The sequence below is a fragment of the Streptococcus mitis genome (assembly GCF_001579045.1).
GTDB classification, from domain to species: Bacteria; Bacillota; Bacilli; order Lactobacillales; family Streptococcaceae; genus Streptococcus; species Streptococcus mitis_D.
This window is the reverse complement of record NZ_KQ970262.1, coordinates 370323-427060: the sequence shown is the minus strand read 5'-3', so window position 1 is coordinate 427060 and position 56738 is coordinate 370323. Positions and strand designations below refer to the sequence as shown.

Genomic DNA, 56738 nt, shown 5'->3' with positions numbered 1-56738 from the left:
ATTTACTCTTGAGATTTTATCTGAAATTATTAATGGTAATATACATTATGGTAGTCTTTTGCGTAGTGTAGAAGGTATTAATCCTAGAATATTAGCTCAACGGTTACATGATTTCGAGCAAGAAGGTATTTTATCAAGAAAAGTTTTACCGACATCGCCTCCACAGGTTGAATATAAAATGACAAAAAAAGGTATTGCTCTAAGAAGTATCGTTGAAGAAATGAAAAAATGGGAGCAAACTTATAGAAATTAGATTGAATTTACATAATTTATTATTAATATTTTTCTATAAAATAGAAAATGTAATTCTGAAAGATTTGGTAATCTTGTTAATCAAAGCAACGTAAAAACCTAGTTCAAATGTGTGACTAGGGTTTTTTGGCTCTATAATTTTTGTCGTGGGTAAGACCATAGGTAAAAACAGGCAAAATAAAAAATCATCTAAATAGTGGTGTGAACTTTTCGGTACATTCTAGCTCATTTTTTTGATTTTTTGGGGTGAAATTCACACCATTCAACTGAAATTTATTCAAATTAGATGAAATTCTGTTTTCTGAAAAAGTTGGAAAACATTGATTTTAAGCATTTACTGAAGGTTATTCAAATCATAGTTTTTCCAACCAGATCTTAAGAAAGCTCGTAAAGCATCACAATTAGCAAACGTTAATTCGAAAGAATTACTATATTTTAAAAGAGCACATTTTCAAAGGATTTTTTCTTTTGGCTTCAATTCCTAATTAATCAATGAACTTAATACTAGGTCTCGAAAAGAATTATGCTTCCTCTTTCTGTCTGAGTTCAAAGAGGTCTTCTACTTTTAGATTAAAAACTTGAGCAATTTTAAGAGCCATTTCCAGCGAAGGATTGTAACGATTATTTTCCAAGTGCAGAATTGTCTCGCGTCGCATGCCGATGCGGTCGGCTAACTCCTGCTGGGTCATGCCTGTGGACTCACGAACAGATTTGAGATTAGTAATAATCTTGCTTTCTTTGGCCATGCTTATCCTCTCCGTTCCAAGATAAGATAGACAACCGCAAAGATGAAAATCAAGGCAGCTATGCTAATAAATATCTGACCCATGTAAAGAGTGAGAGACCCCATATACCCAATGATAACTGCTAGGATCATCAGTGCGCCTAGTATAAAAACAAACATCAAGCTAGCTGCCTTGGCTAAATTAGCATAAAAGCGTTCGTCCGGAGTTTCCTTGACATTTTTCAAACAGAAAAAACCAAATACAATCACTTCAATAACGAGGCCAATTCCCAAAATCCATTCTTTAATACCAGAACTTACGCTTGGGGTCGCAACCCAAATCCCTACTGTATAAAAAATGCTTGCTGCAAAAAAAAGTATCGTGTAAAGCTTAGTAGACAAGTCAAAAATAGTCTTTCCCTTACTTTTCTGACTCTTATGAGGCCATGGTTTCATATGTAGCCAGCCCCAAATAGCTAGAATTTGACCTGACACTGAAATACCAGTAATAACTAACTTGGGTCCCCAACTAAGATTAGAACCAAATAAAACAATAAAATCAATAAAGAGAGCTACGGCAATCATTGCAATGAGGCCACGCATTTTTTGACTTTTTTTCATGATAGACTCCTTTTTTATGTTATAAATATATAACACTTAAATTTTATGTTATAAATATATCACATTTAAATTTAGAAAGCAAGAATTTATGTGTCAATGTGGAAATTATTTGAAAAAATTTTTTAATAAAAGCTCTTGATAGTCAAACAACTAAAGAATTCTTTGAAGCAATGCATCGGATTTGGTTTGGATAGCTTCGTTAACAATATTTGATGATAAAGAATTTTTGAAAAATCTGGATATTGTATGAATCTCTACTTTTTTTCTTAGACTGTATAAAGTCTGTCAGAATAAGCGTTATAGGTGTAGAAGTTAATTTTTACAGAACTAAATTATTTCCTTATTTAGAATCTATTACTTCATATTTTATAAATAATTAGTAGATATCGTTCTTAAAATCCTTGATATTTCGCTTGGGAACGGGTTTGGGATGTAGAAGTCAAGCATCCAAATCTCGTTCAGGAGAGATGAAGGGTTTGACTTGATGGTCTTTATAAAATTTTTCTAATACTCTTCGAAAATCTCTTCAAACTACGTCAGCTTTGCCTTGCCGTAGATATATGTAACTGACTTCGTCAGTCTTATCTACAACCTCAAAGCAGTGCTTTGAGCAACCTGCGGCTAGCTTCCTAGTTTGCTCTTTGATTTTCGAAGAGTATAAAATAGTATTCACGGATAGCTTCTTTCAAACATATATTTCCTACTTCTAACAAATTTCTAAATGGTTTAAGAATTTTATAGTCTGTCAAGTTTTTTTCTTGACACCTGTCAGAAATCTGTTATAATAGAACATGTGCTAAATAGCTCAGCTATTTCACCGAAATAAAAAATAAGAAAAGAGACTTTAAAAATGGCAGTTAAAATCCGTTTGACTCGTATGGGTTCTAAGAAAAAACCTTTCTACCGTATCAACGTAGCAGATTCACGTTCACCACGTGACGGACGTTTCATCGAAACAGTTGGAACTTACAACCCACTTGTTGCAGAAAACCAAGTAACTTTGAAAGAAGACCGCGTTCTTGCATGGTTGGCTGATGGAGCTCAACCTTCAGATACAGTACGTAACATCCTTTCAAAAGAAGGCGTATTGAAAAAATTCCACGATTCTAAATTCTCAAAATAAGTTTAAAGTAGGTTGACAGATGGATACGATTGAAAATCTCATTATTGCGATTGTGAAACCCTTGATTTCACAACCAGATGCCTTAACTATCAAGATTGAAGATACACCAGAATTTTTGGAATATCATTTGGATCTTGATCAAAGCGATGTGGGTCGTGTAATCGGTCGTAAGGGTCGCACTATTTCTGCGATAAGAACGATTGTCTACTCTGTCCCAACTGAAGACAAAAAAGTAAGAATCGTTATTGACGAAAAATAAGAAGGGCGGGACGGATGTCTCGCTTTTTTTGCAAGGAGAAAGAATGAGAGATTTAACAGTTAGACAACTAGAGGGATATTTACTTGACCATTACCGACAATCTAGAACAGAAGAAGGTCTTTTTATTAAGCTAGTAGAAGAAGTCGGAGAAGTAGCTGAGGTTTTGAATGGGCGCTCTGGTCGAAAAGAGGGCGTTCAGGATTCGAACGAGGAACTAGCAAAAGAACTGGCTGATGTCATTCACTACACCGTCGCAATTGCAGCCATCAACGAGATAGATCTAACCAAGACTATCTTTGAAAAAGACAAAAAGGCGGCTATCAAATATCAGCATGAACGAGATTTGGAAGGCTTTTTAAAGGGGGACAAGAGTTGATGTCCTCTTCCTCCAACTTGTGAAAATCCTTGGAACGTGTTAAAATAAAGGATAAGGATTTTTAATAATTCATTATATAGAACGATTGGATTTCTTTATGAAGAGGTTTGAAGTATCTACAGAAATTGGTAGTCTCTCTGTTACTTATCAAAAGCAAAAGAAAATGCTAGTTTGTTTAAGTGGCGCAGGTTTGCTACCAAGTTATGAAAATTTTTCACTTATACTTGAAAAACTTCCTCCCACAATTGGTTATTTGACAATTGATTTTCCGAATACAGGTAGGAGTCCGATTCATGACCAAGCTGGAAAAAATCTAGATAATCTTGTAGATGCGGTTTATGAAGTACTTGAAGAATTAGGGATTTCTGAATATATACTTTGTGTACATAGTTTGAGTGGAATTTTAGCTTGTAAATTGCTCAAGAAACCAATTAAGTGTCAGGCTTTAGTAGCAATGGAACCGACAACTAAAAAAGTCATGTTTGCTGATTTTTCAGAAAATCCTTATCCAGAAATGGAAGAGCAGATGAGGCTGATTGACGAGTATGGTCCTGAACTTTATTTTAAGAACTTAACTCAAGCAACATTTAGCCCTGAAACTAATAAAAAAATCTGGGAAATAATGCAAGAAAAAGGTTCAGAGTTGGAAAATCAAGATACAGGATTTCAGATATCTGGAGAGATTACTGAGGAAGATTTTGAGAATGTATTTATAGAATCTTATATCCCTGTATTTATTTTTTGTCAGCCTTATAGAGAAAAAGAGTACAGAGAATCAGAATATTGGACTTCCAATACTAAACTCATTTTAGGAGGGAATCACCATTATTTACAATGGTCAGAATCAGAAAAAATTGTGACTATTATTCGAGAATTGTCCGAATAAGATGGAAAGAAATAGAGTATAGGAGACAAGATGAACTACTTTAATGTTGGGAAAATCGTCAATACGCAAGGGTTGCAGGGTGAGATGCGAGTCTTGTCTGTGACGGATTTTGCAGAAGAACGGTTTAAAAAAGGGGCTGAGCTAGCCTTGTTTGATGAAAAAGATCAGTTTGTCCAAACAGTGACCATCGCTAGCCACCGTAAACAGAAGAACTTTGACATTATTAAATTCAAAGATATGTATCATATCAATGCTATCGAAAAGTACAAGGGATACAGTCTCAAGGTTGCTGAGGAAGATTTGAATGACCTAGACGATGGTGAATTTTATTATCACGAGATTATCGGTTTGGAAGTCTATGAGGGTGATAACTTGATTGGAACCATCAAGGAAATCTTGCAACCAGGTGCTAACGATGTCTGGGTTGTCAAGCGAAAAGGTAAACGTGACTTGCTCTTACCTTATATCCCACCAGTAGTTCTAAATGTTGATATTCCAAATAACCGCGTCGATGTGGAAATCTTAGAAGGGTTAGACGATGAAGATTGATATTTTAACCCTCTTTCCAGAGATGTTTTCTCCACTGGAGCACTCAATCGTTGGAAAGGCACGTGAAAAAGGGCTCTTGGATATCCAGTATCATAATTTTCGAGAAAATGCTGAAAAGGCCCGTCATGTAGATGATGAGCCCTACGGAGGCGGTCAGGGGATGTTGCTCCGAGCCCAACCCATTTTCGATGCCTTCGATGCTATTGAAAAGAAAAATCCGCGCGTCATTCTCCTCGATCCTGCTGGGAAACAGTTCGATCAAGCTTACGCTGAGGATTTGGCTCAAGAGGAAGAGCTAATCTTTATCTGTGGGCACTATGAGGGCTATGACGAGCGCATTAAGACCTTGGTGACAGATGAGATTTCTCTGGGCGACTATGTCTTGACTGGTGGTGAATTGGCAGCCATGACAATGATCGATGCTACGGTACGCCTGATTCCAGAAGTGATTGGCAAGGAGTCTAGTCACCAAGATGATAGTTTTTCTTCTGGGCTTCTCGAGTATCCTCAGTACACACGTCCCTATGATTATCGAGGCATGGTTGTACCAGATGTTCTGATGAGTGGGCACCATGAAAAGATTCGTCAGTGGCGCCTGTATGAGAGTTTAAAGAAAACCTATAAACGCAGACCGGATTTGCTTGAACATTATCAACTGACAGCAGAAGAAGAAAAAATGCTGGCAGAAATCAAAGAAAACAAAGAATAAAGGAGAAACCTATGCAAGTAATCAAACGTGATGGTGAAATTGCTGAATTTAATCCAGATAAGATTTACCAAGCTATCTTAAAAGCAGCTCAGACTGTCTATGTATTGACAGATGATTTGCGTCAAAACCTTGCACAAGTCACTAAGAAAGTGGTTTTGGATTTGGAAGAAGCCAAGGTGGAACGTGCTACCATCAGCATGATTCAGTCTTTGGTTGAACATCGTTTACTGGGAGCAGGTTACATTACCATCGCAGAACACTACATTTCCTATCGTCTACAACGTGACTTGGAAAGAAGTGGTTATGGAGATCATATCGCGGTTCATTTACATTTTGAACAAGTTCGCTAAGAAAAAAGAGTGGGATGAAGCAACTACATCTCACTCTTTCTTAAATCTATTTTTTTGGGCTGTCTGGACAGTTGAAGGGACATATCGCAGACGTTGAATATCGCTTATGCGGATAATACGACTTACATTTTTGGCAAAATTTTTCACGATAATTTGCTGGCGTTGCTGATCGTATTTGATGATGTCACCTGTAAAGCTTGTCTCAGACAAGATAAGGTGAACAGCAGTTTGTTTCTGGATAGCCTCTTCAATAGTAGCTGTAAGGGAGTTGCTTTCAGTCTGGTCAGGTTGGTCATGTCCATTTAAAAAGTCATGTATTTTATCTAGAACTTGCTGGAATTTATATCTCATAGTGGCCTCCCTTCTTTTATACCATATTATATAAAATTTTCCTAAAATCTACAAGATTTTACGAATAAACTAATGAAAGCTAAAAAAGGAGAAGAAAATGGCAGAATTTACATTTGAAATCGAAGAGCACTTGTTGACTCTTTCTGAAAACGAAAAAGGTTGGACCAAGGAAATCAACCGTGTGAGCTTTAATGGTGCTCCTGCAAAGTTTGATATTCGTGCTTGGAGCCCAGATCATACTAAAATGGGCAAAGGGATTACTCTTTCCAATGAAGAATTTCAAACAATGGTGGATGCCTTTAAAGGAAACTAATACTCTTCGAAAATCTCTTCAAACCGCGTCAGCGTTGCCTTGCCGTATGTATGGTTACTGACTTCGTCAGTTCTATCCACAACCTCAAAACAGTGTTTTGAGCAACCTGCGGATAGTTTCCTAGTTTGCTCTTTGATTTTCATTGAGTATAAGTTTTCAAAATGAAAGAAAAGGATACTAAGTCATGTCAACTCGATATCCTTTTTAGTTAGCAAAGTAAGCCTGATTTTTAAGGCGTTGAAGTAGTGGACGGCTAATAAAACTAATAGCCAGAAGTTTACCAAGGTCTGGAATGATAAAGGGAATGACTCCAACAACAAGAGCTTTTTCAAATGCCATTCCAGCTAGGAAATGCAAGCTGAGAATCCCGCCGACAAAGACAAGGGCATCACCCAAGAGGTTTGCAAGAAAAATCTTGACAATACCACTCTCGCTGTTAGTTAGGGAAGAAGTAAGTCCAGAGTATACAAGATAAAACCAAAGATAACCTGCAGTAGGACCAACCAAAGCCTGCAATCCAGCTCCACCTCCTGCAAAAACAGGAAGACCGATGGCGCCTAGAAGAAGATAGAGTCCAACAGAAAGTACAGCCTCTCTTGGTCTAAAGACAGTAGCAATCAAGCCGATTGCAAAGTTCTGCAGAGTGAAGGGAACAGGTCCAATTGGAAGACTGATTTGTGCCAAAACAGCAATGAGAGCAGCCCCAATAGCAGGGATAGCATAAACGTGAGCTTTTTTCAAAATAGTTAACCTCTTTTCTAATATATAGTAACTATTATACTCATAGAGGAATCATTGTCAACCAATTTTTAAAAACAAGGTAACAAAAACTGTAACGGCCGATTTTGCTTACTGGTTAAGGTGGGTAATTGTTTTGTTGATTCGTAAAACATCAAAAAAGAAGCAGACACATTTGTATCAGCTTCTTTTATTTCGATTAACGCATGGTTACAAATTCTTCAGATGCAGTTGGGTGAATCGCAACAGTTGTGTCAAAGTCAGCCTTGGTTGCTCCCATTTTGATAGCAACGGCAAATCCCTGAATCATTTCATCAACGCCGTAGCCAATTCCATGAAGTCCGACAACTTTTTCTTCTGAACCAGCTGTTATCAATTTGAAACGGGATTCTTGTCTATTACTAGTAACGGCAGAGTACATAGATGCAAAGCTTGATTTGTAAACCTTGATTTGGTCTTGACCATATTCTTTGATAGCTTGCTCTTCTGTCAATCCAACCGTTCCGATAGCAGGGTGTGAAAAGACAACGGTTGGAATAGTTGAGTAATCCATTTTAGCAGTTGTTTTGCCGTTAAAGAGACGTTCAGATAGGGTACGCCCAGCCTTGATAGCAACTGGAGTCAGTTCTTTTTCACCTGTTACATCACCTAGAGCGTAGATTCCTTCAACAACAGTATTTTGGTATTCATCAACTTGGATAAAGCCACGTTCGTTCAGAGTTACTCCAGCTTTTTCAAGTTGCAATCCCTTAACGTTTGGACGGCGGCCCGTAGCCCAGATAACTTGGCTAGCTGTGTGACTAGTACCATCTTCGAAATGAATGGTAATGCCTTCAGCAGTTTTTTCTAACTTGACAGGGACTTTGTGAGTATGAAGTGGCAAGTTTGTTCTTTCCATTTCCTTGACCAAACCTTCAACGATGTAAGAATCAAAACCACGTAAAGGGCGATCACGGCGAACAAAGAGGTTTGTCTTGACACCAAAAGTGTGGAGCACGCCAGCCAATTCAACGGCGATATAACCAGCGCCTAGAATGGCAACTGACTCTGGAAGTTCTTCCCAGGCAAATACATCATCAGAAGAGCCACCTAGCTCAGCACCAGGAATATTTGGAATACTTGGATGGGCACCTGAAGCAATCACGATATGTTTAGCACGAATCAGTTCACCATTTACGCTGACAGTATGAGAATCTACAAATTCAGCATGACCTTCAATCAGGTCTACGCCGTTACGTTTAAAACTGCCATCATAAGAAGAACGAGCACGATCAATGTAAGCTTCACGATTGCGACGTAGGGTTGCAAAGTCAAAGTTAAGATCAGTAGTCTTAAAGCCGTAGTCTTCTCCAAATTGATGGAAAGTTTCAGCAATTTGTGCCCCGTACCACATGATTTTTTTAGGAACACAACCGACGTTGACACAGGTTCCACCTAGTTTCTTTTCCTCAATAACGGCTGCTTTGGCTCCATGTTCACCGGCACGGTTCATGGTGGCAATTCCTCCACTACCTCCACCGATAGCAATGATATCGTATTCTCTCATTGAAAACTCCTTTGTACTCTTTTAAATAGTAGAGTGTCATTTTTTGATAGTCATATTCTATCTTTTTTTTGATGTGATTGCAAAAATCTGCTACGTCCAAAAAAATTTAAAGAAAAGGCTTGCAAAAAAGAAAAATAAAGTGTATTATATAACTAGTACAATGATTGCAAAATAAATTCCGAACAATAATTTAGTCCTGAAATGTCATTATTTCGTTCTGAAATGTTATTGTTTTAAATTGATAATTTTTGTATAATATTGTTAAGAACTTTAAATCAAAAAGGAGTTTCATTATGAAAAAAAATGGTAAAGCTAAAAAGTGGCAATTGTATGCAGCAATTGGTGCTGCAAGTGTAGTTGTATTGGGTGCTGGGGGCATTTTGCTCTTTAGACAACCTTCTCAGACTGCTGTAAAAGATGAGGCTACTCATCTTGTTGTTGCCAAGGAAGGAAGCGTGGCATCCTCTGTTTTATTGTCAGGGACAGTAACAGCAAAAAATGAACAATATGTTTATTTTGATGCTAGTAAGGGTGATTTAGATGAAATCCTTGTTTCTGTGGGTGATAAAGTCAGTGAAGGACAGGCTTTAGTCAAGTACAGTAGTTCAGAAGCACAGGCAGCCTATGATTCAGCGAGTCGGGCAGTAGCTAAGGCAGATCGTCATATCAATGAACTCAATCAAGCGCGAAATGAAGCCGCTTCAGCTCCCCAGTTACCAGTACCAGCAGGAGGCGAAGGTGTAGTAGCCCAAACTTCAGCTCCAGTCTCAGGAAATGCGGTGTCATCTATTGATGCACAACTAGGTGATGCTCGTGATGCCCGTGCAGATGCAGAAGCGCAATTAAGCAAGGCTCAAAGTCAGTTGGATGCCATGACGGTTCTCAGCACTCTAGAAGGAACTGTGGTTGAAGTCAACCACAATGTTTCTAAATCTCCAACTGGAGCTAGCCAAGTGGTCGTTCATGTCGTAAGTAATGAAAACTTGCAAGTTAAGGGGGAACTATCTGAATATAACCTTGCCAACTTATCTGTCGGACAAGAAGTAACCTTTACTTCTAAAGTTTACCAAGATAAGAGCTGGACAGGTAAGATTAGCTATATCTCTGACTATCCTAAAAACAATGGTGAAGCAGCAAGTGCAGCTACTGCCGCAGCAGGTGGTAATTCTGGTTCTAAATATCCATATACCATCGATGTTACAAGTGAAATCGGTGATTTGAAACAAGGATTCTCAGTAAGTGTTGAGGTTAAGAATAAGAGTAAAGCCATTTTGGTTCCTCTAACAAGTGTTGTGACTGAAAATGATAAGAACTATGTCTGGGTGCTTGACGAGCAGAAAAAGGCCAAGAAAGTGGAAGTTGGTTTGGGCAATGCTGATGCAGACAACCAAGAAATCACTTCAGGTCTGACAAATGGAGTCAAGGTCATCAGTAACCCAACGTCTTCTCTAGAGGAAGGAAAAGAGGTGAAGGCTGATGAAGCAACTAATTAGTCTAAAAAATATCTGCAGAAGCTACCGTAATGGTGACCAAGAACTGCAGGTTCTCAAAAATATCAACCTAGAAGTGAATGAGGGTGAATTTGTTGCTATCATGGGACCATCTGGTTCTGGTAAGTCTACTCTCATGAATACGATTGGCATGTTGGATACACCAAGTAGTGGAGAGTATTATCTTGAAGGTCAAGAAGTGGCTGGATTGGGTGAAAAACAACTAGCTAAGGTTCGCAACAAACAAATCGGATTTGTCTTTCAGCAGTTCTTTCTTCTATCTAAACTCAATGCTCTGCAAAATGTAGAATTGCCCTTGATTTACGCAGGAGTTTCGGCTTCAAAACGGCGCAAGTTAGCTGAGGAATATCTAGATAAGGTTGAATTGACTGAGCGTAGTCACCATTTACCTTCAGAATTATCTGGTGGTCAAAAGCAACGTGTGGCTATTGCGCGTGCCTTGGTAAACAATCCTTCTATTATTCTAGCAGACGAACCGACAGGAGCCTTGGATACTAAAACAGGTAATCAAATCATGCAACTATTGGTTGACTTGAACAAAGAAGGAAAAACCATTATCATGGTAACGCATGAGCCTGAGATCGCTGCTTATGCCAAACGCCAGATTGTTATTCGAGATGGGGTCATTTCATCTGATAGTGCTCAGTTAGAAAAGGAGGAAAACTAAGATGCAGAATCTGAAATTTGCCTTTTCATCTATTATGGCTCACAAGATGCGTTCTTTGCTTACCATGATTGGGATTATTATCGGTGTTTCATCGGTTGTTGTGATTATGGCTCTGGGTGATTCTATGTCTCGACAGCTCAATAAAAATATGACCAGATCTCAAAAAAATATCAGTGTCTTTTTCTCTTCTAAAAAAAGTAAAGATGGATCTTTTACTCAGAAACAATCAGCTTTTACGGTTTCTGGAAAAGAAGAGGAAGTTCATGTTGAACCACCAAAACCGCAAGAATCTTGGGTCAAGGAGGCAGCCAAACTGAAGGGAGTGGATAATTACTATGTAACCAACTCAACGAACGCCATCTTGACTTATAAAGATAAAAAGGTTGAAAATGCCAATTTGACAGGTGGTAACAGAACTTATATGGAGGCTGTTAACAATGAAATTCTTGCAGGTCGTAGTCTGAGAGAACAAGATTTCAAAGAATTTGCAAGTGTCATTTTGCTTGATGAAGAATTATCCATTAGTCTATTTGGATCTCCTCAAGAGGCTATTAACAAGGTTGTGGAAGTCAATGGTTTTAGTTATCGAGTCATTGGTGTTTATACTAGCCCAGAATCTAAAAATTCAAAAATGTATGGTCTTGGTGGCTTGCCTATTACCACAAATATCTCCCTTGCTGCGAATTTTAATGTAGATGAAATTGCTAGTATTGTCTTTCGAGTGAATGACACAAGCTTAACTCAAACTTTGGGTCCAGAATTAGCACGAAAAATGACAGAGCTTGCTGGCTTGCAACAGGGAGAATATCAAGTAGCAGATGAGTCAGCTGTATTTGCAGAAGTTCAACAATCGTTTAGTTTTATGACGACGGTTATTAGCGCCATTGCAGGAATTTCTCTCTTTGTTGGAGGAACTGGTGTTATGAACATTATGCTAGTTTCGGTGACAGAGCGTACCCGTGAGATTGGTCTTCGTAAGGCTTTGGGTGCGACACGTGCTAATATTTTAATCCAGTTTTTGATTGAATCCATGATTTTGACCTTGTTAGGTGGCTTGATTGGCTTGACAATTGCAAGTGGTTTAACTGCCTTAGCAGGTTTGTTACTGCAAGGTTTGATTGCAGGTATAGAAGTAGGAGTGTCAATCCCGGTTGCCCTATTTAGTCTTGCAGTTTCGGCTAGCGTGGGTATAGTTTTTGGGGTCTTGCCAGCCAACAAGGCCTCGAAGCTTGATCCAATTGAAGCTCTTCGTTATGAATAAGATCAACAAGATGGACACTCGTCTATCTTGTTTTTGTATAGATTTCCCTATCGAAAATCCTTAAAAATGTGATATAATGAAGTGTTAGAAAAACAGGTTTCATTTGCCTGGAAAGGAAAAATTATGTCTGAAAAGAATTTTTATATTACAACGCCGATTTACTATCCATCTGGGAAACTTCACATCGGTTCTGCCTACACAACCATCGCCTGTGATGTCCTAGCACGTTACAAACGTCTGATGGGCTACGATGTCTTTTATCTGACAGGTCTTGATGAGCATGGTCAGAAAATCCAGCAGAAAGCTGAAGAAGCTGGCATCACACCTCAAGCCTATGTTGACGGGATGGCAGTTGGAGTCAAAGAACTCTGGAAATTACTAGATATCTCATACGATAAATTCATCCGTACAACGGATGATTACCATGAAAAAGTAGTGGCTCAAGTATTTGAGCGCTTGCTGGTTCAAGATGATATCTATTTGGGTGAATACTCTGGCTGGTACTCAGTATCAGATGAAGAATTCTTTACAGAAAGCCAGCTTGCAGAAGTTTTCCGTGACGAAGCTGGAAACGTGACTGGCGGTATTGCTCCATCAGGTCACGAGGTTGAATGGGTATCTGAAGAATCATATTTCCTTCGCCTCAGCAAATACCAAGATCGTTTGGTCGAATTTTTCAAGTCCCATCCTGAATTTATCACTCCAGATGGTCGTCTGAATGAAATGCTTCGCAACTTCATCGAGCCAGGTTTGGAAGATTTGGCAGTTTCTCGTACAACCTTTACATGGGGAGTACCAGTCCCATCAAATCCAAAACACGTTGTCTATGTTTGGTTTGATGCTCTGCTCAACTATGTGACAGCTCTTGGCTACGATCAAGACGAACACGCTAACTTTGACAAGTTCTGGAACGGAACAGTCTTCCACATGGTTGGAAAAGACATCCTTCGTTTTCACTCAATCTACTGGCCAATTCTTCTTATGATGTTGGATATCAAATTGCCAGAACGTTTGATTGGTCATGGTTGGTTTGTCATGAAAGACGGAAAGATGTCTAAATCTAAAGGGAATGTTGTCTATCCTGAAATGTTGATAGAGCGTTTTGGACTAGATCCACTTCGTTACTACCTCATGCGTAGCCTTCCAGTTGGTTCAGACGGAACCTTTACTCCGGAAGACTATGTCGGCCGTATCAATTATGAATTGGCTAATGACCTTGGAAACCTCCTCAACCGTACTGTTTCTATGATTAACAAGTACTTTGATGGACAAATTCCAGTCTATGTAGAGGGCGTGACAGAGTTTGATCATGCTCTTGCTGAGGTTGCAGAACAATCAATCGCAGACTACCATACACACATGGAAGCAGTTGACTACCCACGTGCTCTTGAAGCAGTCTGGACTCTGATCTCTCGTACCAATAAATACATCGATGAGACCGCACCATGGGTCTTGGCCAAGGATGAAGCTCTTCGTGACCAATTGGCAAGTGTCATGAGTCACTTGGCAGCCAGTCTTCGTGTCGTCGCTCACTTGATTGAGCCGTTTATGATGGAAACTAGTCGTGCAGTCTTGAATCAACTTGGCTTGGAAGAAGTAGCGAGCCTTGAAAACTTGAGCTTGGCTGATTTCCCTGCAGGTGTAACGGTAGTTGCCAAAGGAACTCCGATCTTCCCACGTTTGGATATGGAAGAAGAAATCGCCTATATCAAGGAACAAATGGAAGGCAACAAGCCAGCTGTCGAAAAAGAATGGAATCCAGACGAAGTCGAACTCAAACTAAACAAGGAAGAAATCAAGTTTGAGGACTTTGACAAGGTTGAAATCCGTGTCGCAGAAGTCAAAGAAGTGTCTAAAGTAGAAGGTTCTGATAAGTTGCTTCAATTCCGCCTAGATGCAGGTGATGGTGAAGATCGTCAAATCCTTTCAGGAATTGCAAAATACTATCCAAATGAACAAGAATTGGTTGGCAAGAAAGTTCAAATCGTTGCTAACCTCAAACCTCGTAAAATGATGAAGAAATATGTCAGCCAAGGTATGATCCTATCAGCTGAACATGATGGACAATTAACCCTTCTCACAGTTGATCCAGCTGTACCGAATGGAAGTGTGATTGGCTAAAAGTAGACAGGACTAGTTCATGCTAGTTCTGTTTTTTATTTAACTATTATGCTTTACAAACTAGTGTAAAAGTGGTATATTATAGATGAAGCTACTAGTAGGTATTGCAAAATAGATAGAAGGGAGAAGTGATGAAAGAAACTCAACTATTAAAAGGTGTTCTTGAAGGTTGTGTCTTGGATATGATTGGTCAAAAAGAGCGGTATGGTTATGAGTTGGTTCAAACTTTGCGAGATGCTGGATTTGACACTATCGTTCCAGGAACTATTTATCCTTTATTGCAAAAGTTAGAAAAAAATCAATGGATAAGAGGCGACATGCGCCCGTCGCCAGATGGTCCAGATCGGAAGTATTTTTCATTAACGAAAGAAGGAGAAGAGCGTGTCTCAGTCTTTTGGCAACAATGGGATGATTTGAGTCAAAAAGTAGAAGGAATTAAGAATGGGGGTTAAACCATGAAAAAAATGAAGTATTATGAAGAAATAAGCGCTTTGTTACATGAATTCTCTGAGGAGAATCGGCAATATTTTGAGGAGCTGTGGGATAGTTTTAATCTTGCTGGATTTCTCTATGATGAGGACTATCTCAGAGAGCAGATTTATTTGATGATGTTAGATTTCTCAGAAGCAGAACGAGATGGCATGAGTGCAGAGGATTATTTAGGTAAGAATCCTAAAAAAATAATGAAAGAGATTCTCAAGGAAGCACCACGCAGTCCTATCAAGGAGTCCCTTTTGACGCCAATTCTTGTCCTAGCGGTATTACGTTATTATCAACTACTAAGTGATTTTTCTAAAGGTCCTCTCTTAACAGTCAATTTGCTCACATTTTTAGGGCAACTTCTTCTTTTTCTGATTGGATTTGGACTTGTGGCCACAATCTTACGTTGGGGGCTAGTCCAAGATTCTCCTAAGATGAAAATTGGCACTTATATTGTCGTTGGAAGTCTTGTTCTGCTAGTCGTTCTAGGATATGTAGGAATGGGAAGTTTCATACAAGAAGGAGATTTTTATCTTCCTGCTCCCTGGGATAGTTTATCTATCTTTACACTTTCTCTAGTCATCAGTATTTGGAATTGGAAAGAAGAGTTTTTTCGTCCCTTTAACAGTATGATTGTTGCCCATCTTATTGTAGGTTCTCTGCTCCGTTACTATGAGTGGATGGGAATTTCAAATGTTTTTCTTACAAAGATTATTCCTTTAGCTGTTCTTTTTATTGGTATCTTTCTCTTTTTCCGTGGGTTTAAAAAGATAACATGGAGTGAAATATAGTCAAAAAGCCGTTGAAAAGCGGTTTTTTGTTATAATGAAGGGAAGAATGTTAGAAATTAAAGGAGAAAAATTTGATGAGATATATAACTTTTGGTCAAGATGACAAAGAATTATCAGAAATTGTTCTCGGAATGATGAGAATAGAAGATAAGTCTGTAAAAGAAGTTGAAGAGCTTGTAGAAACAGCACTGTCTGTTGGAATCAATGCCTTTGACTTGGCAGATATATACGGTCGTGGTCGTTGTGAAGAACTGTTAGGCCTTGTCCTAAAAAATCGTCCAGATTTAAGAGAAGAAATGTGGATTCAGTCAAAATGTGGCATTCGCATTGAAGAATTTACCTATTTTGATTTTTCTAAGGACTATATTATAAAATCAGTTGACGGAATTTTGCAAAGATTGAAGATTGATCATCTAGATAGTTTGCTTCTTCATCGACCAGATGCTTTGATGGAATCTGATCAAGTAGCAGAAGCCTTTGATCTCCTTTATAAACAAGGTAAGGTTCGAGATTTTGGAGTTTCTAATCAAAATCCTATGATGATGGAGTTGCTTAAAAAAGATGTCAAGCAGCCGTTAGCTGTTAATCAGCTACAATTGAGTGCGGCTTTTACTCCAGGATTCGAATCAGGTTTTCATGTTAATATGGAAGATAGTCAAGCAGCTATGCGAGATGGCAGCATTTTTGAATATTGCAAATTACACGATGTGGTCATTCAAGCATGGTCTGTCTTACAATTCGGGTATTTTAAAGGGAATTTTGTTGGAAATGAGAAATTTCAAGCTTTAAATCAAGTACTTGATCGTTTAGCTATTAAATATGGAGTAACTCCTTCAACTATTGCCATTTCTTGGATATTACGTTATCCAGCAAAAATGCAGGCAGTCGTAGGTACAACAAATCCTAAGCACTTGAGAGAAGTTAGCCAAGCGGCAAACTTTAGCTTAACAAGAGAAGAATGGTATGAAATTTATCTTGCTGCAGGGAATAATTTGCCGTAAGTAGAAGCAGATGTAAATAAATCACAGTCAAAAAGCCGTTGCAAAGCGGTTTTAACAATAATGATATATGATACGATTGATTGTTTTGATATATTATAGTAAAATGGAATAAAAATGCTAAAGGATGTTAAATATGAAGAAGTTGGTTTATGCGAGTCTAGCCTTTTTATCAGTCTTTACTTTGGTGGCTTGTTCTGATCATAAGAAAGAGACAAAAGTTTCAGAAGCAAAAGTGGAACAAAACCAAGCCAAGTTTGATGAAAAGTTGTTCAAAGAAGCAGGTCTATTGCCTTTTAAAAGTGAAAAACAGCTTGAACTTGGCGAACTAGATTCTAAAAATCGCGCGACGGGTGCTCATATTCAGCTAAAAGATAGCGATGAGCCAACTGAGAAAAGAGATTCAAAATTGACCTATGATCCAGTAGGGTGGCACAACTATAAATTCTTTTACGGAGATGGCCGGGAAGAAGCTTGGTTGATGAGTAGAGGTCATTTGATTGGCTACCAATTTAGTGGTTTGAATGATGAAAAGAGAAATTTAGTTCCTATGACTAACTGGCTTAATGCTGGAAACTATTCTGGAACTGACGAATATAACCAGAGTAGTATGCTATACTATGAAAATCGATTGGATTCATGGCTTGCTAATCATCCTAACTACTATCTTGATTACAAGGTGACGCCAATTTATCAAAATGATGAGCTTATTCCTAGACAAATAGGGTTGCAATATGTAGGGATTGATGAAAATGGTAAGCTCTTAGAAATTAAGTTGGGTAGCAGTAAGGAAAAGGTGGATAAGTATTTTGTGACGCATGTCGTTTTAGATAATGTTTCGGCTAATGCAGAAATTAACTATTTGGATGGTACTGCTAAAAACCTAGTTGAAGACGCAAAGGTAAAAGAAGAAAAAGCCAAGAAGGAAGCTGAGGAAAAGGCTAATAAAGAGGCGGAGGAAAAAGAAGAAGCCGAGAAGAAGGCGAAAGAAGAGGAAGAAAAGGCTCGTCAAGCAGAACAAGAAAAGGAAGAGAGTCAGGAATCAAATACGCAATCAGCAAATTCAGGTGGTTATTTCAAAGATTCCAGAGGAAGATGGCATAAACCAAATGGCAAGTATGCCTCTAAGAAAGAAATTAAAGCAGCTGGATTGCAGTGGTAGGAAAAATTTAGTAGATATACAGTCAAAAAAAACTGTTGCAAGGCGGTTTTTTTTGTTGCGTGTTTTGGGGTAATATAGTAGAATTATGGAGATATTAAATATTTTTTGGAGATTAATATGAAGAAAAAAATAATTATATTGTCAATGTGTCTGATATTAGGAATTTCTGGTCTTGGATACTATTTCTTATCTTATGTCCCCTACAGATCTGCTGTAACTAAGTTTGAAGATATAGTCAAAAATTTACAAGAAAAAAATAAAGAGGTTGAAAACCAAATAGCTGAGACTGAGAAAGTAATTGATAGTGGCGAAGAGCCATTGGATTCAAAAAAATTAGAAGAATTAAAAAAAGCAATTGAAGATAGTCAGAATTCGCTTCGAAAAGTACCAGAAATGGAGAAATCAACTGCTAAGATTGAGGAGCAAATAGAAGAATTAAGCAAGCCAGTGGACTATAGTGAAACAATAAAGAATTTATCTGACAAACAGACTCTTTATCAAAATAGTATTCTTCAGCTAAAACAAATTACAAATCCATCTAATACTTTTGTTGAAGAAAGACTCAAAGAAATTTCTTCAATTACAGGAGTACAGTCTGTTACTGAAAATAACGATCCAAATAATAAATTGAATAAACAAGGTGGGTATACAGCGTCTGTATATTTTGTTGACAATCAAGTTACACATTCAGTAGAAGGATCTGATATTGTTCAGAAAGGAAATGATGCTGGTGGAAATGTAGAGGTGTATAAGACAAAAGAAGAAGCTGAAAAACGCAACACCTATATTAGCGCATTTGATGGTACTGCTTTAAATCCTGGATCACACTATGTTTATGGAACAGTTTTAATTCGTACTTCACATTATCTAACAGGAACACAGCAGAAAGATTTAACTGAAGAAATTTATAATAAACTGATTGAACTTAAATAATTTAAAAATTGGATAGCTATTAGTTTATTTAACTAACATACAGTCAAAAAGCCGTTGCAAAGCGGTTTTTTGTTATAATGAAGGGGAGAATTATTGATATTAAAGGAGAAAAACATGACATTTGAAGAAATTCTGCCTGGATTAAAGGCTAAGAAAAAATATGTACGAACTGGTTGGGGAGGTGCTGAAAACTATGTTCAACTTTTTGACACTATCGAGCAAAATGGGGTTGCACTTGAAGTGACGCCCTACTTCCTAATCAACGTTTCTGGCGAAGGAGAAGGTTTTTCCATGTGGAGTCCGACACCTTGTGATGTTTTGGCGACGGATTGGGTAGAAGTGCATGACTAGACGCGTATTGATTACGGGAGTAAGTTCAGGGATTGGTCTGGCTCAGGCTCGACTTTTTTTAGAGAAGGACTATCAAGTTTATGGAGTTGACCAAGGTGAAAATCCACTCTTAGAGGGTGATTTTCACTTTTTACAGAGAGATTTAACCTTGGACTTGGAGCCTATTTTTGACTGGTGTCCTCAGGTTGATGTTTTGTGCAATACTGCTGGAGTTTTGGATGATTATAAACCGCTTTTGGAACAATCAGCCCAGGAAATTCAAGAGATTTTTGAAATCAACTACGTGACTCCTGTTGAGTTGACTCGCTATTATTTGACACAAATGCTGGAAAATAAAAAGGGAATCATCATCAATATGTGCTCTATTGCTTCTAGCCTAGCAGGTGGCGGTGGACACGCCTATACTTCTTCGAAGCACGCCTTGGCTGGATTTACCAAGCAGTTGGCTCTAGACTATGCTGGAGCTGGGATTCAGATCTTTGGTATCGCTCCAGGGGCAGTCAAGACAGCTATGACCGCTGCAGATTTTGAGCCAGGTGGATTGGCTGACTGGGTTGCTAGTGAAACACCAATCAAGCGCTGGATTGAACCAGAGGAAGTGGCAGAAGTCAGTCTCTTTTTGGCCAGTGGAAAGGCATCTGCCATGCAGGGTCAAATTCTGACAATAGATGGCGGATGGTCTTTGAAATAGGAGGATCTGATGGAAATCAAAAGACATTTTGGAGTCTACGCTGTTTGCTTTGAAAATGAGAAGTTACTCTGCATTGAAAAAACGAGAGGCCCTTATCAACATCGGTATGACCTACCTGGAGGCAGTCAGCAACTTGGTGAAGGACTGACGGAAACGCTGACTAGAGAAGTTATGGAAGAGACGGGATTTACTGTTAGAAGCTACTCTAATCCTCGAATCTACGATGTTTTCGTCAGGGAAGAGTTAAAAAATTTTATGGTTCACCATATCATGGCCTTGTATGATGTTGAAATGAATGAGAGTGCACCTCAAGTTACGATTTCGGAAGCTGTGTCTGATGGTGCGAATGATTCACTTGGATATATTTGGATGGATATTCAAGAGATAACAGAAGAAAATGCATCGCCATTAGTCTTGAAGGTTAAGTCTGAATTATTAGGATTTCCAGAATTGGACAAGACTTTGTATATGAATTGGAAGGTGAATGGACATGAAAAACCAACTAGCCCTTAGCGGCGAGAAAATCACTGAAAAAGTTTATCCTCAGTTATTGCACCACGTCGGTATGATTCGTGGGGAATACTTACTGAGAGAGCTCAATCAAAACATCCTATTAGCAGGTTGTCAGCAATTTGTAAAAGATTATCTAGATACCATTTGCTCCTTGTATTCAGATGAAGAAGTTTGGTATCGTTTTTCAGAATTAACGAATACAGAAGCTAATTGTCTAAAGGGGACTAAAGAGTATTTTGATGAAAATCATCCCTTATTTGGATATAGAGGAACTAGGCGTTTGCTGGCGTGTCCGGATGAATTTCAGGCTGAAGCACATGTCGTTACAGAAGTTTATCAAAACAATCCCAATCTATCTGTTATCTTTCCTTTTGTCAATGATGCTGAACAGTTAAAGCAAGCTATTACAGTATTGCGTCAGCAGGGTTTTACTGGGAAAGTTGGCACGATGATTGAATTACCGTCAGCGTATTTTGACTTGGATAGGATACTGGAAGCGGGCATTTCAAAGATTGTAGTTGGAATGAATGATTTGACTTCTTTTGTTTTTGCGACTGTGAGAAACAGTCAATGGCATGATATGGAAAGTCCAATAATGTTAGATATGCTAAGAGATATGCATAATAAAGCAAGGATGAAAAAGATTGACTTTGTTGTAGCAGGCTATCTGAATACTTCTTTCATACAAAAAATGAATCAGATGGATATCGAATGCATTCTCCATTATAGCTCTATTCCGGATATTTTTGATTTAGAGATTGACCATCCAGACCACCTCAAACGTGTAAAAGAAGAAAGTAAAAAATTACAAAGGAGATACCTATGACACCGCAAGAAATGTGGAATGCATACAAGAAAATTAACCCCTCTATCGGAGATGAAATCGATGCTTGGGCTTTTGGAGTGGAAGCCGATATCTTAGCAGATTTGGTTTTAAAAGGAGAAAAGACAGCAACCGCCTCGGCCTACGACCTCTACGCACTAGAAGACGAGTCTCTTCCGCAAGAAGGCACCTTTGATGTTATTTTAGATAGTCAAAATCAGGCTGTCTGCATTGTTGAAATTACAAAGGTTTCTGTTGAACCCTTCAATCAAGTGTCAGCTGACCATGCCTTCAAAGAAGGGGAAGGTGACAAATCCCTAGCCTATTGGCGCCAGGTTCATGAGGATTGTTTCGCCGAGTGGTTGAGAGAAGCAGGACTGACTTTTATACCTGACAGCAAGGTTGTTTTAGAAGAATTTCGCAAGGTCTACCCTCTGTAGACAGATAGAAGGAAGAAAGTTTTGGAAATTACCGTCCAATCCTTTTTTCTTAAGCAAAACATGATATAATAAGTTTGTTTGAAGAAGAGCTCTAGCTCTTAAACTTAGATAGGAGAAAATTATGCAAGCAGTTGAACATTTTATTAAGCAATTTGTTCCTGAACATTATGATTTATTTTTAGACTTGAGTCGTGAGACCAAGACGTTTTCTGGGAAGGTGACCATCACTGGTCAAGCACAGAGTGACCGCATTTCCCTTCACCAAAAAGACTTGGAAATCGTTTCTGTAGAAGTTGCAGGGGAAGCTCGCCCATTCACAGTTGATCATGACAATGAAGCCCTTCATATCGAATTGGCTGGGGCTGGTCAAGTTGAAGTGATTATCGCTTTCTCAGGAAAAATTACAGACAACATGACAGGGATTTACCCATCTTACTACACAGTTGATGGAGTCAAGAAGGAAGTCTTGTCTACTCAATTTGAGAGCCATTTTGCGCGCGAAGCCTTCCCATGTGTGGATGAGCCAGAAGCCAAAGCAACTTTTGACCTCTCTCTACGTTTTGACCAAGCAGAAGGTGAATTGGCCTTGTCTAATATGCCAGAAATCGATGTTGAAAAACGTAAGGAAACAGGTATCTGGAAGTTTGAGACAACACCTCGCATGTCTTCTTACTTGTTGGCCTTTGTTGCGGGTGATTTGCAAGGTGTGACGGCTAAGACTAAAAACGGTACTCTCGTAGGTGTTTATTCAACCAAAGCTCATCCACTATCAAACCTTGATTTCTCACTGGATATCGCTGTTCGCTCTATCGAGTTTTACGAAGATTACTATGGAGTTAAGTACCCAATCCCTCAATCTCTCCACATAGCCCTCCCTGACTTCTCAGCTGGAGCTATGGAAAACTGGGGTCTTGTGACCTACCGTGAAGTTTGCTTAATTGTAGATGAAAACTCTACATTTGCCAGTCGTCAACAAGTTGCCCTAGTTGTGGCACATGAGTTGGCTCACCAATGGTTTGGTAACCTCGTAACTATGAAATGGTGGGATGACCTTTGGCTCAATGAAAGTTTTGCCAACATGATGGAATACGTCTGTGTGGATGCTATTGAACCAAGCTGGAATATCTTTGAAGATTTCCAAACAGGTGGAGTACCTCTTGCTCTTGAACGTGACGCTACTGATGGCGTTCAGTCTGTCCACGTCGAAGTTAAACATCCAGATGAAATCAATACGTTATTTGATGGCGCTATCGTCTATGCCAAAGGAAGTCGCCTCATGCACATGCTTCGTCGTTGGCTAGGGGATGCTGATTTTGCTAAAGGTTTGCACGCTTACTTTGAAAAACACCAATACAGCAACACCATTGGTAGTGACCTTTGGGATGCCCTTGGTCAAGCGTCAGGACGTGATGTCGCAGCCTTCATGGATTCTTGGTTGGAACAACCTGGTTATCCAGTTCTCACTGTTAAAGTTGAAAATGATGTCTTGAAGATTTCACAAAAACAATTCTTTATCGGTGAGCACGAAGACAAGAACCGTCTCTGGGTTGTGCCACTCAATAGCAACTGGAAAGGCTTGCCTGATACACTTGAAACTGAAAGTATCGAAATCCCTGGCTACGCAGCTCTTCTTGCAGAAAACAAAACAGCACTTCGCCTTAACACAGAAAATACAGCCCACTACATTACCGACTATCAAGGAGACTTGTTGGCTGCAGTTCTTGCTGAGCTAGAGACACTTGATAACACAAGCAAACTGCAAATCGTCCAAGAACGTCGCTTGCTTGCTGAATCAGGGCACATTTCTTATGCAGACTTGCTCCCAGTTCTTGATAGACTTGCTAAGGAAGAATCTTATCTTGTCGTTTCAGCTGTTTCTGAAGTAATTTTTGCCCTCGATCGCTTTATCGATGAAGGAACAGAAGCTGAGACAGCCTTCAAAGTATTGGTCGCTAAATTGGCTCGTCATAACTATGACCGTCTTGGTTTTGAAGCTAAAGACGGAGAATCAGATGAGGATGAACTGGTTCGTCAGCTGGCTGTTTCTATGATGATTCGCTCAAATGATGCAGAAGCTAGTCAAGTCGCTAGCCAAATTTTCGCAACACACAAGGAGAATCTTGCAGGACTCCCAGCAGCTATTCGTTCACAAGTTCTGATCAATGAAATGAAACATCATGAGACCAAAGACTTGTTAGCACTTTATCTTGATTCTTATACTCACGCAACAGATGCTGTCTTTAAACGTCAGTTGGCCGCGGCTCTTGCCTACAGTATAGATGCGGACAATATCCAAACCTTGATTGCTTCTTGGAAGGACAAATTTGTGGTCAAACCACAGGACTTGTCTGCTTGGTATTACCAATTCCTAGCTCACCAAGTAACTCAGGAAACAGCTTGGTCTTGGGCGCGTGAAAACTGGGCTTGGATTAAGGCAGCTCTTGGAGGAGATATGAGCTTTGATAGCTTTGTTATCCTTCCTGCCCATGTATTTAAAACTCAGCAACGCTTGGCGGAATACAAGGAATTCTTTGAGCCACAACTTTCTGACCTAGCTCTTAGCCGTAACATCGGTATGGGAATCAAGGAAATTGCAGCGCGTGTTGACTTGATTAACCGTGAAAAAGCTGCAGTCGAAGCAGTCGTTCTTCAATATGGGAAAGCTTAAACATTCGTAAAATAATAAAAACTCAACTTTCTCTCTTAAAGTAAGAGGGAGTTGAGTTTTTTTTAAGGCAAATTTGGTATAATGGTTTTAATAAGGAGGAGTTTCTCATGATAAAAATCTTATTAGTTGAGGATGACCTAGGCCTGTCAAATTCAGTATTTGACTTTTTAGACGATTTTGCGGATGTCATGCAGGTATTTGATGGTGAAGAAGGACTCTACGAAGCTGAGAGTGGCGTCTATGACTTAATTTTGCTCGATTTGATGTTGCCTGAAAAAAATGGCTTCCAAGTATTGAAAGAATTGCGTGAAAAGGGAATTACGACTCCAGTTCTGATCATGACTGCCAAGGAAAGTTTGGATGACAAGGGACATGGATTTGAACTGGGAGCAGATGATTATCTGACCAAACCTTTCTACCTAGAAGAACTCAAAATGCGGATTCAGGCCCTTCTCAAACGTTCAGGCAAGTTTAATGAAAATACCTTGACTTATGGAAATATTGTGGTTAATTTGTCAACCAATACCGTTAAAGTCGAAGATACTCCTGTCGAATTGCTGGGGAAAGAGTTCGATTTATTAGTTTATTTCCTTCAAAATCAAAATGTTATTTTGCCCAAGACTCAGATTTTTGATCGTCTATGGGGATTTGATAGTGACACAACGATTTCAGTTGTAGAAGTTTATGTTTCAAAAGTCCGTAAGAAATTAAAAGGAACCACTTTTGCAGAGAATTTGCAAACCTTGCGCAGTGTTGGGTATATTTTAAAAGATGTTCAGTAAACTAAAAAAAACATGGTATGCGGATGACTTTAGTTATTTTATCCGCAACTTTGGTGTCTTCACTCTGATTTTCTCTACAATGACTCTGATTATTTTGCAGGTCATGCATTCGAGTCTTTATACTTCGGTGGATGATAAGCTTCATGGACTGAGTGAAAATCCTCAGGCAGTTATCCAGCTGGCAGTAAATAGGGCAACAGAAGAGATTAAAGATTTAGAGAATGCCGCTACAGATTCTAGTAAGACTGAGGTGAAGCCCAATGTCAGCTCCAATACGGAGGTCATTCTCTTTGATAAGAATTTTACCCAGCTCCTTTCTGGAAACCGATTTTTGGGATTGGATAAGATTAAGTTAGAGAAAAAAGAACTAGGACATATCTACCAGATTCAGGTTTTTAATAGCTATGGGCAGGAAGAAATCTATCGTATGATTTTGATGGAGACTAATATTGACTCTGTGTCAACCAACGTAAAATATGCTGCTGTCTTGATTAATACCAGTCAGTTGGAGCAGGCCAGTCAAAAGCATGAGAAATTGATTGTGGTCGTGATGGCTAGTTTCTGGATTCTGTCTTTAGTTGCCAGTCTCTATCTAGCTAGGGTCAGTGTTAGACCCCTGCTTGAGAGCATGCAGAAGCAACAGTCCTTTGTGGAAAATGCTAGTCATGAGTTACGAACTCCACTTGCAGTTTTGCAAAATCGCTTAGAGACCCTTTTCCGTAAGCCAGAAGCTACCATTATGGATGTGAGCGAAAGCATTGCATCGAGTTTGGAAGAAGTCAGAAATATGCGCTTTTTGACGACAAATCTTCTTAACTTAGCTCGGAGAGATGATGGGATCAAGCCAGAACTTGCAGAAGTTCCAACCAGTTTTTTCAATACGACGTTTACAAACTATGAGATGATTGCTTCTGAAAATGACCGTGTCTTCCGTTTTGAAAATCGCATCCATCGAACGATTGTCACAGATCAGCTTTTACTAAAACAACTGATGACCATCCTATTTGATAATGCTGTCAAGTATACTGAAGAGGATGGTGAAATTGATTTTCTTATCTCGGCGACTGATCGCAATCTGTATTTACTGGTTTCTGATAATGGAGTCGGTATTTCGACAGAAGATAAGAAGAAAATTTTTGATCGTTTTTATCGAGTGGACAAGGCTAGAACTCGGCAAAAAGGTGGTTTTGGTTTAGGGTTATCCCTAGCTAAGCAAATTGTAGATGCGCTTAAAGGAACCATTACTGTTAAAGATAATAAACCGAAAGGAACAGTCTTTGAAGTGAAGATTGCCATCCACACACCATCTAAAAAGAAAAAATAAACATATCGCTCCAGATGGGGCGATATGTTTATTTTTTAAGTTTTCGTTTGATAATAGACCGTTGAATTTTTAAAACAAGTAAGCTGGATCCGATTGCTGCAGCAAAGGCAAGAGCAGTTGAGAATTTTAATGCTAAAAAGATAAAACTAAAGATAGCAATACAGATACAAAAAACAGCGATATTAACAAAAAATAGGATTTCCTTGAGATTGGCATCAGATTGCGCTTCAGGTGTATAATCTTGATAGCGAGGAATCTGACGGCTTAATTCTTCTTGATAGTCTACCTCATAGGATTGTAATTTTCTTACGGGCATTATTCTCTCCTTAACAGTACATACCTATTTTATCATTTTTTCAGCAGAGAATTATTACAGAAAGATTACAAAAAGAATAAAGTCCCTTTTCATTTTCAAAGAATGGCTGATTTTGGAGAAATGTGGTATAATTTTTCTTATGGAAAAGATTATCATTACAGCAACTGCTGAAAGTATTGAACAAGTTGAACAACTACTCGAAGCTGGCGTAGACCGTATCTATGTCGGTGAGAAAGATTTTGGCCTTCGTCTGCCAACAACCTTTAGTCATGACCAATTGCGTGAAATCGCTAAGCTGGTTCATGATACTGGTAAAGAATTGATCGTTGCGGTCAATGCCCTCATGCACCAAGATATGATGGACCGTATCAAGCCTTTCCTGGACTTCTTGGAAGAAATTAAGACAGATTACATTACAATTGGGGATGCAGGTGTCTTTTACGTAGTCAACCGCGATGGTTATTCCTTTAAGACCATCTATGATGCTTCAACTATGGTGACAAGTAGTCGTCAGATTAACTTCTGGGGACAGAAGGCTGGCGCATCTGAGGCTGTTTTGGCGCGTGAAATTCCATCAGCTGAACTTTTCAAAATGCCAGAGATTTTGGAAATTCCTGCTGAAGTTTTGGTTTACGGAGCTAGCGTTATCCATCATTCTAAACGTCCGCTCTTGCAAAACTACTATAACTTTACGCATATCGATGATGAAAAGACGCGTAAACGTGACCTTTTCTTGGCTGAGCCAAGTGATCCTGAGAGCCATTACTCTATCTTTGAAGACAATCATGGGACCCACATCTTTGCTAACAATGACCTTGATTTGATGACAAAATTGACAGAATTGGTAGAGCATGGTTTCACTCACTGGAAACTAGAAGGACTCTACACTCCAGGTCAGAACTTTGTTGAGATTGCAAAACTCTTTATCCAAGCGCGTAGCTTGATCCAAGAGGGCAACTTTAGCCATGACCAAGCTTTCTTGCTGGATGAGGAAGTACGTAAGTTACACCCTAAAAACCGTTTCCTTGATACAGGATTTTATGACTACGATCCTGACATGGTTAAATAAAGTAAATGATTCGTTGAGAGAGGGAAGATGCAAACATTTCTTCTCTCAATTTTTCTTATTCTCCAATATTTTCAAAAAATAAGTAGGCTAGGATGCTCTGTTTGTTGGGATTTTTAAGAAAAGTAACCTTCTTGAGTTTGAAAATTATCCCATGTTTGCAGGTGCCAAATGGCTCTTTTTTTGGTATAATTTTTTATAATGAAAACGATTGGTAATCGCTATGTTGTGGTGGATTTAGAGGCAACTAGCACAGGTAGTAAGGCTAAAATTATTCAAGTGGGAATTGTTGTGATTGAGGATGGAAAAATCGTCGATCACTATACGACGGATGTCAATCCACATGAACCCTTAGATGCTCATATCAAAGAACTGACAGGATTGACAGACCAACGTCTGGCGCAAGCACCTGATTTTTCGCAAGTTGCTAAAAAAATCTTTGACTTGGTGAAGGATGGGATTTTTGTAGCCCACAATGTTCAGTTTGATGCCAATCTTTTGGCGGAAAATTTATTTTTTGAAGGCTATGAACTAAAAAATCCTCGTGTAGATACGGTCGAATTGGCCCAGGTCTTTTTCCCTGAACTGGAAAAATATAGCTTGCCGATATTGTGTCGAGAATTAGGAATTCCTCTAAAACATGCTCATACAGCCCTTTCAGATGCCCAAGCTACTGCGGAATTACTCTTATTTCTACGGGAAAAGATGGCCCAACTTCCTAAAGGTCTCTTGGAACGCTTGCTGGAAATGGCTGACGCTCTCTTATATGAGTCCTACTTGGTTATTGAGGAAATTTATCGCAACCAATCTATCCTGACTTCTTCAGATTTGGTCCAAGTTCAAGGACTGTATTTCAAGAAAACTGCAGCTCCTCTGGAGCCACGAAAACTATCTCAAGATTTTTCTAAAAATATTTCTCTGTTGAATCTTGAAGTGAGGGAGAAGCAAGAAAATTTTGCTAAAGAGGTTGGCTTGCTATTGAAAGATGAGTCTGTCTCTCTGATTCAAGCACCGACAGGGATTGGGAAAACCTATGGTTATCTCTTACCCGCTTTATCTCAAGCCAAAGAGCGTCAAATTGTCCTTAGTGTTCCGACAAAGATTCTTCAAAATCAGATCATGGAAGAAGAAGGTAAACGTCTCAAGGAAGTGTTCCATATAGATATTCATAGTTTAAAGGGACCTCAAAATTATTTGAAGTTGGATGCCTTTTGTCGTTCCTTGCAGGAAAATGATGAAAATCGCTTATTTAGACGCTTTAAAATGCAACTCTTGGTCTGGCTAACAGAGACAGAAACGGGGGATTTGGATGAGATTGGCCAACTCTACCGTTACCAACATTTTCTGACTGATCTTCGTCATGACGGGAATTTATCATCTCAGAGCTTATTTGTGACGGAAGATTTTTGGAAATGTAGTCAAGAAAAGGCACAAACCTGCAAGCTTTTAGTGACCAATCATGCCTATCTTGTAACCAGACTGGAAGATAATCCTGAATTTGTCAGCGACCGTTTATTGATTATTGATGAAGTTCAAAAGATCTTGTTGGCTCTAGAAAATCTGCTTCAAGAGACCCATGATATCCAGTCTATTATCGATTTGCTTGATAAGGCTTTACTGGAGGAGCAAAATAAGGTTCAGCAACGAATACTAGAAAGTATTCGCTTTGAGTGCTTCTACTTGATAGAACAATTTCAGTCTGGCAAATCTAGGAAAAATATCTTAGATTCTCTTGCCAATCTCCACCAGTATTTTTCAGAATTAGAAGTAGAAGATTTTGAGGAACTGGTTCGCTATTTTACAGCTGACCGAGATTACTGGCTTGAAGCAACTGAGACGGGTCAGAAGAAAATTCAGATTTCCTCTACAAAATCAAGACGTATTCTCCTATCTTCCTTAGTGCCTGATTCATGTCAAGTCTTGGGAGTGTCGGCTACTCTTGAGATTAGTCAGAGAGTTTCTTTGGCAGACCTGTTAGGCTATCCCGAAGCTAAATTTGTTAAGATTGAAGCTGGCAAAAAACAGGATCAAGAAGTAGTCATGGTCAAGGATTTTCCCTTGGTAACAGAAACCTCCTTAGAAGTTTATGCCAGAGAGGTAGCTGATTTACTAGTGGAAATTCAAGCTTTCCAGCAACCGATTTTAGTTCTCTTTACTGCTAAAGACATGCTTCTAGCAGTATCAGATATACTCCCTGTGAGCCATTTGGCCCAGTATAAAAATGGGGATGTTCATCAACTGAAGAAACGCTTTGAAAAAGGTGAACAACAAATCTTGCTTGGTGCAGCAAGTTTCTGGGAGGGAGTTGACTTTTCAAGTCATCCTTTTGTGATTCAAGTTGTACCAAGACTTCCTTTCCAAAATCCCCAAGAACCCTTGACGAAAAAGATCAATCAGGAACTGAATCAAGAAGGGAAAAATGCCTTTTATGATTATCAATTGCCAATGGCTATTATTCGTTTAAAACAGGCTTTGGGAAGAAGTGTGAGACGCGAATACCAACGTTCCTTAACCCTCATTCTGGATAGGAGAATCGTCGGAAAACGATACGGCAAGCAAATAGTGACTTCTCTAGCAAAAGAAGCGACTGTTAAAACCATCTCTCAATCCGAAGTTGATGAGGCTGTTGATAAATTTTTAAATGAACTTTGATAAATAGTATTGTATGAAAGTATAAGGTTAGTGTATATGAAACGTTCTCTCGACTCTAGAGTCGATTATAGTTTGCTATTGCCAGTATTTTTTCTACTGGTTATTGGCGTGGTGGCTATCTATATAGCTGTTAGTCATGATTATCCAAACAATATTCTGCCCATTTTAGGGCAGCAGGTTGCTTGGATCGCCTTGGGGCTTGTGATTGGTTTTGTGGTCATGCTCTTTAATACAGAATTTCTTTGGAAAGTGACCCCTTTTCTATATATGTTAGGTTTGGGACTCATGGTCTTGCCGATCGTCTTTTATAATCCAAGCCTAGTTGCATCAACGGGTGCCAAAAACTGGGTATCAATAAATGGAATTACTCTCTTCCAACCGTCAGAATTTATGAAGATATCCTATATCCTCATGTTGGCTCGTGTGATTGTCCAATTTACAAAGAAACATAAGGAGTGGAGACGCACAGTTCCGCTGGACTTTTTATTAATTTTTTGGATGATTGTCTTTACCATTCCAGTCCTAGTTCTTTTGGCACTTCAAAGTGACTTAGGGACGGCTTTGGTTTTTGTAGCCATTTTCTCAGGAATCGTTTTATTATCGGGGGTTTCTTGGAAAATTATTATCCCAGTATTTGTGACTGCTGTATCAGGAATTGCTGGTTTCTTAGCTATTTTTATCAGCAAGGACGGAAGGGCTTTTCTTCATCAATTAGGAATGCCGACCTACCAAATCAATCGTATCTTGGCTTGGCTCAATCCATTCGACTTTGCCCAAACAACCACTTACCAACAGGCTCAAGGGCAGATTGCCATTGGGAGCGGTGGCTTATTTGGTCAAGGTTTTAATGCTTCGAATCTGCTTATTCCAGTTCGTGAGTCGGATATGATTTTCACGGTTATCGCAGAAGATTTTGGCTTTATTGGCTCTGTCCTTGTTATTGCTCTTTACCTCATGCTGATTTACCGTATGTTGAAGATTACTCTTAAATCAAATAACCAGTTCTACACTTATATTTGCACTGGTTTGATTATGATGTTACTCTTCCACATCTTTGAGAATATCGGCGCTGTGACGGGCTTGCTTCCTTTGACGGGGATTCCCTTACCTTTCATTTCTCAAGGTGGATCGGCTATTATCAGTAATCTGATTGGTGTGGGCTTACTTTTATCGATGAGTTACCAGACTAATCTAGCTGAAGAAAAGAGCGGAAAAGTTCCATTCAAACGGAAAAAGGTTGTATTAAAACAAATAAAATAAGGAGAAAATCATGGTAAAAGTAGCAGTTATGTTAGCTCAGGGCTTTGAAGAAATTGAAGCTTTGACAGTTGTAGATGTCTTGCGTCGTGCCAATATCACATGTGATATGGTTGGATTTGAAGAGCAAGTGACGGGTTCACATGCAATCCAAGTAAGAGCAGATCGTGTCTTTGATGGTGATTTATCAGACTATGATATGATTGTCCTTCCTGGCGGGATGCCTGGTTCTGCACATTTGCGCGATAATCAGGCCTTAATTCAAGAGTTGCAAAGTTTCGAGCAAGAAGGCAAAAAAATAGCAGCCATTTGTGCAGCGCCAATTGCCCTCAATCAAGCAGGGCTATTGAAAAACAAGCAGTACACTTGTTATGATGGCGTTCAAGAGCAAATTCTTGATGGTCACTACGTCAAGGAAACAGTAGTGGTAGATGGTCATTTAACAACCAGTCGAGGCCCCTCAACAGCCCTTGCCTTTGCCTACGAGTTGGTGGAGCAATTAGGAGGAGATGCAGAGAGTTTACGAACAGGAATGCTCTATCGAGATGTCTTTGGTAAAAATCAGTAAAACGGGAGTTATTATCTCGTTTTTTATGTGGAAAAATCAGGGAAATCATCGCTTTTTTCATAAAAAAATGCTATAATGAAAGGTATGAAATATCACGATTATATCTGGGATTTAGGTGGAACTTTACTGGATAATTATGAAACGTCAACAGCTGCATTTGTTGAAACATTGGCACTGTATGGCATCACACAAGACCATGACAGTGTCTATCAAGCTTTAAAGGTTTCTACTGATTTTGCGATTGAGACATTCGCTCCCAACTTAGAGCATTTTTTAGAAAAATACAAGGAAAATGAAGCCAGAGAGTTAGAACACCCGATTTTATTTGAAGGAGTTTCTGACTTATTGGAAGATATTTCAAAACAAGATGGGCGTCATTTTTTGGTCTCTCATCGAAATAATCAGGTTTTGGAAATTTTAGAAAAAACCTCTATAGCAGCTTATTTTACAGAAGTGGTGACTTCTAGCTCAGGCTTTAAGAGAAAGCCAAATCCCGAGTCCATGCTTTATTTAAGAGAAAAGTATCAGATTGGCTCTGGTCTTGTCATTGGTGATCGACCGATTGATATCGAAGCAGGTCAAGCTGCAGGACTCGATACCCACTTGTTTACCAGTATCGTGAATTTAAGACAAGTATTAGACATATAAGAAAAAGGAATAAGATGACAGAAGAAATCAAAAATCTGCAGGCACAGGATTATGATGCCAGTCAAATTCAAGTTTTAGAGGGCTTAGAGGCTGTTCGGATGCGTCCAGGGATGTACATTGGATCAACCTCAAAAGAAGGTCTTCACCATCTAGTCTGGGAAATTGTTGATAACTCAATTGACGAGGCCTTGGCAGGATTTGCCAGCCATATTCAAGTTTTTATTGAGCCAGATGATTCGATTACTGTTGTCGATGATGGGCGTGGTATCCCAGTCGATATTCAGGAAAAAACAGGCCGACCTGCTGTTGAGACCGTCTTTACGGTTCTTCACGCTGGAGGAAAATTTGGCGGTGGCGGATACAAGGTTTCAGGTGGTCTTCACGGAGTAGGGTCATCAGTAGTTAATGCCCTTTCCACTCAATTAGACGTTCATGTCCATAAAAACGGTAAAATTCATTACCAAGAATACCGTCGTGGTCATGTTGTTGCAGACCTTGAGGTGGTTGGGGATACAGATAGAACTGGAACAACGGTTCATTTTACACCGGACCCAGAAATCTTCACTGAAACAACAACCTTTGATTTTGATAAATTAAATAAACGGATTCAAGAGTTGGCCTTTCTAAATCGCGGTCTTCAAATCTCCATCACAGATAAGCGCCAAGGTTTGGAACAAACCAAGCATTACCATTATGAAGGTGGGATTGCTAGTTATGTTGAATATATCAACGAGAACAAGGATGTGATCTTTGATACACCAATCTACACAGATGGTGAGATGGATGATATCACAGTTGAAGTAGCCATGCAGTACACAACGGGTTACCATGAAAATGTCATGAGTTTCGCCAATAATATTCATACACATGAAGGTGGAACGCATGAACAAGGTTTCCGTACAGCCTTGACACGTGTCATCAACGATTATGCTCGTAAGAATAAGTTACTGAAAGACAATGAAGACAACTTAACAGGGGAAGATGTCCGTGAAGGACTGACTGCAGTTATCTCAGTTAAACACCCAAATCCGCAGTTTGAAGGACAAACCAAGACCAAACTGGGGAATAGCGAAGTGGTCAAGATTACCAATCGCCTCTTCAGTGATGCCTTCTCTGATTTCCTCATGGAAAATCCACAGATTGCCAAACGTATCGTGGAAAAAGGGATTTTGGCTGCCAAAGCTCGTGTGGCTGCCAAGCGTGCGCGTGAAGTCACCCGTAAAAAATCTGGTTTGGAAATTTCCAACCTTCCAGGGAAACTAGCAGACTGTTCTTCTAACAATCCTGTGGAAACAGAACTCTTCATCGTCGAAGGAGACTCGGCTGGCGGATCAGCTAAATCTGGTCGTAACCGCGAGTTCCAGGCTATCCTTCCGATTCGCGGTAAGATTTTGAACGTTGAAAAAGCTAGCATGGATAAGATTCTTGCTAACGAAGAAATTCGTAGTCTTTTCACAGCCATGGGAACAGGATTTGGGGCAGAATTCGATGTTTCAAAAGCCCGTTACCAAAAACTCGTTTTGATGACAGATGCCGATGTCGATGGAGCCCACATTCGTACCCTTCTTTTAACCTTGATTTATCGTTATATGAAACCAATCCTAGAAGCTGGTTATGTTTATATTGCCCAACCACCAATTTATGGAGTCAAGGTTGGAAGCGAGATTAAAGAATACATCCAGCCAGGTGCAGATCAAGAAGTCAAACTCCAAGAAGCTTTAGCCCGTTATAGTGAAGGTCGTACCAAACCGACTATTCAGCGTTATAAGGGGCTAGGTGAAATGGATGATCATCAGTTATGGGAAACAACCATGGATCCGGAACATCGCTTGATGGCCAGAGTTTCTGTGGACGATGCTGCAGAAGCGGATAAAATCTTTGATATGTTGATGGGGGATCGAGTAGAACCTCGTCGTGAGTTTATCGAGGAAAATGCCGTTTATAGTACACTTGATGTCTAAAAAATCGGGAGAAGTAGTTCCCTTGGTCTAAAAAATATGATATAATCATTACGATTGTTTCAAGTAAAAAAGGAGTTTGATATGTCTAATGGACAACTAATTTATTTAATGGTTGCAATTGCAGTCATTTTAGTTCTGGCTTATGTAGTGGCAATCTTTCTACGTAAGCGAAATGAGGGAAGATTAGAGGCGCTAGAAGAAAGAAAAGAAGAACTATACAATCTTCCAGTAAATGATGAAGTAGAAGCTGTAAAAAATATGCACTTGATTGGACAAAGTCAAGTGGCTTTCCGTGAATGGAATCAAAAATGGGTCGATTTATCTCTCAACTCTTTTGCCGATATTGAAAATAATCTCTTTGAAGCAGAAGGCTATAACCATTCATTTCGTTTTCTCAAGGCCAGTCATCAAATTGATCAAATTGAGAGTCAAATTACTTTGATTGAAGAAGATATTACTGAAATTCGCAATGCTTTGGCAGACTTAGAGAAGCAAGAATCTAAAAATAGTGGTCGTGTTCTTCATGCTTTGGATTTATTTGAGGAACTTCAGCATAGAGTTGCTGAAAATTCAGAACAGTATGGTCAAGCCTTGGATGAAATTAAAAAACAATTAGAAAATATCCAATCTGAATTTTCACAATTTGTAACCTTGAATTCATCGGGTGACCCAGTAGAAGCTGCTGTGATTTTGGATAATGCTGAAAATCATATCTTGGCTTTAACGCATATTGTTGATCGTATACCAGCAATTGTAGCAACATTATCTAAAGAGCTACCAGATCAACTAGAAGATTTAGAAGATGGTTATCGTAAGCTCTTAGATGCTAATTATCATTTTGTTGAAACGGATATTGAAGCGCGTTTCCACTTGCTTTATGAAGCATTCAAGAAAAATCAAGAGAATATTCGTCAGTTGGAATTGGATAATGCCGAATATGAGAATGGACAGGCACAAGAGGAAATCAATGCCTTGTATGATATTTTTACTCGAGAAATTGCTGCTCAGAAAGTAGTGGAAAATCTACTTGCAACTCTTCCAACTTACCTTCAACATATGAAAGAGAATAATACTTTATTGGGAGAAGATATTGCACGTTTGAACAAGACCTATTTACTTCCTGAGACAGCTGCAAGCCATGTTCGTCGTATTCAGACAGAATTAGAGAGTTTTGAGGCAGCTATTGTTGAGGTAACTTCAAATCAAGAAGAACCAACCCAAGCTTATTCAGTTCTTGAAGAAAATCTTGAGGATCTACAAACTCAACTAAAAGATATTGAAGATGAGCAAATTTCAGTTAGTGAGCGCCTGACACAAATTGAGAAAGATGATATTAATGCACGTCAAAAGGCCAATGTTTATGTCAATCGTCTCCATACCATCAAGCGATACATGGAAAAACGCAATCTGCCAGGTATTCCACAAACTTTCTTGAAGTTATTCTTTACGGCAAGCAATAATACTGAGGATTTAATGGTTGAGTTAGAACAGAAAATGATTAACATTGAATCTGTTACCCGAGTTCTTGAAATTGCAACGAATGATATGGAAGCTTTAGAAACGGAAACTTATAATATTGTACAATATGCAACTTTGACAGAACAATTATTACAATATTCTAACCGCTATCGCTCATTTGATGAACGCATTCAAGAAGCATTTAACGAAGCTTTAGATATTTTTGAAAAAGAATTTGATTATCACGCTTCATTTGATAAGATTTCTCAAGCATTGGAAGTGGCAGAGCCTGGTGTAACTAACCGCTTTGTTACCTCATATGAGAAAACACGTGAAACGATTCGTTTCTAAAATAACAAAAAAGATTTGATTGTGTGAAAAGCAGAATCAAATCTTTTTCTATAGTAATATCGTGAGCAAAAGGATTCAAAATGATAAAAACGCATAATAGCAGTTCATGAAAAACTTGATACTATGCGTTTTATTGTGGAAAGACTTACTGGATTTTTTCTCAAATCGAGTTTTTACTCAACTTCTTTATTTGATTGGAATAGAAATCCCAATTAATTTCTCTGAGTAGAGTGTCTTGATATTGGCCTCATCAATAGAGTCCTTATCAATTTTACGTTTCAAGAAAAATTCTTGGATGGCTTCGATTTCAGTTTCTCGAATAGCACGGTGTTTATTTGAGATGAGGATTTCATAGTGAAGCGGAGCATGGGTAAAAATAACATCTGTATTTCCAGCAGAATAGACCTCAACAAGGGTTGCATCTGTACTCTCTAGCTGGCTTTTTACAAGTTGCGAGTGTGAGTTTGTCGTATTGATAAGCTTCATAACATTTCCTCCGATTTTCTAATACTATTATAGCACTTTTTGAATAAAGTAGCTTGATTTAGTCAATCTTATGCTGCTTTTTCCAAGATTCAATAGCCCATTTATGGCTACCACGTTTGAGGTTCTCAATAGCCTCATCAATAGGGAACCAGGCAATATGATTAAAGTCTTCTAGTGGCTTTTGCACTTCTTTGAAAGAAGTCGCTTCATAGAGGTAAGCAGGATTGTAGTAGTAGGTGTCACGGTGACGAGAGTAGAAATATTCGTCAGCTTGTCCGTAATAAGTACCAATTTCAGCTGTGAAACCAAGCTCTTCAATCAATTCACGCTTTAGGGCTTCCTGATGATTTTCACCTGCTTCAATTTCGCCACCTGGTAAGAACCAAGCACCATTAGGAGCTTGAACTAAAACTATTTGTTTTTGTTCAGCGTCAGGGATAACTGCATACACTCCATAGCGTGCAACATAGTCTGTATTCGCTTTTTTTTCTCCGAAAGTTGGGTTTGCCATTGAATTTTCCTCATTATCTAGTATCGTTATTATTATCATAATGGACAAAGGGCAAGCTGTCAAGAAATTACAGTTATTTTAGTAAAAAAGAATCAGAAAATTTTCATTTTCTACTCCTTTTCTATAGGATTTATTTTTCTGTTTCGGAAATTTTGACTTCAGCTTTTTTGGCAGACTTAATTTGAATCTTGCCCTTGCTGGTCATAACTGCCTTGAGGTCTTTTTCGCTTGGATTTTCAAGGTAGTAATCAGTGATTGCGTCTTCAATATAGTCTTGAATAGTGCGGCGAAGTGGGCGTGCTCCCATTTTTGGATCATAACCTAGGTCAACCAACTTTTCCTTGACCTTATCAGTTACATCTAAATGAATGTTGTTGCTAGAGAGGCGCTTGTTAACGTCTGCTAGCATAAGCTCGACAATCTGAAGGAGGTTGTCTTTGCTGAGAGCCTTAAATTCGATAATACCATCAAAACGGTTCATAAACTCTGGACTAAAGAAGTTACCGAGTTCACCGAGAACAGAGTTGGTACGTCCTTCGCGAGCAGCTCCAAAACCAACGCTGGCTTCTGCCTTACCTGTACCTGCGTTTGAGGTCATGATAATAATGGCATCCTTGAAACTGACGGTACGTCCTTGCCCGTCTGTCAAACGACCATCGTCCAAGACTTGAAGAAACATATGCATGACATCTGGATGGGCTTTTTCCACTTCATCCAAGAGGATAAGTGAGTAGGGATTACGACGGATTTTTTCAGTTAATTGTCCAGCTTCATCATAGCCAACATAACCTGGAGGGGCGCCGACCAACTTAGCTACACTGTGTTTTTCCATGTATTCACTCATATCAAAGCGAATCATACTATCAGCAGAACCAAAGAGTTCGATAGCCAGTTGTTTAGAAAGTTCTGTCTTACCGACACCGGTTGGTCCGACGAAGAGGAAGCTTCCGATTGGGCGGTTAGGCGTACCGAGACCGACACGATTACGGCGAATAGCCTTGGCAATCTTATCAACTGCATCATCCTGTCCAATAACATGAGACTTGAGATCTTCGGCTAGATGGATGAGTTGAGATTGTTCTTTCTCTTTTAAATCACCAACAGGGATATTGGTTTTCTGCTCGATAATATGCTCAATGGTTTTCTCGCTGATGATAGGAGTATCCTGGTCCGTAACCTTTTTCTTTTGCATTTCCTTATATTTGGCAATCTGGTCGCGGAAGTAGGCAGCCTTTTCAAAATCTTCTTCTCGTGTAGCTTGAGACTTGAGATTTTCAGCCTCAATCAAGCGTTGATCAATCACTTTAGGATCGACAAAATTCAAGGTCAAGTTCATCTTAGAACCAGCTTCATCTAGGAGGTCAATGGCCTTGTCAGGTAAGAAGCGATCTTGAATGTAGCGATTGGAAAGAGTTGCAGCTGCTTCAATTGCAGCATCGGTATATTGAACGTGGTGGTAGTCTTCGTATTTCTTTTGAATCCCTTTGAGAATAGTGATTGTTTCGTCCACCGTTGGTTCATCGACTTTAACAGGCTGCATACGACGCTCTAAGGCAGCATCCTTTTCAATGATACGGTATTCATTGAGGGTAGTAGCACCGACCAGTTGCAGTTCTCCACGAGCAAGGGCTGGCTTGAGGATATTTCCTGCGTCCATATTACCATCACTCGCAGAACCTGCACCAACAATTTCATGGATTTCATCGATAAAGAGGATAATATCCTCACGTTTGCGAATTTCTTCCATGAGTTTTTGCATGCGTTCTTCAAATTGTCCTCGGATACCCGTTCCTTGGACCAGGCTAACCACATCCAGACGGATGACTTGTTTACCTTGTAGTTTATGTGGAACATCGCCATCAACGATTTTCTGAGCTAGACCTTCGACAACGGCTGTTTTTCCGACACCTGGTTCACCGATAAGAACAGGATTATTCTTGGTTCTACGATTGAGAATTTCGATGACACGGATAATCTCATCGTCGCGCCCAATAACGGGGTCAATGTCTCCACGACGGGCAATCTCAGTTACGTTGATACCAAATTCTTCTAGCAGGCCTTTTTCTTGGCTAGGTGGCGGAGTTTGAGCGGATCCACGATTTTGGGAACCATAACCGCCGTTTCCACCGTAACCTCCACCTGATTGGGTTGGGGGAATAGGAGGAGTGTTGTTAGAAGGTCTGAAATTGTTTAGATCATTGAAGAAATCACCAAAGGGATCAAAGTCACGATTGTTCAGATCCGTCATACCTTTGAAGAGGCTATTGTTAGGATCTGTTTTGATAATCTTATAGCAGTTTTGACAGAGGTCAATTTGTTTTTGTTTTCCATTGAGATTGGTGTAAAGATGAATTGTTGAGTCGTTGATTTTACAGTTTTGACAAAGCATACATCTACCTCATTTCTTTCTTTAGCCTGACCTGTTTAAAGGTCAAAAATAGTCAAATTTCTATACTCTCATTATAACAGGATTGGGGTGTAAAGCAAGTAAAAAGATTGCAGCTTTGAGAAGTTGTTACAATAAAAATCTTTGTGAATTAGGACTATAAAAAAATCCTATTTGTGAGACAAAAAGGATTTTGGTTAGACATGCAGGGACAATCCCAGCTTGTTTTAGATTAGTAGAGAAGTTCGTAAATCTCCATTGCAATCAAGTCAATGCTGTCAAAAGTATAAGTTTCGCGAGCTTCTACATCACGAAGGGTAAAGATTGATCCATTTTCTTCGTCGTGGCTGTATGCAACTTCTGCAACAACAACTCCTTCGCGTTCAAAATTACGTTTTAAATTTCCGCCATCTTTTGCCATTGCTTCAAGGCGGTTGATGATTCTAACCAAATGTGATTCCATTTTGATTCTCCTTCATTTCTTATCGTTACTATTTTACCATAAAGGAGGCCAACTTGACTAGAAAAAACTAAGATTTCTCGCTAATTCTACCAGCTTAAAGTTTTTTTGAACAAATCAAATAAAAAGTTTGAATTTTAATTCAATACATGTTATAATCATACAGTATTCTATTTTAGAAAGCAGTGTGACTATGAATTTTTCTTTTTTACCTAAGTATTTACCTTATTTTAACTATGGAGCTGTCGTGACGGTTCTCATTTCTATCTGTGTTGTCTTTTTGGGAACCATTTTGGGTGTTGTCTTGGCTTTTGGGCAACGTTCAAAGTTTAAACCGCTTGTTTGGCTGGCCAACTTGTACGTTTGGATTTTCCGTGGGACACCGATGATGGTTCAGATTATGATTGCCTTTGCTCTTATGCATATCAATGCTCCGACTATTCAGGTTGGAATTTTGGGTGTTGACCTTTCTCGTCTGATTCCAGGGATTTTGATTATCTCTATGAACAGTGGTGCTTATGTTTCTGAGACTGTTCGTGCTGGGATTAATGCAGTTCCTAAGGGTCAGTTAGAGGCGGCCTATTCTTTAGGGATTCGTCCTAAAAATGCGATGCGCTATGTGATTTTGCCACAAGCTATCAAAAATATTTTGCCAGCATTGGGAAACGAATTTATCACTATTATCAAGGACAGCTCCCTCTTATCAGCTATCGGTGTCATGGAGTTGTGGAATGGGGCTACAACAGTTTCTACAACAACCTATCTACCTCTGACTCCACTTTTATTTGCAGCCTTTTACTACTTGATTATGACTTCTATTTTGACAGTAGCCTTGAAAGCTTTTGAAAAACGTATGGGACAAGGAGATAAGAAATAATGACAGAAACCTTGATAAAAATTGAAAATTTACATAAATCATTTGGAAAGAATGAAGTATTGAAGGGCATCAACCTCGAGATTAAAAGAGGAGAAGTTGTCGTTATCATCGGTCCTTCAGGGAGCGGGAAATCTACCTTGCTTCGCTCTATGAATTTGTTGGAAGAAGCAACCAAAGGGAAGGTTATCTTTGAGGGAGTCGATATTACGGACAAGAAGAATGACCTCTTTGCCATGCGTGAGAAGATGGGGATGGTTTTCCAACAATTTAATCTCTTTCCTAATATGACTGTGATGGAAAATATCACCTTGTCACCTATCAAGACCAAAGGTGAGAGCAAGGCTGTTGCTGAGAAGAGAGCCCAAGAGCTTTTGGAAAAAGTTGGTTTACCAGATAAGGCAGATGCTTATCCACAGAGTTTGTCAGGTGGCCAGCAACAACGGATTGCCATCGCGCGTGGGTTGGCCATGGAACCTGATGTTTTGCTCTTTGACGAGCCGACTTCAGCTCTGGACCCTGAGATGGTTGGAGAAGTTCTAGCTGTTATGCAAGACCTTGCCAAGTCAGGAATGACCATGGTTATCGTAACACATGAGATGGGATTTGCCCGTGAGGTGGCAGATCGTGTCATCTTTATGGCAGACGGTGTGGTTGTTGAAGATGGGACACCTGAGCAGATTTTTGAGCAAACCCAAGAACAACGGACTAAGGACTTCTTGAGTAAGGTTTTATGATCTATTTTAAAATTTCAAGACAAGATTAGTGAAAAGCTCAACCAGAGCTTTTTCTTATAGTTTGAAACTATAGGATTGCCTAGGAAAGAAGTGTTAGAGGGTACTAGCAGTTTTTGGTATAATGGAAAATATTGAAAGAAAAGAGAAGTGATATGACACAGATTATTGATGGGAAGGCTCTAGCAGCTAAGTTACAAGGACAGCTAGCTGAAAAGACTGCAAAATTAAAGGAAGAAACAGGTCTAGTGCCTGGTTTGGTAGTGATTTTGGTTGGGGATAATCCAGCCAGCCAAGTCTACGTTCGCAACAAGGAGAGGTCAGCCCTTGCGGCTGGTTTCCGTAGCGAAGTAGTGCGAGTTCCAGAGACCATTACTCAAGAGGACTTGCTAGACCTGATTGCCAAATACAATCAAGATCCAGCTTGGCATGGGATTTTGGTCCAGTTGCCCTTACCAAAACACATTGATGAAGAGGCGATTCTATTGGCTATTGACCCAGAAAAGGATGTGGATGGTTTCCATCCTCTAAATATGGGACGCCTTTGGTCTGGACATCCAGTTATGATTCCATCAACACCTGCAGGGATTATGGAAATGTTCCATGAATATGGGATTGACTTGGAAGGTAAAAATGCGGTCGTCATCGGTCGCTCCAATATCGTTGGAAAGCCCATGGCCCAGCTTCTTTTGGCCAAAAATGCGACAGTAACTTTGACCCACTCACGCACCCATAATCTCGCTAAGGTGGCTGCTAAAGCAGATATTCTGGTTGTTGCAATCGGTCGTGCCAAGTTTGTGACTGCTGACTTTGTCAAACCAGGTGCAGTAGTCATTGACGTTGGGATGAATCGTGATGAAAATGGTAAGCTCTGTGGGGATGTGGATTATGAGGCAGTTGCCCCACTTGCTAGCCATATTACGCCAGTTCCTGGAGGTGTCGGTCCTATGACCATTACCATGCTAATGGAGCAAACCTATCAGGCAGCACTTCGGACATTGGATAGCAAATAAAAGAAACATTCGCTGAAGAGAGTGTATTTTCTATAGCTATATCTAGAATGGCATACAAAAACTATTAAATTGTCAAAATAAGATTACAAACACCATTTGTCAAGTCAAGTGCAATAAAGTTGTTCCTCTGATTAGGTGAGTATCTTTCAAGCTGTTTGAGTTACCTCAAGCAGCTTTTTTGCGGATTGCTAGCCTTTGTATAGTCCTCTAAAAGATTATGATTTTGTTCTTTTAGTGAGGATCCCTTTGGAATGAACTCTCTTAATAATCCATTGAAATTCTCATTTCTACCTCGTTCATAAGACGAATAGGCTTGTGCAAAATAAACACCTAGTCCCTCTATCTCACTCAATCTACCGAGATCAGAATAGAAGGGTCTCCTACTGTCTTTCTACCCAGAACAGAATTAATTTCCCAATCTCCAAAATGGGAAGGATTAGTCATTTCTTCTGGTCTTTCTTTGATAGCCTTTTCCAGTTGTTTCTTGGTAGAGGGAAGCTTCTTAAATTTCTTACGGATCCGCACTGCTCTTAGTAAATCAATGACCTTAATCACTATCAAATCTTGATGGATATAGTTATAGAGCATCTTGGTTGAAGGAACAACTGCATCTCCATGTTGTAGTCTATAGATATGAACAAAGGTATTCACGTTATATACCCTTGGCTTCCAATCATTGTTTCTGTAAATTATCTCAGAAACTCTTCCTATACAAATCCAGTTTCAGACAATGGCGTCTCTAGCATGACGATAAGGGGTTGGACAGCTTCTGCATAATAGGATTGGTAATAGACCTTCTGTCCATTTACTTTTTTCACTTGTGTTATGAAGCTACGATTCATTTCATGAGTAATAGTAGAGGATTTCTCCCCAATCGACGAGCAATCTCAGCAGATTTGAGTTCTATGCTTCAATTTCTCCTCGATTAGCTTCAAATAAGAGCTTGTATGATTGGTTTGTAGTAGAATAATTTGTGAACATGTCTTTTGTCTTGCACTTTATTTTACAGCAGGGCATATAAAAATAATATAAAAAGGATTGCATTTTATTTGGATCTAAAGTAAAATATATGCTATATCATATAGTTTTTTGAATATAAATAATGCTGGAGCAATTGATGAAAGTACAAAAATTACAGAAAAAATACTCATTCCGAACATTTAAAGGAATTGGGTTAGCTAGTGCAGTAGTCGGAATGTTTTTTGCAAATCAAGCAGTATATGCAGATGTAACTTCGGGCGATAAGAGTGAAACGACTGTTTATGATACTGATTCGCTTAAAATACCTACTAGTGCAAAAACAACTTTTACAGATGATCAAAATCCTACTAAAAAAGTGACCGTAGATGCTGTCATTGGAGAGTTTAGGGATAGGGATGAAAATGGTTTACGTAAAGTAAAAGAATATAATCCATATAGATATGATGGAATTGATACTATTTCTTATTCAAAAAGAAATACAGTAAATCATTTGTTGAATTCTGATCATTCACAATTAACAAAACCGACTGTTGAAGTAGTCGGAGGTGGAAGGATTGAAACAAAGTATGTAAAAGAAGGAATTGCCTATGATACGGATGGTAAAGCTTATCGTGAGTCAATTGAAGATAATGATGTCTATGGCGTTGTAGTTACAAAGGATATTGAGGTTAATGGACTACCATATAACTCGGTAGATACTAAAATTATCAAATCTGGGGGTAAAATTTATAGCCCAACACAATTTAATGATATAAAAGTTCCAGTTTCTCCAGAAGATATGCATTATAAATGGGGGGGAGTTAATTATACAAACGTTACTTCTAATGTTTACATAGTAGAAGAAACTTCAGATGGACATTACGGAAAATTTGTAAAAGCTTCAAACATTACCACTGATCAAGAAGCAGTCCTTGCATGGAAAAAGGGGCAAGCAACTGCTAAAGATTTCATAAAAGCGAATGTGACCCTTCAACCAGGAGATACCAATTTTCAACCAGGGGAAACCATTTTTCAACCAGGGGATACCATTCTTGTAATAGATCGAGATACCTATGCTAAAGGAGATGGAAGGAAAACAGTTCTTAGAACGGATTTTGTAAGGGAAAAGGTCGCAACTAGTCCAGAAAATAATTCTGAAAATAATACTAATACTGAAGCTAAATATACTGATTGGAAGAAAGTTTCTTCTGTGGAAGAGTCTAGGGAAAATTATGTGTATGCGAATAAAGGTGTTGTGACGATATCGGATGATTTACAAAAAGTTAAAGTTGTTCATACAAGTACAACAACAGAAGAAGACGAGTATATAAAACGTGAATGGACAACAACTTTGGAAACGGATTATGTGATACATGAAGCTATCACTCCAATTCGTGCCTATAAGGTTAGGGGTGGTGATAACAAGGGTATTGTTAATCGTTATTATGAACCTAAATTTGCTATTGTTACTCATAATGAACCGAAACCTATTTATCAAGCACCTGAAAAGCCTATATCGGAGATACCGAAAGAATCACCTAAAAATGAATTGCCTGAATTTACTGGAGGTGTAGTAAGTGACATTCCACCCGTACTTGAAATACCAGAGTATACAGGAGGTGTAGTAAGTGACATTCCACCAGTACTTGATGTACCAGAGTATACAGGAGGTGCAGTAAGTGACATTCCACCAGTACTTGATATACCAGAATATCCTGAGGATAAGGAGGATACTAAATTAATCATACCTCCAATCTACACAAAACTAACATTAATCATTACAAAATGGGTGGACGAAACTGGTACTCCATTAAAATCAGCAGATGTAAAAGCACCTGTTGAATTAGGTCAACCAAATGAAGCCTTTGAGCATGGAATGATTGAAGGATATGAATATGTTGAAACGATCAGAAACCAAGAAGGGGACGTTGTTACACATGTATTCAGAAAATTAAACTCTGAACCTAAATCTGAGCCTAAACCAGCTCCTACACCTACTCCTCAACCAGAACCGAAACCAGCTCCTACACCTACCCCTCAACGAAACGAAGAGTTAGAAATACCTAAAGTTTCGAATAAACCAGTACCATCAACTGACCATTCGGGTGGGAATACTTATCCAGCTCCAGCCATGGAAGTATCTCAATTGCCAAACACAGGTACTGAGTCAAATGTAGCCTTAGCAGCATTTGGATTTGTGGGAATTTTGACTGGATTCAGTCTTGTTCTACGTAAGAAGGATAGTGAATAATAGTTGCTCAAACGATTGAAGCAGTTAAGTTTTTTATCAACTGTAGTCGGTTGGTGCTAACCAAAATTTGGAGAGGATAATCGCTGTCTTCTCCATTTTTATGTTAAGAGGGATAAAACTATCAAATCATTTGTAGGAAAACTTTAATTTTCTATACTTTAGAAGTCGGTCTATTTTCCAAGCTGTTTCGTGAAATATGGTCATCCTCAGCTTCACCTGCCTATCCGGGACCCTGTCGTCAAACCTATCCAGAGAGTGCCTGTGCCCACAGACCAAAAGAACTGCTTTTAGTCTAGAAATTCTATGTGATTTTTAACAGCTCTTATGGATGAATAAGAGATATATTATTTGAGTTAAGAAGTTTACAAATATTATAATGGAATGTATAAGATTATAAAAAGGAGGTCTGCGCCTCCTTTTTGTTGTATAATAAAAGCGAGAGGAAAAAAGGATGAAAGTGATTGATCAAACCTTACTAGAAAAAGTCATTATTGAACGTTCTCGTACCAGTCATAAAGGAGACTATGGCCGTCTGCTGTTGCTTGGTGGGACTTATCCTTATGGTGGTGCCATTATCATGGCTACTTTAGCAGCTGTAAAAAGCGGTGCAGGATTGGTAACTATTGGAACAGATAGAGAAAATATCCCTGCTCTACACAGCCATTTGCCTGAGGCTATGGCCTTTTCTCTGCAAGACCAGCAATTGTTAAAAGAGCAGTTGGAGAAGGCAGAAGTTGTCTTGATGGGCCCTGGTTTACGAGACGATACTTTTGGAGAAAATCTAGTAAAACAAGTCTTTGTTAATTTAAGACAGAATCAGATTTTGATTGTAGACGGAGGTGCTTTGACTATTCTTGCCAGAACAAGATTGTCATTTCCTTCCAGTCAGCTTATCCTAACTCCCCACCAAAAGGAGTGGGAAAAACTGTCTGGAATTGCTATTGAAAAGCAAAACGAAGATGCAACGGCTAGTGCCCTAACTTCCTTCCCTCAAGGAACAATTTTGGTGGAGAAAGGTCCAGCTACTCGTATTTGGCAAGCTGGCCAATCTGATTATTACCAGTTACAGGTTGGCGGTCCCTATCAGGCGACTGGGGGAATGGGAGATACGCTTGCTGGGATGATTGCAGGATTTGCAGGCCAATTCCGACAGGCCAGTCTCTACGAACGTGTGACAGTAGCGACCCATCTTCATTCAGCCATAGCCAAAGAATTATCTCAAGAAAATTATGTGGTTTTGCCGACGGAAATCAGCAATTATCTTCCCAAAATAATGAAAATTATTTGTCAAAAAGAGAGGGTAAGCAAAGATAAACTTGTTTAAAATAGATAGATAAACCTACTTCCTTCTCTTAATTTATGATTCTTGAAATGCGCCTGCTTTAATGCTAAACTAGACGTATCAAAGTTAAGGTCTTGTTTTTGGAACTGGAAAGAGATGAACAAAGCAAATACATAAAAGATAAACTCATTTTTATTCGTTTGATAAAAAGAAAATGCATATTTTTAAAGAAAGATTGATGAAAAATGTAAATTTGATCTTTTTACTTGAATAAAAAGCGGTTTCATAGTAGAATAAGAACTGAGAATGATGGAGGTAAATCGGTGGAAAACCTGAAGAAAATGGCAGGTATCAAGGCTGCTGAATTTGTCAATGATGGCATGGTTGTCGGACTGGGAACGGGTTCTACTGCCTATTATTTTGTCGAAGAAATTGGTCGTCGTATCAAGGAAGAAGGGTTGCAGATTACAGCTGTAACGACTTCTAGTGTGACTAGTAAACAGGCTGAAGGGCTTAATATCCCGCTCAAGTCTATTGACCAAGTAGACTTTGTCGATGTGACAGTAGACGGGGCGGATGAAGTGGATAGTCAGTTTAATGGAATCAAAGGTGGTGGTGGTGCCCTTCTGATGGAGAAGGTTGTGGCAACGCCCTCAAAAGAATACATTTGGGTGGTGGATGAAAGCAAGCTGGTAGATAAACTAGGTGCTTTTAAATTGCCAGTAGAAGTGGTTCAGTATGGCGCAGAACAGATCTTTCGTCATTTTGAACGAGCTGGCTACAAACCAAGTTTCCGTGAAAAAGACGGCCAACGTTTTGTGACCGATATGCAGAATTTTATCATTGATCTTGCCTTGGATGTCATTGAAGATCCAATTGCTTTCGGACAAGAATTGGACCATATCGTTGGTGTTGTAGAGCACGGCTTATTCAACCAAATGGTGGATAAGGTCATCGTTGCTGGACGAGACGGGGTTCAGATTTTAACTTCAACAAAAGCAAACTAATCAACATAATAAGGAGATACACTATGTCAAAATTTAATCGTATTCACTTGGTGGTACTAGATTCTGTAGGAATCGGTGCTGCACCAGATGCCAATAACTTTGTCAATGCAGGGGTTCCAGATGGAGCTTCTGACACACTGGGACACATTTCAAAAACAGTTGGTTTGAATGTGCCAAACATGGCTAAAATCGGTCTAGGAAATATTCCTCGTGAAACTCCTCTTAAGACTGTAGCAGCCGAAAGCAATCCAACAGGATATGCAACAAAATTGGAAGAAGTATCTCTTGGTAAGGATACGATGACTGGACACTGGGAAATCATGGGACTCAACATTACGGAGCCTTTCGATACTTTCTGGAACGGATTCCCAGAAGAAATCCTGACAAAAATTGAAGAATTTTCAGGACGCAAGGTTATTCGTGAAGCCAACAAACCTTACTCAGGAACAGCTGTTATTGATGATTTTGGGACACGTCAAATGGAAACTGGGGAGTTGATTATCTATACTTCAGCTGACCCAGTTTTGCAGATTGCTGCCCACGAAGACATCATTCCTTTGGATGAACTATACCGTATCTGCGAATACGCTCGTTCGATTACCCTTGAGCGCCCAGCCCTCCTAGGTCGCATCATTGCTCGTCCTTATGTAGGTGAACCAGGTAACTTCACTCGTACAGCAAACCGTCGTGACTTAGCCGTTTCTCCATTTGCACCGACTGTTTTGGATAAATTGAATGAAGCTGGTATCGATACTTATGCTGTTGGTAAAATCAACGACATCTTTAATGGTGCTGGTATCAACCATGACATGGGTCACAACAAGTCAAACAGCCATGGAATTGATACACTATTGAAGACCATGGGACTTGCTGAGTTTGAAAAAGGATTCTCATTCACAAACTTAGTTGACTTTGATGCCCTTTACGGCCACCGTCGTAATGCTCATGGTTACCGTGATTGTTTGCATGAGTTTGATGAACGCTTACCTGAAATTATCGCAGCTATGAGAGAGAACGACCTTCTCTTGATTACTGCGGACCATGGAAATGACCCAACTTATGCAGGAACAGACCACACTCGTGAATATATTCCATTGTTGGCCTATAGCCCTACCTTTAAAGGAAATGGCGTCATTCCAGTCGGACATTTTGCAGATATTTCAGCGACTGTTGCCGATAACTTTGGTGTGGAAACTGCTATGATTGGGGAAAGTTTCTTAGATAAATTGGTATAAGATGACACGCTATGCTTTGCTGGTGAGAGGTATCAATGTTGGTGGTAAGAATAAGGTCGTCATGGCGGAGCTTCGTCAAGAATTGACAGACTTGGGACTGGAAAAGGTTGAAAGCTACATCAACAGTGGTAATATCTTCTTTACTTCGACAGATGCCAAAGCCCGATTGGTTGAAAAGTTAGAGGCTTTCTTTGCAGTCCATTATCCATTTATTCAGAGCTTTTCTTTACTGAGTCAAGAAGACTATGAAGCAGAAGTGGAGAATCTACCAGCTTGGTGGAACGAAGACTTGGCACGAAAAGATGTCCTCTTCTACACGGAGAGTTTGGATGTGGACCAAGTCATCGAGAAAGTAGACAGTTTAAAACTGGAAGATGAAGTTGTTTATTTTGGTAAACTTGGTATTTTCTGGGGAAAATTCTCTGAAGAATCCTACCCTAAGACTGCCTATCACAAGTACTTGCTCAAGATGCCTTTCTATCTCCACATTACCATTCGCAATGCAAAAACCTTTGACAAAATCGGTCAAATGCTAAAAAATAATAATAAAGGAAATACACAATGACATTTTTAGACAAAATCAATGAAACAGCTGCTTTCCTGAAAGACAAGGGAATTCAAGCGCCTGAGTTCGGTCTAATCCTTGGGTCAGGTCTTGGAGAATTGGCAGAAGAAATCGAAAATCCAGTTGTAGTAGACTATGCTGAGATTCCAAACTGGGGCCGCTCTACAGTAGTCGGTCACGCTGGTAAATTGGTGTATGGTGACCTTGCAGGTCGCAAGGTTTTGGCTCTTCAAGGTCGTTTCCATTTCTACGAAGGAAATCCTCTGGAAGTCGTGACTTTCCCAGTACGTGTCATGAAAGTTCTTGAATGTGAAAGTGTCATTGTAACCAATGCAGCTGGTGGTATTGGTTATGGGCCTGGTACTTTGATGGCTATTTCAGACCATATCAATATGACGGGGCAAAATCCATTGATGGGTGAAAACTTGGACGAATTTGGTCCACGTTTCCCTGATATGTCTAAAGCCTACACACCAGAATACCGTGCTACTGCCCATCAAGTGGCTAAAAAACTTGGTATCAAGCTTGATGAAGGTGTCTATATCGGTGTAACTGGTCCGACTTATGAAACACCAGCAGAAATTCGCGCTTATAAGACACTAGGAGCAGATGCAGTTGGTATGTCTACGGTTCCTGAAGTGATCGTGGCAGCCCACTCAGGTTTAAAAGTTCTGGGAATTTCATGTATTACTAACTTTGCGGCTGGTTTCCAAGAAGAACTTAATCACGAAGAAGTTGTGGAAGTAACCGAACGTGTTAAAGGTGACTTTAAAGGCTTGCTTAAAGCGATTCTTGCAGAACTATGAGAAAGAAAAATAAGTAGGAAAGCATTTCTGTAAGCTGGAAGATGAATAAAACAATTAACTTCCATATAGAATTATGATATGAAAAACGAATGAGGTTCCTATACTTTTGCAAACCTCATCAAATCCTTGCTAACCAAATATAAAAATGAAACTGTGACGCTAAAGGAGATTAGCTGATTGGAGAATATTGTTGGTAAAGAGGATGAAAAAATAAAAGAAAGATATATAAATAAATGAGAATTAATCAACGAATTATGCGCTTTGGCATAAAAAAATTAAGTATCGGAGTTGTATCTGTTGCAGTCGGTTTTGCTTTTTTAGCACCGACAGGAATTTCTGCCAATGAAGGAAATCCAGTTGTGAAAAATGAGACTCCTCTAGTAGTAAATGCAATAGATAGTCCCATAAAAGAAAGTACTGATAAAAAACAGGAAATATCTATTACAGAGGAGAAAGCTACAGCTACTCAATCAACTTTAGAGTCAAAAGAAGTTGTTAAAAATCAGAAAGAAAAAGAAGGAGAAGGATTATATAAAAGAGAATCTGCTGTACCTCATGAGGAATTGAAGAAAGAGGAAATTCTAAAGGATGAGCCGAAAAATTCTCGTCCAGTAACAGAGGCAGACTTTGTCAAAATTTCTAAAGGAGAGCTTCATGTGGAGAAGGATCTTGTCGATAATTCTTTATACGGTGGAAAATTTTTAGATCCTGATGGAGATGATGATCATGATGGAATAAAAAATAAGGATGAATTGTATATTTACAATAAAGATGGGAAAGACTACTTAGGATACCATAGCCATCCTTTACTAGCAGATAGTGATGGAGATGGACTAGAAGACGGGGAAGATGATAACAAGAAACAATGGTATGTCACAGATCGTGATTCCCTCCTTTTTATGGAGTTGGCTTATCGTGATGATGATTACATTGAAAAAATTTTAGATCATAAAAATCCTTTTCCAAGTCTTTACCTTGATCGTCAAGAATATAAAATGATGCACAATGAACTTGCACCATTTTGGAAGATGAAAAAGGCTTATCATACAGCAAGTGGCTTGGATGCTTTTTTATTTGAAACTAAGAGTGATCTTCCTTATTTAAAAGACAATACTGTTCAAATGTTGGCTATACGTGGAACAAGACGGAATGATGCGAAGGATTTAAGTACAGATTTGGTTTTATTTGGTGGAAATAAACCTGCACAAGCGGATGATATCCGTAATGTTGTAAAAGAACTGTCGCAGGATTCCAGCATTACAAATCTGTATATGACAGGCCATTCGCTAGGAGGCTACTTAGCTCAAATAGCAGCAGTTGAAGCTTATCAGAAATATCCTACTTTTTATAATAATGTTTTGAAAAAAGTTACGACATTTAGCGCTCCTAAAGTAATTACTTCTCGAACTATTTGGAATGCAAAAAATGGTTTCTGGGATGTAGGGTTAGAAAGTCGTAAGTTAGCTCTATCTGGTAAAATAAAACATTATGTGGTCGATAATGATAATGTTGTGACATCATTGATTCGTAATGATAATGATATTGTAACTTTTACAGGTAACTCTAGTTTCAAGCACCGTTCGCGTGGTTATTTTGAAAGTAGAATGAATGCTATCCCGAATTTTAATATTGGAAAACGTGATACGCTTGATAAACAGGGATATCGTGATCAAAAATTGGACAAAGTTTATTTCTTTAAGAAACAACAAGTCCCTCTGTCGTCTAGTCAACCAAGCGCTGAACCTCTTGAAAATATAGCTCTAGGGAAACGAGTAACTCAAAGTTCGACAGCTTTTGGAGGAGATGCTAGAAGAGCAGTTGATGGGAAATTAGATGGAAATTACGGGCATAATTCTGTCACTCATACAGATTTTCAATCAAAACCTTGGTGGCAAGTCGATTTAGATAAGGAAGAAACGATTCGCCAGATTAATATTTACAATCGAACAGATGCTGCTCAAGATAGACTGACTAATTTTAATGTGATTCTTTTGGATAGTTCTGGAAAAGAAATTGAAAGAAAGCGTATTGCATACTTACGAGATAGTTCCGCTCAGATTTCAATTGATTATAAGAAAGCTCGTTTTGTACGCATTGAGTTAGATGGATATAACGCTCTCAGTCTTGCAGAAGTTCAGGTTTTCCGTGCTGAGAATATCGCATGGAAAAAACAAGCGCGCCAAAGCTCTACCGAATTTGGAGGAGATGCTAGTCGTGCTCTAGATGGTAATACCAATAGTAGTTATAGTCAACAATCTATCACTCATACTAAGTTTGAAAATCAACCTTGGTGGGAAGTTGATTTAGGTCGTACAGAACAGGTAGGACTTGTTCGCCTTCATAATCGTGGGGATGGAGAACTTTCTAAACGTCTCTCAGACTTTGATGTTATTTTATATGATGAAAAAGGGACAGAAGTTGCTAGACAATATGTTTCTCGTTTAGAAGGAAGCAGTCTAGATATCCAGTTGAATGGTAAATTAGGTCGCCGTGTTCGCATTCAATTGCGTCAAAAAAATCAAGCTCTCAGCCTTGCAGAAGTAGAAGTTTTTCGATTTGTAGCTAAAAATAATGTAACTACGCAAGCTTCTAAGCCTGTACAACTGTTAAACTACACTCCTGTAAAAGATAAAACCCTAACTATTCAACATAGTGGTGCTTATATTGCACGTTATTCAATATATTGGGAAGAAGTTACAGTAGATAAAGATGGTAATTCAGTTGTTCGGAGTCATTCTTGGGAAGGGAATGGACGCAATCAGACCGCAGGTTCTATCCTCAATCTCCCAATTAAGTCTAATATGCGCAATCTGCGAATTAAGATTGAGAAAAAGACAGGTCTACTATGGAATAGATGGCAAACAATCTATGAAAACAGACCTCTCCTGGCACAGCCACATCGAAAAATCACTCATTGGGGTACGACTTTGAATTCCAAGGTGAGTGACGATGATGTCTTGTAATCTGACGATACAATGACAGTTATATTTGTCTAGTTTATAAGAAAGCACTAGCTGATCTTGAACAGAACTCAGGTAGTTCTCTGAGAGAGAACAAAATTAAACAGAAAGGTAGAGTGTGTGTTTTGATTTGAACACGAGCGGAAATTCGTACCTATAAGATGCTTGGAACAGATGTGGTCGAATGTCAACTGCTCCTGAAGTTATTGTTGTAGCCTACTCAGGTTTGAAACTTCTAGGAAGTTTATGCATTGCTAACTATACTACTGGTTTCAAAGAAGAGATTAACCACGAAGAGATTATAGAAGTGACTGAGTGTGTTAAAGGTGATTTTAAAGGCTTACTTAAAGCCGTTTTTGCTGAATTATTACTATGTTAAAAGAATTGAGGAGTATTTTTCAGAAAATCCCTTATAATCTTAAATTATTCCTAGCAGTCATTTTGCAAGGAATAGTTTCAGGTTTATCTGGTATTTTTCTACATTATCTTTTAAAGATGATAGAGGGGATAGCTTTTGGTCAATCAGAGCATCAAACTGTATTCTTGACAGATGGAGTTTCCTCATCGCGGATAGGATTAAGTTTAATAATCGTGGGTGTCAGCTCATCCTTGGTCTGGTATTTCTTGCAAAAAAAATCACAGATTTTTTCCATTAAAGCACAGATGAAGGATGAGATTTCACAATACAAACTTCATTTTTTAAAACAGCTATTTCATTCAATTTGGCAAATTATTGCAGTTGGAGGGGGAGCACCTATTGGTAAAGAAGCTGCGCCACGAGAGATTGGGACTCTATTTGCAGGACCAATTGGAAAAATATGTTCTCTCTCTAAGAAGGATCAAATCTTTCTCCTTGCTTGTGGTGCTGGTGCTGGTTTAGCAGCTGTCTATCAGGTTCCATTAACAAGTGTCTTCTTTGTTTTTGAAACTCTAGGAATTGCTCTATCTATTAAACGATTTGTCTTAGTCGGTTTGACTACCTATGTGTCAACCTATACAGCAGGCTTGGTTATTTCAGATCATGCTCTCTATCAGATTCCAGCCATTGCATGGTCATTAAAGGAAACGTGGATTATTCCCTTATTACTTCTTTTCTTAACCCCACTAGCTTGGTTTTTTGGTCGCTTAAGTAAGGTAGCGTCTTCAAACAGAATAAAAGATAAACGAATACTTCTCACATTGCCTACAGCTTTTCTTTTTCTTGCTGGGTTGGCAAGTTATTTTCCACATCTACTTGGAAATGGACGTATGATGGCTCAGGAAGTATTGAATACTAGCAATGGTCAAACAGTGCTTCTCATGTTTTTCCTAAAAGCAGTGGTCGTTCTTATTACTCTTTGGGCAGGGGCCTATGGTGGTATCCTTACGCCATCTTTTGCCTTGGGGATGGCTGGAGCTGGTCTCTTGGGTATGATTCTAGGTTTAGACAGTCAGCCAAGCATTTTGCTTTTGGGATCGGTTTGCTTTTTGTCTGTGACCTTGAGGGCGCCCATTTCTGCAACTGGATTAGTTATAGGTTTCACTGGGCTAGGTATAGATTCTCTTCCGTATCTATTAGTAACGGCTGTTTTAGCCTATAAATTTGCAGAAATATTAGACCGTTTTCCTTGGGCTAACATACTGTGTCAGAAGTCAAAGAATAGAGTAATAAGATAGAGAACGACCGTTTCTTCTAATCAAGGATTTATCTAAAAAGATTAAAAACTATTGTCAATTTATCCATAACTGTTTGAAATAAAAAAGAAGTAGGCTTATCGGAGTCATGATTGAATCTGATTTTTCCTAGCTACGAAATAAAAAAGTAAAAAGAAAGTTAGAGCGTGTGTTTTGATTTGAACACGGGTGGAAAACTTTTCTAAACACTTAGAAAGGTAAACTATAGAAATGAAAGTGCATTTTATACTACATGAGAGTTTTGAAATCCCAGGTGCTTATCTAACTTGGGCTCAATCAAGAGGTCATGACATTGGAATAACAAAGGTTTATAAGGAAGAAGCTTTACCCCAAACAGTTTCTGATATTGATTTTCTTATCATTATGGGAGGTCCGCAATCTCCTGATGAAGATAAAGAACATTTCCCTTATTATCATCCAAAAGAAGAAATTAGGCTTATTCGACAGGCAATAGAAGAAGATAAATATATTGTAGGTGTATGTTTGGGGGCGCAACTACTGTCTGTAGCTTATGGGGGACAATATGAGCATAGTCCTGAAAGAGAAATAGGTGTATTCCCTATTAGGATGACTAGTCAAGGACTAGCAGATAAACACCTCAAACATTTTGGTAGCGAGCTTTTAGTTGGTCACTGGCATGGTGATATGCCGGGATTGACAGACGAAGCGGTAATCCTTGCTACCAGTCAAGGTTGTCCCCGACAGATTGTTCGCTTTAGTCCTAAACATTATGCTTTCCAAGTGCATTTAGAGTTTGATTTAGAAGCGATTGATTTATTGATTGCTGCAGATAGTGAAGAACGATTGATAGAACAACATCAAACATTACCTTTTGTTCAATCACCTGAAGAATTACGTGGTAACGATTATTCTGAAATGAATGAAAAATTGCATAATTTTTTAGATTCGCTTACAAACTAAAAACAAGAAAGGTAGGGCAGTTC

The 56738-nt window shown here is 39.0% G+C and carries 58 protein-coding genes and 2 pseudogenes (1 of these 60 only partly in view); 46 read left to right on the top strand and 14 right to left on the bottom strand.

Features of this window, described 5'->3' with window-relative positions; all coding sequences use genetic code 11:
* A protein-coding gene (locus SMIDD28_RS05150) for a winged helix-turn-helix transcriptional regulator (RefSeq protein WP_000447029.1) crosses the window boundary here: on the top strand, window positions 1–253 show its 3' portion. Its footprint begins 77 nt before the window's first position; 253 of the gene's 330 nt are visible here — the last part of the coding sequence; its start codon lies off the left edge, out of view; it ends in the stop codon at window positions 251–253.
* Window positions 254–773: 520 nt separating this feature from the next.
* Here SMIDD28_RS05150 and SMIDD28_RS05145 read toward each other — a convergent pair.
* The 3 genes from SMIDD28_RS05145 to SMIDD28_RS11615 all read right to left on the bottom strand — a co-directional run bounded on the left by SMIDD28_RS05145 (window position 774) and on the right by SMIDD28_RS11615 (window position 2270).
* A complete protein-coding gene (locus tag SMIDD28_RS05145) occupies window positions 774–998 on the bottom strand; it encodes a helix-turn-helix transcriptional regulator (protein ID WP_001041099.1) in 225 nt (74 codons plus the stop codon).
* Window positions 999–1000: 2 nt separating this feature from the next.
* Entirely contained in the window at window positions 1001–1597 is a 597-nt protein-coding gene (locus SMIDD28_RS05140) for a hypothetical protein (protein ID WP_061425174.1), read from the bottom strand.
* 526 nt (window positions 1598–2123) lie between these two features.
* Entirely contained in the window at window positions 2124–2270 is a 147-nt protein-coding gene (locus SMIDD28_RS11615; RefSeq protein WP_155719315.1) for a hypothetical protein, read from the bottom strand.
* Between the two features lie 177 nt (window positions 2271–2447).
* On the opposite strand from SMIDD28_RS11615, the gene rpsP reads away from it, so the two are divergent.
* The 7 genes from rpsP (at window position 2448) to SMIDD28_RS05105 (ending at window position 5849) form a co-directional block, all read left to right on the top strand.
* Window positions 2448–2720, top strand: coding sequence for a 30S ribosomal protein S16 (gene rpsP, locus SMIDD28_RS05135; RefSeq protein ID WP_000268760.1), 273 nt, complete (start codon window positions 2448–2450; stop codon window positions 2718–2720).
* Window positions 2721–2739: 19 nt separating this feature from the next.
* A complete protein-coding gene (gene kphA, locus SMIDD28_RS05130; RefSeq protein WP_000379617.1) occupies window positions 2740–2979 on the top strand; it encodes an RNA-binding protein KphA in 240 nt (79 codons plus the stop codon).
* A 43-nt stretch (window positions 2980–3022) separates the two neighbouring features.
* Window positions 3023–3355, top strand: coding sequence for a MazG nucleotide pyrophosphohydrolase domain-containing protein (locus tag SMIDD28_RS05125; RefSeq protein ID WP_061425173.1), 333 nt, complete (start codon window positions 3023–3025; stop codon window positions 3353–3355).
* A gap of 97 nt (window positions 3356–3452) precedes the next feature.
* Window positions 3453–4241, top strand: coding sequence for an alpha/beta fold hydrolase (locus tag SMIDD28_RS05120; protein ID WP_061425172.1), 789 nt, complete (start codon window positions 3453–3455; stop codon window positions 4239–4241).
* A 30-nt stretch (window positions 4242–4271) separates the two neighbouring features.
* Window positions 4272–4790 carry a ribosome maturation factor RimM gene (gene rimM, locus SMIDD28_RS05115; RefSeq protein ID WP_001105892.1) on the top strand — a complete coding sequence of 173 codons (519 nt, stop codon included), beginning with the start codon at window positions 4272–4274 and terminating at the stop codon, window positions 4788–4790.
* Entirely contained in the window at window positions 4780–5499 is a 720-nt protein-coding gene (gene trmD / locus SMIDD28_RS05110) for a tRNA (guanosine(37)-N1)-methyltransferase TrmD (protein WP_061425171.1), read from the top strand. Before rimM ends, trmD begins: the two co-directional genes overlap by 11 nt.
* Window positions 5500–5510: 11 nt before the next feature.
* Window positions 5511–5849 carry an ATP cone domain-containing protein gene (locus SMIDD28_RS05105; RefSeq protein WP_001196039.1) on the top strand — a complete coding sequence of 113 codons (339 nt, stop codon included), beginning with the start codon at window positions 5511–5513 and terminating at the stop codon, window positions 5847–5849.
* 30 nt (window positions 5850–5879) lie between these two features.
* Here SMIDD28_RS05105 and SMIDD28_RS05100 read toward each other — a convergent pair whose 3' ends face one another.
* Window positions 5880–6200 carry a hypothetical protein gene (locus tag SMIDD28_RS05100; protein ID WP_061425170.1) on the bottom strand — a complete coding sequence of 107 codons (321 nt, stop codon included), beginning with the start codon at window positions 6198–6200 and terminating at the stop codon, window positions 5880–5882.
* Window positions 6201–6297: 97 nt separating this feature from the next.
* Between SMIDD28_RS05100 and SMIDD28_RS05095 the strand changes: the two genes are divergently transcribed.
* On the top strand, window positions 6298–6513 hold the full coding sequence (locus SMIDD28_RS05095; protein WP_000807422.1) for a YdbC family protein: 216 nt from the start codon (window positions 6298–6300) through the stop codon (window positions 6511–6513).
* Here SMIDD28_RS05095 and SMIDD28_RS12170 read toward each other — a convergent pair.
* The 3 genes from SMIDD28_RS12170 to gor form a co-directional block, all read right to left on the bottom strand.
* Window positions 6510–6656 (bottom strand): hypothetical protein, encoded by a 147-nt coding sequence (locus SMIDD28_RS12170; protein ID WP_061425169.1) that lies wholly within the window; start codon window positions 6654–6656, stop codon window positions 6510–6512. The two genes, SMIDD28_RS05095 and SMIDD28_RS12170, sit on opposite strands and share 4 nt — an antisense overlap.
* A 61-nt stretch (window positions 6657–6717) precedes the next feature.
* Window positions 6718–7254, bottom strand: a complete 537-nt coding sequence (locus SMIDD28_RS05085; RefSeq protein ID WP_061425168.1) for a biotin transporter BioY — start codon at window positions 7252–7254, stop codon at window positions 6718–6720.
* A gap of 196 nt (window positions 7255–7450) precedes the next feature.
* Window positions 7451–8797: a glutathione-disulfide reductase gene (gene gor / locus SMIDD28_RS05080; RefSeq protein WP_061425167.1), complete on the bottom strand. Its 1347-nt coding sequence runs from the start codon at window positions 8795–8797 to the stop codon at window positions 7451–7453.
* A gap of 290 nt (window positions 8798–9087) precedes the next feature.
* Between gor and SMIDD28_RS05075 the strand changes: the two genes are divergently transcribed.
* The 17 genes from SMIDD28_RS05075 to ciaH all read left to right on the top strand — a co-directional run bounded on the left by SMIDD28_RS05075 (window position 9088) and on the right by ciaH (window position 26313).
* A complete protein-coding gene (locus SMIDD28_RS05075) occupies window positions 9088–10290 on the top strand; it encodes an efflux RND transporter periplasmic adaptor subunit (protein WP_061425281.1) in 1203 nt (400 codons plus the stop codon).
* The gene (locus tag SMIDD28_RS05070) at window positions 10274–10975 is read left to right on the top strand and encodes an ABC transporter ATP-binding protein (RefSeq protein ID WP_000811468.1); all 702 of its coding nucleotides are present in this window, start codon (window positions 10274–10276) and stop codon (window positions 10973–10975) included. Before SMIDD28_RS05075 ends, SMIDD28_RS05070 begins: the two co-directional genes overlap by 17 nt.
* A gap of 1 nt (window position 10976) precedes the next feature.
* Window positions 10977–12236: an ABC transporter permease gene (locus SMIDD28_RS05065; protein ID WP_061425165.1), complete on the top strand. Its 1260-nt coding sequence runs from the start codon at window positions 10977–10979 to the stop codon at window positions 12234–12236.
* Between the two features lie 123 nt (window positions 12237–12359).
* On the top strand, window positions 12360–14357 hold the full coding sequence (gene metG / locus SMIDD28_RS05060) for a methionine--tRNA ligase (protein ID WP_061425163.1): 1998 nt from the start codon (window positions 12360–12362) through the stop codon (window positions 14355–14357).
* Window positions 14358–14488: 131 nt separating this feature from the next.
* Window positions 14489–14809 (top strand): PadR family transcriptional regulator, encoded by a 321-nt coding sequence (locus tag SMIDD28_RS05055; RefSeq protein WP_049495225.1) that lies wholly within the window; start codon window positions 14489–14491, stop codon window positions 14807–14809.
* 3 nt (window positions 14810–14812) lie between these two features.
* Complete coding sequence (locus SMIDD28_RS05050) at window positions 14813–15628, top strand: hypothetical protein (protein WP_061425162.1); 816 nt, start codon at window positions 14813–14815, stop codon at window positions 15626–15628.
* A 74-nt stretch (window positions 15629–15702) separates the two neighbouring features.
* Window positions 15703–16629, top strand: coding sequence for an aldo/keto reductase (locus tag SMIDD28_RS05045; RefSeq protein ID WP_061425159.1), 927 nt, complete (start codon window positions 15703–15705; stop codon window positions 16627–16629).
* A gap of 133 nt (window positions 16630–16762) precedes the next feature.
* Complete coding sequence (locus tag SMIDD28_RS05040) at window positions 16763–17788, top strand: DNA/RNA non-specific endonuclease (protein WP_061425158.1); 1026 nt, start codon at window positions 16763–16765, stop codon at window positions 17786–17788.
* Window positions 17789–17905: 117 nt separating this feature from the next.
* Complete coding sequence (locus tag SMIDD28_RS05035; protein ID WP_061425157.1) at window positions 17906–18721, top strand: hypothetical protein; 816 nt, start codon at window positions 17906–17908, stop codon at window positions 18719–18721.
* A 114-nt stretch (window positions 18722–18835) separates the two neighbouring features.
* Window positions 18836–19072, top strand: a complete 237-nt coding sequence (locus SMIDD28_RS05030) for a DUF2829 domain-containing protein (protein ID WP_000141913.1) — start codon at window positions 18836–18838, stop codon at window positions 19070–19072.
* A complete protein-coding gene (locus SMIDD28_RS05025; protein WP_061425155.1) occupies window positions 19065–19763 on the top strand; it encodes a 3-oxoacyl-ACP reductase in 699 nt (232 codons plus the stop codon). Before SMIDD28_RS05030 ends, SMIDD28_RS05025 begins: the two co-directional genes overlap by 8 nt.
* Window positions 19764–19772: 9 nt before the next feature.
* Entirely contained in the window at window positions 19773–20276 is a 504-nt protein-coding gene (locus SMIDD28_RS05020; protein WP_061425153.1) for an NUDIX hydrolase, read from the top strand.
* Window positions 20254–21102: a putative PEP-binding protein gene (locus SMIDD28_RS05015; RefSeq protein ID WP_061425151.1), complete on the top strand. Its 849-nt coding sequence runs from the start codon at window positions 20254–20256 to the stop codon at window positions 21100–21102. Before SMIDD28_RS05020 ends, SMIDD28_RS05015 begins: the two co-directional genes overlap by 23 nt.
* Window positions 21099–21539, top strand: coding sequence for an ASCH domain-containing protein (locus SMIDD28_RS05010; RefSeq protein WP_061425149.1), 441 nt, complete (start codon window positions 21099–21101; stop codon window positions 21537–21539). The genes SMIDD28_RS05015 and SMIDD28_RS05010 overlap by 4 nt, the downstream gene beginning before the upstream one ends.
* Window positions 21540–21660: 121 nt before the next feature.
* Window positions 21661–24207, top strand: coding sequence for a M1 family metallopeptidase (locus tag SMIDD28_RS05005; protein WP_061425148.1), 2547 nt, complete (start codon window positions 21661–21663; stop codon window positions 24205–24207).
* Between the two features lie 107 nt (window positions 24208–24314).
* A complete protein-coding gene (ciaR, locus tag SMIDD28_RS05000; RefSeq protein ID WP_000590639.1) occupies window positions 24315–24989 on the top strand; it encodes a two-component system response regulator CiaR in 675 nt (224 codons plus the stop codon).
* Entirely contained in the window at window positions 24979–26313 is a 1335-nt protein-coding gene (ciaH, locus tag SMIDD28_RS04995; RefSeq protein WP_061425145.1) for a two-component system sensor histidine kinase CiaH, read from the top strand. The genes ciaR and ciaH overlap by 11 nt, the downstream gene beginning before the upstream one ends.
* A gap of 28 nt (window positions 26314–26341) precedes the next feature.
* Here the strand turns inward: ciaH and SMIDD28_RS04990 are convergent, their stop codons facing one another.
* The gene (locus tag SMIDD28_RS04990; protein ID WP_061425143.1) at window positions 26342–26629 is read right to left on the bottom strand and encodes a DUF3270 domain-containing protein; all 288 of its coding nucleotides are present in this window, start codon (window positions 26627–26629) and stop codon (window positions 26342–26344) included.
* Window positions 26630–26768: 139 nt separating this feature from the next.
* Here SMIDD28_RS04990 and SMIDD28_RS04985 point away from each other — a divergent pair, with 139 nt between their 5' ends.
* From SMIDD28_RS04985 to ezrA, 7 genes are all read left to right on the top strand, one after another.
* A complete protein-coding gene (locus tag SMIDD28_RS04985) occupies window positions 26769–27698 on the top strand; it encodes a peptidase U32 family protein (RefSeq protein ID WP_061425141.1) in 930 nt (309 codons plus the stop codon).
* 198 nt (window positions 27699–27896) lie between these two features.
* On the top strand, window positions 27897–30347 hold the full coding sequence (locus tag SMIDD28_RS04980) for a bifunctional DnaQ family exonuclease/ATP-dependent helicase (protein ID WP_061425139.1): 2451 nt from the start codon (window positions 27897–27899) through the stop codon (window positions 30345–30347).
* 36 nt (window positions 30348–30383) lie between these two features.
* Complete coding sequence (locus SMIDD28_RS04975) at window positions 30384–31607, top strand: FtsW/RodA/SpoVE family cell cycle protein (RefSeq protein WP_061425137.1); 1224 nt, start codon at window positions 30384–30386, stop codon at window positions 31605–31607.
* 10 nt (window positions 31608–31617) lie between these two features.
* Window positions 31618–32172 carry a DJ-1 family glyoxalase III gene (locus SMIDD28_RS04970; RefSeq protein WP_061425135.1) on the top strand — a complete coding sequence of 185 codons (555 nt, stop codon included), beginning with the start codon at window positions 31618–31620 and terminating at the stop codon, window positions 32170–32172.
* 84 nt (window positions 32173–32256) lie between these two features.
* A complete protein-coding gene (locus SMIDD28_RS04965; protein WP_061425280.1) occupies window positions 32257–32820 on the top strand; it encodes an HAD family hydrolase in 564 nt (187 codons plus the stop codon).
* Window positions 32821–32834: 14 nt separating this feature from the next.
* Window positions 32835–34781 carry a DNA topoisomerase (ATP-hydrolyzing) subunit B gene (gene gyrB, locus SMIDD28_RS04960; protein ID WP_061425133.1) on the top strand — a complete coding sequence of 649 codons (1947 nt, stop codon included), beginning with the start codon at window positions 32835–32837 and terminating at the stop codon, window positions 34779–34781.
* An 81-nt stretch (window positions 34782–34862) separates the two neighbouring features.
* Window positions 34863–36590, top strand: a complete 1728-nt coding sequence (gene ezrA, locus SMIDD28_RS04955) for a septation ring formation regulator EzrA (RefSeq protein ID WP_061425132.1) — start codon at window positions 34863–34865, stop codon at window positions 36588–36590.
* Between the two features lie 186 nt (window positions 36591–36776).
* Here the strand turns inward: ezrA and SMIDD28_RS04950 are convergent, their stop codons facing one another.
* The 4 genes from SMIDD28_RS04950 to SMIDD28_RS04935 all read right to left on the bottom strand — a co-directional run bounded on the left by SMIDD28_RS04950 (window position 36777) and on the right by SMIDD28_RS04935 (window position 40436).
* On the bottom strand, window positions 36777–37076 hold the full coding sequence (locus SMIDD28_RS04950; protein ID WP_033688621.1) for a DUF1827 family protein: 300 nt from the start codon (window positions 37074–37076) through the stop codon (window positions 36777–36779).
* Between the two features lie 58 nt (window positions 37077–37134).
* Window positions 37135–37587, bottom strand: a complete 453-nt coding sequence (locus SMIDD28_RS04945) for an NUDIX hydrolase (protein WP_049509580.1) — start codon at window positions 37585–37587, stop codon at window positions 37135–37137.
* Between the two features lie 130 nt (window positions 37588–37717).
* Window positions 37718–39976, bottom strand: a complete 2259-nt coding sequence (locus SMIDD28_RS04940) for an ATP-dependent Clp protease ATP-binding subunit (RefSeq protein ID WP_061425129.1) — start codon at window positions 39974–39976, stop codon at window positions 37718–37720.
* 229 nt (window positions 39977–40205) lie between these two features.
* Complete coding sequence (locus SMIDD28_RS04935; RefSeq protein WP_000443570.1) at window positions 40206–40436, bottom strand: DUF1797 family protein; 231 nt, start codon at window positions 40434–40436, stop codon at window positions 40206–40208.
* Between the two features lie 190 nt (window positions 40437–40626).
* On the opposite strand from SMIDD28_RS04935, the gene SMIDD28_RS04930 reads away from it, so the two are divergent.
* The 3 genes from SMIDD28_RS04930 to SMIDD28_RS04920 all read left to right on the top strand — a co-directional run bounded on the left by SMIDD28_RS04930 (window position 40627) and on the right by SMIDD28_RS04920 (window position 43054).
* Window positions 40627–41310 (top strand): amino acid ABC transporter permease, encoded by a 684-nt coding sequence (locus SMIDD28_RS04930; RefSeq protein ID WP_001011642.1) that lies wholly within the window; start codon window positions 40627–40629, stop codon window positions 41308–41310.
* The gene (locus SMIDD28_RS04925; protein WP_000140954.1) at window positions 41310–42044 is read left to right on the top strand and encodes an amino acid ABC transporter ATP-binding protein; all 735 of its coding nucleotides are present in this window, start codon (window positions 41310–41312) and stop codon (window positions 42042–42044) included. The genes SMIDD28_RS04930 and SMIDD28_RS04925 overlap by 1 nt, the downstream gene beginning before the upstream one ends.
* A 152-nt stretch (window positions 42045–42196) precedes the next feature.
* The gene (locus tag SMIDD28_RS04920) at window positions 42197–43054 is read left to right on the top strand and encodes a bifunctional methylenetetrahydrofolate dehydrogenase/methenyltetrahydrofolate cyclohydrolase (protein WP_061425128.1); all 858 of its coding nucleotides are present in this window, start codon (window positions 42197–42199) and stop codon (window positions 43052–43054) included.
* Between the two features lie 146 nt (window positions 43055–43200).
* Here the strand turns inward: SMIDD28_RS04920 and SMIDD28_RS12165 are convergent.
* A pseudogene (locus SMIDD28_RS12165) lies at window positions 43201–43382 on the bottom strand (IS30 family transposase); the annotation flags it as partial.
* A 20-nt stretch (window positions 43383–43402) separates the two neighbouring features.
* Window positions 43403–43705 carry a hypothetical protein gene (locus SMIDD28_RS12160; RefSeq protein WP_231075141.1) on the bottom strand — a complete coding sequence of 101 codons (303 nt, stop codon included), beginning with the start codon at window positions 43703–43705 and terminating at the stop codon, window positions 43403–43405.
* Between the two features lie 466 nt (window positions 43706–44171).
* Here SMIDD28_RS12160 and SMIDD28_RS04910 point away from each other — a divergent pair, with 466 nt between their 5' ends.
* The 10 genes and pseudogenes from SMIDD28_RS04910 to SMIDD28_RS04855 all read left to right on the top strand — a co-directional run bounded on the left by SMIDD28_RS04910 (window position 44172) and on the right by SMIDD28_RS04855 (window position 56715).
* A complete protein-coding gene (locus tag SMIDD28_RS04910; protein ID WP_061425126.1) occupies window positions 44172–46265 on the top strand; it encodes an SIALI-17 repeat-containing surface protein in 2094 nt (697 codons plus the stop codon).
* A gap of 451 nt (window positions 46266–46716) precedes the next feature.
* Window positions 46717–47589, top strand: a complete 873-nt coding sequence (locus SMIDD28_RS04905) for an NAD(P)H-hydrate dehydratase (protein ID WP_061425124.1) — start codon at window positions 46717–46719, stop codon at window positions 47587–47589.
* A gap of 281 nt (window positions 47590–47870) precedes the next feature.
* The gene (gene rpiA, locus SMIDD28_RS04900) at window positions 47871–48554 is read left to right on the top strand and encodes a ribose-5-phosphate isomerase RpiA (RefSeq protein ID WP_061425122.1); all 684 of its coding nucleotides are present in this window, start codon (window positions 47871–47873) and stop codon (window positions 48552–48554) included.
* A gap of 23 nt (window positions 48555–48577) precedes the next feature.
* Complete coding sequence (locus SMIDD28_RS04895; RefSeq protein WP_061425120.1) at window positions 48578–49789, top strand: phosphopentomutase; 1212 nt, start codon at window positions 48578–48580, stop codon at window positions 49787–49789.
* Between the two features lies 1 nt (window position 49790).
* Window positions 49791–50354, top strand: coding sequence for a DUF1697 domain-containing protein (locus tag SMIDD28_RS04890; protein WP_061425119.1), 564 nt, complete (start codon window positions 49791–49793; stop codon window positions 50352–50354).
* Entirely contained in the window at window positions 50351–51160 is an 810-nt protein-coding gene (locus tag SMIDD28_RS04885) for a purine-nucleoside phosphorylase (RefSeq protein ID WP_061425117.1), read from the top strand. The genes SMIDD28_RS04890 and SMIDD28_RS04885 overlap by 4 nt, the downstream gene beginning before the upstream one ends.
* A 233-nt stretch (window positions 51161–51393) precedes the next feature.
* Window positions 51394–54123: a galactose-binding domain-containing protein gene (locus SMIDD28_RS12155; protein ID WP_081103218.1), complete on the top strand. Its 2730-nt coding sequence runs from the start codon at window positions 51394–51396 to the stop codon at window positions 54121–54123.
* 131 nt (window positions 54124–54254) lie between these two features.
* A pseudogene (locus tag SMIDD28_RS04865) lies at window positions 54255–54499 on the top strand (purine-nucleoside phosphorylase); the annotation flags it as partial.
* Window positions 54493–55776: a chloride channel protein gene (locus tag SMIDD28_RS04860; RefSeq protein ID WP_061425113.1), complete on the top strand. Its 1284-nt coding sequence runs from the start codon at window positions 54493–54495 to the stop codon at window positions 55774–55776. The pseudogene SMIDD28_RS04865 and the gene SMIDD28_RS04860, both read left to right, overlap by 7 nt.
* A gap of 228 nt (window positions 55777–56004) precedes the next feature.
* Complete coding sequence (locus SMIDD28_RS04855) at window positions 56005–56715, top strand: type 1 glutamine amidotransferase (RefSeq protein WP_061425112.1); 711 nt, start codon at window positions 56005–56007, stop codon at window positions 56713–56715.
* The last annotated feature ends 23 nt before the right edge of the window (window positions 56716–56738 follow it).

What these genes read in the sequence shown, in the direction of transcription:
- SMIDD28_RS04935 (WP_000443570.1), bottom strand. Translation starts at nt 40,436, where the DNA reads ATGGAATCACATTTGGTTAGAATCATCAACCGCCTTGAAGCAATGGCA.
- SMIDD28_RS04945 (WP_049509580.1), bottom strand. Translation starts at nt 37,587, where the DNA reads ATGGCAAACCCAACTTTCGGAGAAAAAAAAGCGAATACAGACTATGTT.
- ciaR (WP_000590639.1), top strand. Translation starts at nt 24,315, where the DNA reads ATGATAAAAATCTTATTAGTTGAGGATGACCTAGGCCTGTCAAATTCA.
- SMIDD28_RS05010 (WP_061425149.1), top strand. Translation starts at nt 21,099, where the DNA reads ATGACACCGCAAGAAATGTGGAATGCATACAAGAAAATTAACCCCTCT.
- SMIDD28_RS05005 (WP_061425148.1), top strand. Translation starts at nt 21,661, where the DNA reads ATGCAAGCAGTTGAACATTTTATTAAGCAATTTGTTCCTGAACATTAT.
- SMIDD28_RS05015 (WP_061425151.1), top strand. Translation starts at nt 20,254, where the DNA reads ATGAAAAACCAACTAGCCCTTAGCGGCGAGAAAATCACTGAAAAAGTT.
- SMIDD28_RS04940 (WP_061425129.1), bottom strand. Translation starts at nt 39,976, where the DNA reads ATGCTTTGTCAAAACTGTAAAATCAACGACTCAACAATTCATCTTTAC.
- SMIDD28_RS04890 (WP_061425119.1), top strand. Translation starts at nt 49,791, where the DNA reads ATGACACGCTATGCTTTGCTGGTGAGAGGTATCAATGTTGGTGGTAAG.
- SMIDD28_RS04920 (WP_061425128.1), top strand. Translation starts at nt 42,197, where the DNA reads ATGACACAGATTATTGATGGGAAGGCTCTAGCAGCTAAGTTACAAGGA.
- SMIDD28_RS05045 (WP_061425159.1), top strand. Translation starts at nt 15,703, where the DNA reads ATGAGATATATAACTTTTGGTCAAGATGACAAAGAATTATCAGAAATT.
- SMIDD28_RS05105 (WP_001196039.1), top strand. Translation starts at nt 5,511, where the DNA reads ATGCAAGTAATCAAACGTGATGGTGAAATTGCTGAATTTAATCCAGAT.
- SMIDD28_RS04905 (WP_061425124.1), top strand. Translation starts at nt 46,717, where the DNA reads ATGAAAGTGATTGATCAAACCTTACTAGAAAAAGTCATTATTGAACGT.
- SMIDD28_RS04895 (WP_061425120.1), top strand. Translation starts at nt 48,578, where the DNA reads ATGTCAAAATTTAATCGTATTCACTTGGTGGTACTAGATTCTGTAGGA.
- ezrA (WP_061425132.1), top strand. Translation starts at nt 34,863, where the DNA reads ATGTCTAATGGACAACTAATTTATTTAATGGTTGCAATTGCAGTCATT.
- SMIDD28_RS12170 (WP_061425169.1), bottom strand. Translation starts at nt 6,656, where the DNA reads ATGAAAATCAAAGAGCAAACTAGGAAACTATCCGCAGGTTGCTCAAAA.
- SMIDD28_RS04925 (WP_000140954.1), top strand. Translation starts at nt 41,310, where the DNA reads ATGACAGAAACCTTGATAAAAATTGAAAATTTACATAAATCATTTGGA.
- SMIDD28_RS05100 (WP_061425170.1), bottom strand. Translation starts at nt 6,200, where the DNA reads ATGAGATATAAATTCCAGCAAGTTCTAGATAAAATACATGACTTTTTA.
- SMIDD28_RS04970 (WP_061425135.1), top strand. Translation starts at nt 31,618, where the DNA reads ATGGTAAAAGTAGCAGTTATGTTAGCTCAGGGCTTTGAAGAAATTGAA.
- SMIDD28_RS05020 (WP_061425153.1), top strand. Translation starts at nt 19,773, where the DNA reads ATGGAAATCAAAAGACATTTTGGAGTCTACGCTGTTTGCTTTGAAAAT.
- SMIDD28_RS05030 (WP_000141913.1), top strand. Translation starts at nt 18,836, where the DNA reads ATGACATTTGAAGAAATTCTGCCTGGATTAAAGGCTAAGAAAAAATAT.
- SMIDD28_RS05120 (WP_061425172.1), top strand. Translation starts at nt 3,453, where the DNA reads ATGAAGAGGTTTGAAGTATCTACAGAAATTGGTAGTCTCTCTGTTACT.
- SMIDD28_RS04990 (WP_061425143.1), bottom strand. Translation starts at nt 26,629, where the DNA reads ATGCCCGTAAGAAAATTACAATCCTATGAGGTAGACTATCAAGAAGAA.
- ciaH (WP_061425145.1), top strand. Translation starts at nt 24,979, where the DNA reads ATGTTCAGTAAACTAAAAAAAACATGGTATGCGGATGACTTTAGTTAT.
- SMIDD28_RS04985 (WP_061425141.1), top strand. Translation starts at nt 26,769, where the DNA reads ATGGAAAAGATTATCATTACAGCAACTGCTGAAAGTATTGAACAAGTT.
- trmD (WP_061425171.1), top strand. Translation starts at nt 4,780, where the DNA reads ATGAAGATTGATATTTTAACCCTCTTTCCAGAGATGTTTTCTCCACTG.
- SMIDD28_RS05070 (WP_000811468.1), top strand. Translation starts at nt 10,274, where the DNA reads ATGAAGCAACTAATTAGTCTAAAAAATATCTGCAGAAGCTACCGTAAT.
- SMIDD28_RS04885 (WP_061425117.1), top strand. Translation starts at nt 50,351, where the DNA reads ATGACATTTTTAGACAAAATCAATGAAACAGCTGCTTTCCTGAAAGAC.
- SMIDD28_RS05065 (WP_061425165.1), top strand. Translation starts at nt 10,977, where the DNA reads ATGCAGAATCTGAAATTTGCCTTTTCATCTATTATGGCTCACAAGATG.
- SMIDD28_RS04855 (WP_061425112.1), top strand. Translation starts at nt 56,005, where the DNA reads ATGAAAGTGCATTTTATACTACATGAGAGTTTTGAAATCCCAGGTGCT.
- SMIDD28_RS05125 (WP_061425173.1), top strand. Translation starts at nt 3,023, where the DNA reads ATGAGAGATTTAACAGTTAGACAACTAGAGGGATATTTACTTGACCAT.
- SMIDD28_RS05035 (WP_061425157.1), top strand. Translation starts at nt 17,906, where the DNA reads ATGAAGAAAAAAATAATTATATTGTCAATGTGTCTGATATTAGGAATT.
- SMIDD28_RS05025 (WP_061425155.1), top strand. Translation starts at nt 19,065, where the DNA reads ATGACTAGACGCGTATTGATTACGGGAGTAAGTTCAGGGATTGGTCTG.
- gor (WP_061425167.1), bottom strand. Translation starts at nt 8,797, where the DNA reads ATGAGAGAATACGATATCATTGCTATCGGTGGAGGTAGTGGAGGAATT.
- SMIDD28_RS04930 (WP_001011642.1), top strand. Translation starts at nt 40,627, where the DNA reads ATGAATTTTTCTTTTTTACCTAAGTATTTACCTTATTTTAACTATGGA.
- rpsP (WP_000268760.1), top strand. Translation starts at nt 2,448, where the DNA reads ATGGCAGTTAAAATCCGTTTGACTCGTATGGGTTCTAAGAAAAAACCT.
- SMIDD28_RS05140 (WP_061425174.1), bottom strand. Translation starts at nt 1,597, where the DNA reads ATGAAAAAAAGTCAAAAAATGCGTGGCCTCATTGCAATGATTGCCGTA.
- kphA (WP_000379617.1), top strand. Translation starts at nt 2,740, where the DNA reads ATGGATACGATTGAAAATCTCATTATTGCGATTGTGAAACCCTTGATT.
- SMIDD28_RS04975 (WP_061425137.1), top strand. Translation starts at nt 30,384, where the DNA reads ATGAAACGTTCTCTCGACTCTAGAGTCGATTATAGTTTGCTATTGCCA.
- SMIDD28_RS04910 (WP_061425126.1), top strand. Translation starts at nt 44,172, where the DNA reads ATGAAAGTACAAAAATTACAGAAAAAATACTCATTCCGAACATTTAAA.
- SMIDD28_RS04980 (WP_061425139.1), top strand. Translation starts at nt 27,897, where the DNA reads ATGAAAACGATTGGTAATCGCTATGTTGTGGTGGATTTAGAGGCAACT.
- SMIDD28_RS05095 (WP_000807422.1), top strand. Translation starts at nt 6,298, where the DNA reads ATGGCAGAATTTACATTTGAAATCGAAGAGCACTTGTTGACTCTTTCT.
- metG (WP_061425163.1), top strand. Translation starts at nt 12,360, where the DNA reads ATGTCTGAAAAGAATTTTTATATTACAACGCCGATTTACTATCCATCT.
- gyrB (WP_061425133.1), top strand. Translation starts at nt 32,835, where the DNA reads ATGACAGAAGAAATCAAAAATCTGCAGGCACAGGATTATGATGCCAGT.
- SMIDD28_RS04950 (WP_033688621.1), bottom strand. Translation starts at nt 37,076, where the DNA reads ATGAAGCTTATCAATACGACAAACTCACACTCGCAACTTGTAAAAAGC.
- SMIDD28_RS05050 (WP_061425162.1), top strand. Translation starts at nt 14,813, where the DNA reads ATGAAAAAAATGAAGTATTATGAAGAAATAAGCGCTTTGTTACATGAA.
- SMIDD28_RS04965 (WP_061425280.1), top strand. Translation starts at nt 32,257, where the DNA reads ATGAAATATCACGATTATATCTGGGATTTAGGTGGAACTTTACTGGAT.
- SMIDD28_RS12155 (WP_081103218.1), top strand. Translation starts at nt 51,394, where the DNA reads ATGAGAATTAATCAACGAATTATGCGCTTTGGCATAAAAAAATTAAGT.
- SMIDD28_RS05145 (WP_001041099.1), bottom strand. Translation starts at nt 998, where the DNA reads ATGGCCAAAGAAAGCAAGATTATTACTAATCTCAAATCTGTTCGTGAG.
- SMIDD28_RS05055 (WP_049495225.1), top strand. Translation starts at nt 14,489, where the DNA reads ATGAAAGAAACTCAACTATTAAAAGGTGTTCTTGAAGGTTGTGTCTTG.
- SMIDD28_RS05040 (WP_061425158.1), top strand. Translation starts at nt 16,763, where the DNA reads ATGAAGAAGTTGGTTTATGCGAGTCTAGCCTTTTTATCAGTCTTTACT.
- rimM (WP_001105892.1), top strand. Translation starts at nt 4,272, where the DNA reads ATGAACTACTTTAATGTTGGGAAAATCGTCAATACGCAAGGGTTGCAG.
- SMIDD28_RS04860 (WP_061425113.1), top strand. Translation starts at nt 54,493, where the DNA reads ATGTTAAAAGAATTGAGGAGTATTTTTCAGAAAATCCCTTATAATCTT.